The following is a 57671-nucleotide window of genomic DNA, read 5'->3' on the forward strand; positions in this document are numbered from 1 at the left end:
GATCTTCGGTTCGACGATGAGCGCCCGGGCGATGCCGATGCGCTGCCGCTGGCCGCCGGAGAACTCGTGCGGGTACCGGTCGATGTAGCTGGGCTCGAGCCCGACGAGCTCGAGGACCTCGCGGACCCGGCGGCGGATCTCGTCCTTCGCGACCCCGTGCACCGTGAGCGGTTCACCGATCACCGAACCGATGTCGAGCCGGGGGTCGATCGACGCCATCGGGTCCTGGAACACGACCTGGATGTCGCGGCGGATCGCCAGGCGGTCCTTCTTCGACAGCGACGCGGTGTCGACGCCGTTCACCCGGATGGTGCCCTGCTGCGCGCCGGCGAGCTCGAGGATCTCCATGATCGTGGTGGTCTTGCCGCAGCCGGACTCACCGACCAACCCGAGCACCTGGCCGCGCTTCAGCGTCAGGGAGATGCCGTCGACCGCGTGCACCTCGCCGATCTGCCGCCGGAAGAGCGCGCCCTTGGTGAGCGGGAACGTCTTGACGACGTCGGTGAGCTCGAGCACGACGTCGTCGCCGTGGTCGACCGCCGCCTCGGGGATGTCCTCGGGGCGGGGGAAGATCTCCGACCGCTCGAGGGTGCCCGCCGCGATCTCGTCGCGACGGATGCACGCGGCGGTGTGGTCGTCGAGCAGCGTGCCGTTGCCGATCGTCGGGACTGTCCCGGTCAGGACCGGGTTGTCGCCGCTCTGCGGGACGGTCGGCTCGACCAGCGCGGGCTCGCCGTCGCGGCAGGCGTCGATGACCGCCGGGCAGCGGTCGGCGAACGGGCAGCCGGTCGGCTTCTGCGTGAGCAGGGGCGGGCGGCCCTCGAGCGGGACGAGTCGTTCGGTGCGGGCCGCGGTCATGTTCGGCATCGAGCGGAGGAGCCCGATCGTGTACGGCATGACGGGCTCGCGGAAGAGCGGCTCGACCGGAGCCGTCTCGACGATGCGGCCCGCGTACATCACGGCGACGCGGTCCGCGTTGCCGGCGACGACACCGAGGTCGTGCGTGATCAGGACCACGGCGGCGCCGGTCATGTCCTTCGCCGTCTGCAGCACGTCGAGGATCTGCGCCTGGATCGTGACGTCGAGCGCGGTGGTCGGCTCGTCGGCGATGATCAGCTTCGGGTCGTTCGCGATGGCGATGGCGATCATCGCGCGCTGCCGCATGCCGCCGGAGAACTCGTGCGGGAACGCGTCGAGCCGCCGAGCGGGGTTCGGGATGCCGACGACGCGCAGGAGCTCCTCGGCGCGGGTGCGGGCGGCGTGCTGGGTGAGGGAGCGGTCGTGCAGTCGCAGCCCCTCGATGATCTGCTGGCCGATCGTGTACACGGGCGTCAGGGCGGACAGCGGGTCCTGGAACACCATCGCGATGTCGCCGCCGCGCAGGCGGGACATCTCGCGGTCGTTCTTGCCCAAGAGCTCTTGGCCGTCGAAGCGGATGCTGCCCTCGACGTGGGCGGACGACGGGAGCAGACCCATCACGGCCATCGAGGACACCGACTTGCCGGAGCCGGACTCGCCGACGATCCCGAGGAACTCGCCGGGGGCCACCGTGTAGTCGACCCCGCGGACGGCGTAGACGGGCTTGGTCTTCGGGTTGAACGTGACCGACAGGTCGGACACGGTCAGCAGCGGCTCAGTCACGGTTGGCTCCGGAGGTGGGGTCGATGGCGTCGCGCAGGGCGTCGCCGAGCAGGCTGGTCGAGAGCACGGTCGCGACGAGGGTCGCGGCGGGCAGGACGAACAGCCACGGGCGGGTGACGGCGGACTGGCTGCCGGCGGCGAGCAGGGTGCCGAGCGAGACGTCGGGGATCTGGATGCCGAAGCCGAAGAAGCTCAGCGAGCTCTCCGCCAGGATCGCGGCCCCGACGCCGAGCGTCGCGTCGATGATGAGCAGGGACGCCACGTTCGGCAGGATGTGCCGTCGGATGATCGTGAACGCCGGCACCCCCATGAAGCGAGCGGCCTTGACGTAGTCGCGCTCGCGCAGGGACATCGTCTGGCCGCGGATGACGCGGGCCATCACCATCCAGCTGAACACCGCGAGGCCGACGATGAGCGCCACCCACGTCAGGTTCTTGAACACCGGGCTGAGGAGCACGAGCGCGTAGAACGACGGGATCACGAGCAGCAGGTCGATGACCCACACGAGCACGCGGTCCACGGTGCCGCCGAAGTAGCCGGCGATCGCACCGACGATGCCGGCGATCAGCGTGGCGGCCGGACCGGCGATGAGGCCGATGAGCAGCGACTTCTGCAGGCCGACGAGCGTCTGCGCGTAGATGTCCTGGCCGATGTCGTTCGTGCCGAACCAGTGCGCGGCGCTCGGCGGCATGCCGAACGCCAGACCGTCGGAGTCGACGGCGTTCCAGTGGTACAGGTGCGGGCCGACGAAGGCCCACAGCAGGATGAGCAGCAGGGCGCCGCCACCGATGCGGGCACGCCAGGTGCCGAACACCTTGCGCCAGAGCGGCGTGCGGCCGCCCTTGACCTCGATGACGTGCGCCGGGGTGCCGGCGTTGCCGTCACCGGGGTCACCGGCAGTGGTCGTGGTCGTGGGGTCGAGAACAGACACGGGTCACACCCTCACTCGCGGGTCGAGCGCGGCGTAGAGCAGGTCCGCGAGGGTTCCTGCGATGAGCACGAGGATCGCCGTGAAGAGGATCGTGCCCGAGGCCGCGTTGATGTCGTTGTTGGTGATGCCCTGGACGAAGTACTCGCCCATGCCGTGCCAGCTGAAGACCAGCTCGGTGATGCTCGCGCCGGTCAGGATCAGCCCGAACGAGTACGCGAAGAACGTCGACATCGGGATGAGGGCGACGCGGACGCCGTGGCGCATGATGGCCGATCCACGCGTCCGGCCCTTCGACCGCGCGGTGCGGATGAAGTCGTTCGACAGCACGTCGAGCATCGCGGAGCGCTGGTACCGCGAGTACGTGGCGACGGCGCCGACGGTCAGCGAGATCGTGGGTAACAGCAGGTGTATCAGCCGGTCGCCGAGCACCGGGAAGAACCCGTTCACCCCCGGCGTGTACTCACCCGTGAACCGGATCACCTGGGTGCCGAGCCCCTGGTTCATCGCGGTCGCGAGGATCATCAGGACGACCGCGATGACGAAGGTCGGGGTGGCGAGCACGGCGAACGACAGGTACGTCGAGACCTGGTCCGACGTGCGGTACTGGCGGACGGCGTTCCACACGCCGAGCAGCACCCCGAGGATCGCGCCGAGCAGGGTGCCGATGACCAGCAAGCGCAGGCTCGTACCGGAGCGGGCGACGATGTCGGCCGTGACCTCGGTGCCGCGGGTGCTCATGCCGAGCGAACCGTGCGTCACGAGGTTCGACCACCAGGTCCACGTCCGGACGATGAGCGGGGTGTCCGGATCGGCACCGAGCTTCCGCAGGGACGCGTCGATCGTGCCCTGCGGCACGGCCGGGTTGCGGCCCAGGAACCGGGCAGCCGGGTTGAGCGTGCTGCTGGCGAGGATGTAACCGAGGGTCGTCGCGACGATCGTCAGGACGATGTAGTTGACGATCCGCTTTGCGATGAAGGCAAGCATGTACTGGGACCTCGTGGGGTGCGGCCGTCCGTCCGGACGGCGTTGTCGGTGGCGACAGGTTAGCCGCTCGCGACGGAGGGGTGGGACTTCCGTTGTGACGCTATGCAACATTCGTTACGAGCATGTTTCGATTCCCCACATCAACCCTTGTGGAGCCTTCGGATGTGACTAGGGTTCTCAACCAACAGGCGTGGCGGCGGGGGTCGCCGCGTTCCAGCGCGAACTGCGCGAACCACAACGAAAGGGAATCCTCGCCATGCGAAAGAGGATCAAGGGCATCGCCGTGCTGGCCACCGCTGCGGCTGCGGCCGTCGTGCTGGCCGGCTGCTCCGGCGGTGGACAGGCGGGCAACAGCAGCTCCGCGGTCGCCGAGTCGTCGCTGAAGTCGACCGGCTGGACCGTCGCGGACCGCGCGGACGTCAAGGACGGCGGGTCGATCACCCTGCCGATCGACACCGCGCCGGCGAACTTCCAGATCAACAACCTCGACTCCGGGACCGTCGACGACCAGACGATCGCCGGGACCTACCTGCCGAGCTTCATCCAGTTCAAGGAGAACGGCGAGTGGGAGGCGAACAAGGACTTCGCGACCTCGGTCGAGCTGACCAAGGACTCGCCCCAGACCGTCGAGATCAAGATCAACCCGAAGGCCGTGTGGTCCGACGGCACCCCGATCAGCGCGAAGGACGTCATCGCCAACTGGAAGGCGCTGAACGGCACGAACAAGGCCTTCGCACCCCTCGCCACCAACGTGTGGGAGGACGTCGACTCCGTCAAGCAGGGCTCCGACGAGCGCGACGTCATCATGACGTTCTCGAAGACGAACGCCGACTGGGCGAGTGTCCTCGGCACCATCTACCCGTACTGGGCGGTCGACACCCCCGAGCACTTCAACACGGCCTGGGCCAAGGGTCCGTACGCCGCTGACGGCAAGACCTACGTCTCCGGTGGCCCGTACATCGTGAAGTCCTTCGACGCCAACGGCGGCGTGCTCACCTTCGAGAAGAACCCGAAGTGGTGGGGCGACGAGGGCAAGCTCGACACCATCGTCTTCAAGACGGTCTCGCGTGACGGCGTCGCGCAGGCGTACGGCAACAAGGAACTCGACGCGTTCAACCTGAACGGCAGCGCCGACAACCTCAAGACGGCGAACTCGCGCTCCGACTCGAAGATCGAGCGCTCGCTCGGCACCACGCAGCGGCAGATCACGCTGAACGGCACCTCGGACGTCTTCAAGGACCAGGACGTGCGCCAGGCGTTCGCCCAGGCCATCAACCGCAAGGTCCTCGCCCAGGCGATCCTGTCGCCGGTGAAGAGCCCGGGTGACGTGCTCAACAACCTGACGTACCTGCCCGGTCAGGAGGGCTACCAGGACGACGTCTCGTCGGTCTACGGCTACAGCACCGACAAGGCGAAGTCGAAGCTCGAGGACGCCGGCTGGAAGGTCGGTTCGGACGGCTACGCGACCAAGGGCGGCAAGGAACTCGACGTCCGCTTCGTGATCCCGTCGGACAACCCGAACTCGGCGAACGTCGCGCAGCTCGTGCAGCAGCAGACGAAGCTCGCCGGCTTCAAGGTCACGATCGACACCGTGCCCTCGGACGACTTCTTCACGAAGTACATCACCACCGACGGCCGTGACTTCGACGCCACGTACTTCGCGTGGCAGGGCACGCCGTTCCCGATCTCGTCGCTCAAGTCGATCTACTACCCCGCCGACGCCGGCCAGAACTACACCGGCGTGACGGACGACTCGCTCGGCGCGGCATGGGACAAGGCGAACGCCGAGCTCGACGCCGACGCCCGCATCAAGGACGCGCAGGCGATCGACAAGAAGATCGTCGCCGTCGCCGGCACCATCCCGCTGTTCGCCGAGCCGTACGCCTGGGGTGTCCGCAAGGACCTCGTGAACTACGGCCCCGCGCAGTTCCAGCAGTACTCGGTCAAGTGGCAGGACGTGGGCTACACCAAGTAGTCCTGCGGTCGCACGACCCGCAACGACACCCTCGACGTCGCACGACGTCGGGGGTGTCGTTCTGCGTCGGCGGGGGAGTGGACGCCGGGACGCTACAGCCGGGCCGCCGCGAGCGACGCCGCGATCCCGAGCACGACGAACGCCAGGACCGTCCACCCGTGCACCCGGTGGGTTATTGGCGCCGCCGTCACGGTCGCGGGCGGCGGGCCGTCCTGCGGAGCCGTGGCGGGCACGAGGGCCAGCATCTGCGCGGCCGCAGCGTCGACGTCGAGGTGATCCGGGCCTCCCGGTCGGCCCTGGACCTGCGCGGTGAGCCGCGCGGTCGGGCGCGTCGCGATCCAGACGCGGCGGACGCCCTCGCTCGTGACGACCTCGATGCCGTACTTCGTGCGCACCTCGGTGACGCGCGACCACGTGTAGGTGCTGGTGCGGCGGACGTCCACGATCCGCAGGTGCTCGGGGGTCAGCTCGATGCGCGGCCGCCAGAGCGCGGCCCACGCCACGAACGCGATGCAGATGCTCGGGACCGGGACGAGCCACGGGTTGCTGCCACCGAGCAGTGCCAGGGGGACGAGCGCCACCGCGACGACCCAGAGGGCGATGGCGAGACGGCGGAGGCCCGGGGCGACGATGGTGGTGTGCACCGGACGAGGTTACGAGATGCCTCCCCGGAGACGCCCGGGGAGCGGGTGTGACACACCAGCGCGTATCTCCGGACGACCCGATTCCCCGGGGAGGCAGATCCTGCGTGGACCTCTCGTGCCGACAATGGTCGTCGCCCCCAGTTCGGGTGTCAATACCCCATGGCGACGGATTCCGGGATTCCCCACGCCGGGAACGGCGGAAGCCGCGTGATCCGCGGGAGTCGCGGGGTCAGCGGGTTCCGCGGGTTCCGCGGGTTCCGCAGGATCCGGTCACGAGACGAGCAGTTCGATCTGTTCTCGGATGGTCTCGGCCGTCGGGAACCGCAGACCGACCAGGCCGACGTGCCGCCACCGCACGACCCCGTCGGGACCGATCACGAACACCGACCGACGGAGTCCGATCCCCGGCGCGCGCACACCGTAGTCGCGGATCACCGAGCCGGCCGTGTCGCTCAGCAGGGGGAACGTGAGCGAGGAGCCGCGCGCGAACGTCTCGTGCGAGTCGAGGGCCTGCGGGCTGATGCCCCACACCACGGCGCCGAGGTCGTCGAACTCGTCGAGCTCCGCCTGGTAGCTGCAGAGCTGCGCGGTACAGACGGCCGTCGCGTCGCCGGGGTAGAAGGCGAGCACCACGGTCCGGCCGATCTCCGACGACAGGTCGTACTCGTCGTCGGTGCGGACCCCGTCGCGGACGATCATGCCCGGCAGGGTGAACGTCGGCGCGGACTCGCCGACCTCGGGGATGCTCATGTGCTCACGCTACGAGAACAACCGGGGGAACGCGCTCGCGACCCAGGGGTACCCGACGAACACCGCGGCGTCGAGCAGGCAGTGCGTGATGATCAGGGGCATCAGGCGGCCCCACTTCGTGTAGATCCAGCCGAACACGATGCCCATCACGGCGTTGCCGACGAACGCGCCGAAGCCCTGGTACAGGTGGTAGCTCCCGCGCAGCAGTGCCGTCGACAGGATCACCTGCCACCGCCCCCAGCCCAGGTCGCCGAGCCGGGCGTAGAGGTACCCGATCACGATGACCTCTTCCTGCAGGCCGGAGCGGATCGCGGACAGCAGCAGGACCGGCACCGTCCACCAGTACGAGTTCAGGGCAGCGGGGTCCACGTTCACCGTGATGCCGAGCGCACGCCCGGCGAAGTACAGGGCGAGCCCCGGGATCCCGATGCACAGCGCGATGAGCGCCGGACCGCCCAGGTCGGGCTTCACCCGGAACCGGTCGATGCCGAGCCGGGACAGGTGCGGGCGGGACGTGCTCCACAGCAGGAAACAGACGAGCGCGACCGGTGCCAGGTCCACTGCGATCCCGAGCAGCTGCCGGGCCAGGTCGACGTACTGCACCGTCGTCGACGACGTGTTGAGTGCCGTGGACTGCTCGCCGAGCGGGGTCGTCTGCGACAGGTCGTCGATGATCTGGAGGATCGAGTACAGCGCGCTGGCACCCAGTGAGAGCAGCAGCACGATGGTGATCTCGACCCACGTTCGCCGTCGGCTCATCTGCTGTACTCCTGACGGTTGCGAACTACCGGTAGACTGGCGTGTCGGGCGTTCTGCCCGCGGGTGCGGTGCCGACAAATCACTGGCCCGACACTCTCCCAGAAATTGAAGGATGTCCTGTATGGCGCTCGCCACCCGGTCCGACCTGCGCAACGTCGCCATCGTGGCACACGTCGACCACGGCAAGACCACCCTCGTCGACGCGATGCTCACGCAGACCAACTCGTTCGACGCCCACTTCGAGGGCGAAGACCGCATGATGGACTCGAACGACCTCGAGCGCGAGAAGGGCATCACGATCCTCGCGAAGAACACGTCGGTGCTCTACAACGGCAAGCACGCGACCGAGTTCGGCGCGGACGGCCCCATCACCATCAACGTGATCGACACCCCGGGTCACGCCGACTTCGGTGGTGAGGTCGAGCGAGGCCTCTCCATGGTCGACGGTGTCGTCCTGCTCGTCGACGCGTCCGAGGGCCCGCTGCCCCAGACCCGCTTCGTGCTCCGCAAGGCGCTCGCCGCCAAGCTCCCGGTGATCCTGCTCGTCAACAAGACGGACCGCCCCGACTCCCGCATCGACGAGGTCGTCTCCGAGTCGCAGGACCTGCTCCTCGGCCTGGCGTCCGACCTGTCGGACGAGGTCGACGACCTCGACCTCGACGCGATCCTCGACGTCCCCGTGGTCTACGCCTCGGGTCGTGCCGGTGCCGCGTCGCGCAACAAGCCGGCCGACGGCTCGCTGCCCGACAACGACGACCTCGAGCCGCTGTTCGAAGCGATCCTGCAGCACGTCCCCGCCCCGAAGTACGACGACCAGCACCCGCTGCAGGCCCACGTCACCAACCTCGACGCGTCGCCGTTCCTCGGTCGTCTCGCGCTGCTGCGCATCTTCCACGGCACGATGAAGAAGGGCCAGACGGTCGCGTGGGTCAAGCACGACGGCACCGTCGTGAACGCCCGCATCACCGAGCTCCTCATCACCAAGGCCCTCGAGCGCTACCCGGCCGAGTCGGCTGGCCCCGGTGACATCGTCGCCGTCGCCGGCTTCGACACGATCACCATCGGTGAGACGCTGACCGACCCCGAGGACGTCCGCCCGCTGCCGACCATCACGGTCGACGACCCGGCGATCTCGATGACGATCGGCACGAACACCAGCCCGCTCGTCGGCAAGGTCAAGGGGCACAAGCTGACCGCCCGCATGGTCAAGGAGCGCCTCGACCGCGAGCTCATCGGCAACGTCTCGCTCAAGGTCCTCGACATCGGTCGCCCCGATGCGTGGGAGGTCCAGGGCCGTGGTGAGCTCGCGCTCGCCATCCTGGTCGAGCAGATGCGTCGCGAGGGCTTCGAGCTCACCGTCGGCAAGCCGCAGGTCGTCACGAAGCGTGACGAGAACGGCAAGCTGCAGGAGCCGTACGAGCACATGACGATCGACACGCCGGAGGAGTACCTCGGCGCGATCACGCAGCTCATGGCCGCTCGCAAGGGCCGCATGGAGAACATGACGAACCACGGCACCGGCTGGGTGCGCATGGAGTTCATCGTCCCGTCGCGCGGCCTGATCGGCTTCCGCACGTCGTTCCTGACCGAGACCCGCGGCACCGGCATCGCCAACGCGATCTCGCACGGCTACGACGAGTGGGCCGGCCCGATCCAGACCCGCATCAACGGCTCGATCGTGTCCGACCGCTCGGGTGTCGTCACGCCGTTCGCCATCACGAACCTGCAGGAGCGGATGACGTTCTTCGTCAACCCCACCGAAGAGGTCTACGAGGGCATGGTCATCGGCGAGAACTCGCGCGCCGACGACATGGACGTCAACATCACGAAGGAGAAGAAGCTCACGAACATGCGTTCGGCGAACGCCGACTCCTTCGAGTCGATGACGCCGTCGCGCCAGCTCTCCCTCGAGGAGTGCCTGGAGTTCGCGCGCGAGGACGAGTGCGTCGAGGTCACCCCGGCCGTCGTCCGCATCCGCAAGGTCGAGCTCGACGCGCAGGCCCGCCAGCGCTCGTACGCCCGCCTGAAGCGTCAGGACGCGTAAGCACCAAGCGACGCGTCGCGTCAGCAAGAGCACGACCTGAGGAGGTCGGGGGTTACGGTGGATGCCGTGACCCTCGACCTCCTCTCGCTGTACCAGGACCTGCACGCCCACCCCGAGCTCGGTTTCCAGGAGCACCGCACTGCGGGCATCGTGGCTGACCGGCTCGCCGAACTCGGTGGCATCGAGGTGACCACCGGCGTCGGCGGCACCGGTGTCGTCGGTGTCCTGTCGAACGGCGAGGGCCCGGTCGTGTGGCTCCGCGCCGACATGGACGGCCTGCCGGTCCAGGAGCGCACGGGGCTGTCCTACGCCAGCCAGCACCGCGGCACCGACGAGGACGGCAACGACGTCCCGACGATGCACGCGTGCGGCCACGACATCCACGTCACCTGGCTGCTCGGCACGCTCGAGCGCCTCGTCGCCACCCGGGACCAGTGGAGCGGCACGGTCGTCGGCGTCTTCCAGCCGGCGGAGGAGGTCATCTCCGGCGCCCGCGCCATGGTCGAGGACGGCCTGGTCGACCGGTTCCCGAAGCCCGACGTCGTGCTCGGCCAGCACTCGGCTCCGGCCCCGGTCGGCATCGTCGCGATCGGCTCCGGCCCGGTGATGGCGTCGAGCGACCGGCTCACGGTGACCTTCAACGGTCGCGGGGCGCACGGGTCCGCGCCGCAGGCATCCCTCGACCCGGTCGTCACCGCCGCGTCCGCCGTCGTGCGGCTGCAGACCGTCGTCTCGCGCGAGGTCTCGCCGAGCGACGCCGGCGTCGTCACCGTCGGCAGCTTCCACGCCGGCACCCGCGCGAACATCATCCCCGACCAGGCCGTCATCGAGATCTCGACGCGTGCCCGCAACGAGGAGACCCGTGCGCGCATCATCGCGTCGATCGAGCGGATCGTCCGTGCCGAGAGCGACGCCGGCGGGCTGCCGGAGCCGACGATCGTGCGGTCGCCCGGTGCCGAGGTGACCGTGAACGACGCGGCGTCCGCTGCCCGGGTGCTCGCGGCCGTCAGCGCCGCCGTGCCGGGTGCGCGCGAGCTGGAGATCGGGCTGGCGATGGCGTCGGAGGACGTCGGGCAGCTCGCGACGGCAGCGGGCGTCCCGCTCGTGTACTGGTTCACGGGGATCACCGACCCGGAGCTGTTCCGCCGCGGCGAGGACATCCCGAGCAACCACTCGCCGTTCTACGCGCCGCAGGCCGAGACCGCGATCCCGGTCGGCGTCGACGCCTTGGTCGCCGCGACGCGCGCCTACGTCGCCTGACGGGCGGACGGGAGGCGCGGGGCGGCCCCGCCGCGCGGGTGACCGTCCCGGGGACAGGACGTTCACAGCCAACTCGCGCCGTGCCTCCCGGCTCACCCGTTACCGTCGGCGCATGCGTTCCCTCCGTACCCCGCTGATCGCCGCCGTCGCCGCCGGCATCGCCCTGGCCGGACTCACCGGCTGCTCGTCCGACTCCGTGAAGCAGGCGACGGACCTCGGGTCCTCGGTGGCCTCGACGGTCGCGGACGGCGTCGCGGGCATCGACGGCAAGGCGATCCAGGACGGCATGTCCTCGGTCGCGGGCGGCATCGACGGGGCGCTCGACACGGCGCTCAAGGGTGCGAACGTCACCTCTGACGGCAAGGTGCCCGACGGGTTCCCGTCGTCCGACGTGCCGCTCGTCGACGGCACGGTGCTCGGCGGGGGAGCGGGACCGAACGGCTCCGGGTGGGTCGTGCAGGTGCGCGCCGGGTCGGTCGACGACTTCGCCTCCGCCGCGCAGCAGCTCGCCGACGCGGGCTACACCGAGTCGGCGAAGCGCGCCGACTCGTCGAGTGCGTTCGGGATGTTCCGCAGCGACGGGTACCGCGTCGTGCTCACGTTCTCGGACGGCGACGACGGCGTCACCGCGACCTACATCGTCACGGCCCGCTAGTCCCGTACCCTTGGGGGCGATGTCGAAGGCCTCCGTCACGCGCCCCGAGCGCGTCCTGTTCGTGCACGCCCACCCCGACGACGAGACCCTGTCGTCCGGTGGGACGGTCGCGACCCTGCTCGAGCTCGGCGCCGAGGTCACCGTGTTGACGGCGACCCGCGGTGAGCGCGGCGAGATGCTCACCGAGCGGCTCGCACCCCTGGCCGGCGACGCACAACGCGTCGCCGCGCACCGCGAGACCGAGATCGACGCGGCACTCGCAGCCCTCGGCGGCCCGGCGCACCTGTGGCTCGGCGGGCGCGGTGCCCGGCCCACCGACCTGCCGGAACGCCGGTACGTCGACTCCGGCATGCAGTGGGGGCCGGACGGGCGGGCGACCGCCGCCGACGACGCCCCCGCCGACTCGCTGACCGCCGCCGACCTGGGCGAGGTCGTCGACGACGTCCGTGCCGCGATCCGCTCCACCGGGGCGGACGCGGTCGTGAGCTACGCCGACGACGGCGGGTACGGCCACCCCGACCACGTGCGTGTGCACCACGCTGCTCGGTACGCGGCCCGGGCAGAGGAAGTGGCGTTCTCGATGATCGTCGCCCCGGAGACCGGGGACGCCGACGTCACCGTCGACGTCCTGCCGGTGCGGGCGAAGGTGCGTGCCGCCGTCGAGCAGTACCGCTCGCAGGTCACCGTCGACCCGGTCGACACCGCCGACCCGACCGCGCTGTCGTGGGTGATGCCGCACGGCGTCCGCGAGCACGCCCCCGCCGTCGAGGCCTTCCGGCACGACGCCGACCCGCAGCCCCCGGCACCGCAGACCTACGCCGAGATGTCCGGCCAGGGCAAGGTCGCCGCGGTCGCCGTCGCGCTCGTGCTCGGGCTCGTCACCGGCGGCCTCGGCACCGTGACGCACCAGCAGACCGTCGGCGCCGCCGCGTTCCCGATCGGCATGGTGATCACCACGCTGCTCGTGATCGGGCTGACCGTGGGCATCCGGCTGCTGTACCGGTCGCGGGCGATGGTCGCCGCGATCGGCATCGGCATCCTCGTCGCCACCCAGGTGCTCGTCTCCGTCGGCGGCCAGGGCTCGCCGCTCGTGCTGGCGAACGCGGCCGGGTACGTGTGGACGTTCGCCCCCGCCGTCATCGCCGCCCTGGTGCTCGCGTGGCCGGACCTGTCGGGGCTCCGGTCCCGGACGGCCCCGGGCCGCGAGTAGACTCGAACCCGCTCGTCGAAGGGAGCACCCGAACCGTGACCTACGTGATCGCCCAGCCCTGTGTCGACGTCAAGGACCGTGCCTGCATCGACGAATGCCCCGTCGACTGCATCTACGAGGGCGACCGCTCGCTGTACATCCACCCCGACGAGTGCGTCGACTGCGGTGCGTGCGAGCCGGTGTGCCCGGTCGAGGCCATCTACTACGAGGACGACCTGCCCGACGAGTGGGCCGACTACTACAAGGCCAACGTCGAGTTCTTCCAGGAAGTCGGCTCGCCCGGTGGCGCCGCGAAGGTCGGTGTGATCCACAAGGACCACCCCGTCGTCATGGCCGAACCGCCCCGCGGCTGAGCCGGACACGCACGTGGCGCTCGACCTGCCCGACTTCCCCTGGGACCAGCTCGTCCCGTTCAAGCAGCGCGCGGCCGGGTACGAGGGCGGCATCGTCGACCTGAGCGTCGGTTCGCCCGTCGACCCGACCCCCGAGGTCGTCCGACGCGCCCTCGCCGACGCCACCGACGCGCACGCCTACCCGCAGGTCGCCGGCACCCCGGCGCTGCGGCAGGCCATCGCCGACTGGTACGGCCGCCGGCACGGGGTGCAGCTGACCGAGGCGCACACGCTGCCGACGATCGGGTCGAAGGAGTTCATCGCCGGCCTGGCGCTCTGGCTCGGCATCGGCGCCGGCGACACCGTGGTGTTCCCCGCCGCTGCGTACCCCACCTACGAGCTCGGCGCGGCCCTGGTCGGTGCGGACGCCCTCGCATCGGACGACCCGGCGGCGTGGCCGGCGACGACGAAGCTGGTGTGGCTGAACTCGCCCGGCAACCCCGACGGCCGCGTGCTCTCGATCGACGACCTGCGCGCAGCGGTCGACCGCGCCCGCGAACTCGGTGCCGTCATCGTCGGCGACGAGTGCTACGCCGAGCTCGGCTGGGACCCGCAGTACGCGACCACCCCGACCCCCACGGTCCTCGACCCCCGCGTCGTCGGCGACTCGGTCGACGGCGTGCTCAGCGTGTACTCGCTGTCGAAGCAGTCGAACCTCGCTGGGTACCGTGCGGCGTTCGTCGCCGGTGACGCCCGGATCCTCGCCGACGTGCTCGCGGTCCGGAAGCACGCGGGGCTCATGCCGCCACTGCCGGTGCAGGAAGCGATGATCGTCGCACTCGCGGACCAGACCCACGTGCAGCAGCAGAAGGCCCGCTACCGGGCGCGCCGGAACATGCTCCGACGGGCACTCGAGGACGCCGGCTTCCGCATCGACCACAGCGAGGCCGGCCTGTACCTCTGGGCGACCCGCGGTGAGCCCGCGCTCGACACGGTGTCGTGGTTGGCCGACCACGGGATCCTCGTCGCACCGGGCACGTTCTACGGCACGGCGGGCGGGGAGCACGTCCGGGTGGCCCTCACCGCGACCGACGAGCGCATCGCCGCGGCGGCCCAGCGGCTGGCCAGCAGCCGTCGGCTCGGCACCGCGTAGCGCGGGGACGGACCCTGCGACCGGGCGGATCGTGCATTCCGCCCGGAGCGCAACCGGGGGTTCCCACCAAGTCGTGACCATCGATGTGTGCACGAGCGACAGACGCCGCGATTAGGCTGTCAACGTGACTGACACTGCCAACGACGCTCAGAAGACGGCCACACCGCCCACGACGCCCGTGCCCGTGAGTCCCGCCGCCGAACAGACGGGCGAGACCGCGACGCTGACGTACCCGGGCGGCAGCGCGGAGTTCCCGATCCTGCCGAGCGTCGACGGCGCGTCCACGATGGACATCTCGACGTTCAAGAAGCAGACCGGGATGAACACGCTCGACTACGGGTTCGTGAACACCGGGTCGACCAAGAGCGCGATCACCTACATCGACGGCGACGAGGGCATCCTGCGGTACCGCGGGTACCCGATCGACCAGGTCGCGTCGAACTGCACCTTCCTCGAGGTCGCGTGGCTCCTGATCTACGGCGAGCTGCCCGACGAGTCCGAACTCGCCGACTTCGACGCCCGCATCCGTCGGCACACCCTGCTGCACGAGGACCTCCGGCGCCTGTTCGACGCGCTCCCGCACTCCGCGCACCCGATGTCCGTGCTGTCCAGCGCCGTCAGCGCCCTGTCGACGTACTACGAGGACGACATGGACGTCGACGACCCGGAGAAGGTCGAGCTGCAGACCGTGCGGCTGCTCGCCAAGCTGCCGGTGATCGCCGCCTACGCGCACAAGAAGTCCATCGGGCAGGCGTTCCTGTACCCGGACAACGGGCTGTCGTTCGTCGACAACTTCCTGCGCCTGAACTTCGGCACCATGGCCGAGTCCTACCAGCCGAACCCGGTGCTGTCGAAGGCCCTCGACCGGCTCCTCATCCTGCACGAGGACCACGAGCAGAACGCCTCCACCGCGACGGTCCGCCTGGTCGGCTCGACGAAGGCGAACATGTTCGCCTCGATCTCGGCCGGCATCAACGCCCTGTACGGGCCGCTGCACGGCGGCGCGAACGAGGCCGTGCTCGAGATGCTGCAGCAGATCAAGGACTCCGGCGAGCCCGTGCAGCGCTTCGTCGAGCGGGTGAAGAACAAGGAGCGCGGCGTGAAGCTCATGGGCTTCGGACACCGCGTCTACAAGAACTACGACCCCCGCGCGAAGCTCGTCAAGGAGTCGGCGGACGAGGTGCTCGAGTCCCTCGGCGTGCAGGACGACCTGCTCGACATCGCGAAGGAGCTCGAGCAGATCGCGCTGAGCGACCAGTACTTCATCGACCGCAAGCTGTACCCGAACGTCGACTTCTACACCGGCATCATCTACAAGGCGATGGGGTTCCCGCCGCGCATGTTCACGGTGCTGTTCGCGATCGGCCGCCTGCCCGGCTGGATCGCGCAGTGGCGCGAGCTGAACAACGACCCGCTCAACAAGATCGGTCGCCCGCAGCAGCTCTACGTGGGTGCGCCGAAGCGGGACCTCCCCGCGCGCTGACGCGCGTTCTCACCCGCGAAAGCGACAGAGTCCCGCGAACAGTTCGCAGGACTCTGTCGCTTGCGCGGCGCCAGGCCTACGCGTGGAGCGCGGTGTTGAGCTGGATGCCCTCGCCCTTGCGCTGCAGCGCCTCGACGGCGCCGGACAGGCTGTTGCGGCGGAACAGGACGTTCGGGGTGCCGGACAGCTCGGCGGCCTTGACGGTCTTCGGCGTGCCGTCCGGGTTCGGTGCGGCGCCGACCAGGACGACCTTCGTGCCGGCCGTGACGTACAGGCCGGCCTCGATGACGGAGTCGTCGCCGAGGGAGATGCCGAGACCCGCGTTCGCACCGAGCAACGCGCGCTCGCCCAGGGAGACCCGGTGCGTGCCGCCGCCGGAGAGCGTGCCCATGATGGACGCCCCGCCGCCGATGTCGGTGCCGTTGCCGACGACGACGCCCTGCGAGACGCGGCCCTCGATCATGGCGTCGCCGAGGGTGCCGGCGTTGAAGTTCACGAAGCCCTCGTGCATGACGGTCGTGCCCGGCGCCAGGTGCGCCCCGAGACGGACGCGGTTGGCGTCACCGATGCGGACGCGGTCCGGCACGACGTAGTCGACCAGACGGGGGAACTTGTCGATGGCGTGCACGGCGATGCCCGCGCGCTGCAGCGACGGGCGCAGGCGGGTCAGGGACTCCGGGTGGACCGGCCCCGCGTTCGTCCACGCGACGATCGGGAGGTACCCGAAGACACCGTCGAGGTTGATGGTGTTCGGACGCACGTGCAGGTGGCTCAGCAGGTGCAGGCGCAGGTACGCGTCCTCGGTGCTGGTCGGGGCGGCGTCGATGGTGACCTCGGTGGTGACGGCCACGATCCGGACCTCGCGGCGGGGGTCGTCGCCGACGTGCGCCTGCAGTGCTGCCGGGAACACCGCGGCAGCGGGCAGCGGGCCGAGGTGGGTCTCCGGGTACCAGGTGTCGAGCGTCGTGCCGTCGGCGGCGATCGTCGCGAGGCCGTGGCCCCAGGCGTGCGTCGGGCGGTCGGCGGTGGCGGTCGGGTCGGTGGCAGCGGTCGTGTCGGTCACCGCACCAGGGTACCGACGCACTGGACGGGAGCACCGGACCGACCGGACGGACGCTGCGGAACCGCACCGTGCCTCCCGGCCGCCGTGCCGTGGGCCAGCGCGACGGGAGCGACGGCAGATAAGGTGACCGCATGCCGGAGCAGCTCGACCTCACCGCCTCGTCCATCGACATCACCCGTGCCATCTGCGACATCGAATCGGTGTCGGGGAACGAGCAGGCCCTCGCTGACGCGATCGAGGCGGTGCTCGCACCGCTGCCGCACCTCGAGGTGATCCGGGACGGCGACGCGATCGTCGCCCGCACGAACCTCGGCCGCGACCGCCGCGTCGTGATCGCCGGGCACATCGACACCGTGCCGCTCAACGACAACCTGCCGACCGAGTTCCGCACCGCCGAGGACGGCACCGAGATCCTGTGGGGTCGCGGCACCGTCGACATGAAGGCCGGCTGTGCAGTGCAGCTCAAGCTCGCGTACGACCTGGTCGAGCCCTCGGTCGACGTCACGTGGGTCTGGTACGACCACGAAGAGGTCAGCGACCTGCTGAACGGCCTCGGTCGTCTCGCCCGGACCCGTCCGGAACTGCTGGCCGCCGACTTCGCCATCCTGGGGGAGCCGTCCGGCGCGCAGATCGAGGGTGGCTGCAACGGCAACCTCCGCGCCGAGATCCGCACGTTCGGCAAGCGCTCGCACAGCGCCCGCAGCTGGATCGGCGACAACGCGATCCACAAGACGGCACCGATCCTCGCCACGCTGGCCGCCTACGAGCCCCGGACCGTCACGGTAGACGGGCTCGAGTACCGCGAGGGCCTCAACGCCGTCGGGATCAGCGGCGGCATCGCGGGCAACATCATCCCGGACGAGGCGATGGTGCACGTGAACTACCGCTTCGCGCCGTCGCGTTCGGCCGACGAGGCCGTGGCGCACATCCGCGAGCTCTTCGACGGCTACGACGTGACCATCGTCGACCTCGCCGCCGGTGCCCGCCCCGGCCTCGACGCCCCGCTCGCGCAGGACTTCGTGTCGGCGGTCGGTGGCCCGGAGCCCCGCCCGAAGTACGGCTGGACCGACGTCGCCCGCTTCTCGGCGCTCGGGGTGCCCGCGGTCAACTACGGACCCGGTGAACCGGTCTTCGCCCACCACGACGACGAGCAGGTCCCGGTCGCGCAGATCACCGCGGTCGAGGCCGGCCTCCGTCGGTGGCTGACGGCCTGACGACGGCCGGGGCCACCCGGCCGACCTCTGCACGCACCCGTTGGCGCGCCCGCTACCGGGTGGTGCCGTGGTGGGTCCGCATCACGGTCGTCTACGTGCTCGCCCGGTTCGTCACCGGACTGATGATGCAGGCCTTCGCGAGCGTGCAGGCGGCGAACTCGTTCACCGTCCAGCACCCGGCGTACCTGTCGTTCGCGTCCATCTGGGACGGCGCCTGGTACCGCGTGATCGCGACCGGCGGCTACCCGTCGACCCTGCCCGTGGACGCGGCAGGGCACGTGACCGAGAACGCGTGGGCGTTCATGCCCGCGTACCCGTTCCTGGTGCGGGGCCTGATGCTGCTCACCGGAGCGTCGTTCGAGTTCGTCGCGGTGGCGGTCTCGCTGCTCGCCGGCCTCGGCGCTGCGCTCGTGTTCCGTCGCCTGATGGGGCGCTTCCTCGACCCGGCGCGGGCGACCTTCGCCACGGTGCTGTTCTGCGTCGCGCCCGTGTCGGCGATGTTCCAGGTGGCGTACGCCGAGTCGATGGGGCTGTTCCTGCTGCTCGTCGCGCTGCTGCTCATGGTCGACCGACGGTGGTGGACGATGCTGCCCGTCGTGCTCCTGCTCGGGATGACCCGGCCGACCGGGCTCGCCTTCGCCTTGCTCGTCGTGCTGTTCGTCGGCGCGTGGGCGATCCGGCCCGCGTGGGTGCGGTCGTCGGAGCCGCTCACCCTGCGCCGCCTCGTGCCGCCCGCCGTGGTCGCGGTCGTGTCCGGACTGGTCGGCCTGGCGTGGCCGGCGATCGCCTGGGCCGTCACCGGGGTGCCCAAGGCGTACACCGACACCGAGCTCGCCTGGCGGTCGTCCTACGTCGGGTGGCAGGAGCTCGTGCCGTTCGCGCCGTGGATCCAGGGCTTCGGGTGGTGGTTCCACCAGCCGGCCGGCGGGGTCCTGCTGGCCGTCGTGGTCGTCGGATTCGTGGCGTTCGTCTGCATGCCCGCAGCCCGGGTGATCGGGATCGAGCTGCGCCTCTGGGGCATCGCCTACGTCGTGTACCTGCTCGCCGTGTTCTTCCCGCAGTCGAGCACCTGGCGGATCCTGGTGCCGATCGCGCCGCTGCTCGGCATCGTGGCGCTGCCGCGGTCCCGCGTGTACCGGGTGGCCGTCGTGGTGGCGTTCGTCGGGCTGCAGTGGGTCTGGCTGTACTACTGCTGGTGGATCGACGGCTACGACTGGACCCCGCCGTGATCGGCACGGCGCTCACGGGCCTGGGCGCGGGCCAGGAGCCGTGCGGCGGGGCCGCTCCGCTCGCGCTTCGGCACCGTCGCTGACATCGGCTCCGGGTCACCCGGCCGCCAGTTCGCCGCCGCCACGACCATCGCGTTGACGGTGGCGATGAACGGCACTGCGAAGAACGCGCCGACGACACCCGCGATCGTCGTGCCCGCGGTCACCCCGAGGACGACTCCGAGCGGGTGGACCTTGACGGCCGTGCCGGTCAGGAACGGGTGCAGGACGTGGCTCTCGAGCTGCTGCACGACCACCACGATGCCGAGCATCACGAGCGCCGGCACCCAGCCGTTGAAGACCAGGGCGATGAGCACCGCGACCGCACCGGCGACGATCGCCCCGACGACGGGGACGAACGCGCCGAAGAAGACGATGACGCCGATCGGGATCGCCAGCGGGATCTGCAGGGCGAGCGCTCCGATGGTCACGCCGAGGGCATCGGTGACGGCGACGACCAGCTGGACGCGGATGAAGCTCGTCAGGGTCTTCCAGCCGGCGTGCCCGGCGACGTCGATGCGAGCACGTGCCCGGCGCGGGAAGAGCCGGACGACCCACCCCCAGATGCGCGGGCCGTCGATGAGCACGAACAGCGTCGTGAACACGATGATGAACAGCCCCTCGAGCACGTGCACGGCGCCGGTGCCGGCGGCCTGGAACCCGGACAGGATCGTCGAGGCGTGCGCCTGCAGGTAGTCGAAGCCGTTCGACACCCACGAGTCGACGTCCTTCGCCGTGATCCCGAACGGCTCGCTGTCGAGCAGGGTCCGCAGGGACTGCACGCTGTGGTGGAGCCGGCGTTCGAGCGACGGCAGGTCGGACCGCACCTGCTCGGTGACGAGCAGCGCCAGCCCGCCGAGGGCCAGCACCAGCGCGACGAGGCTCGACAGCACCGCCGTCCACTTCGGCCACCGGTGCCGTTGCAGGAACGACGACATCGGCATGAGCAGTGCGCACACGAGCAGCGCGATGAGGAACGGCACCACGATGTCCTGCAGCAGCACGACGAGCGCGACCAACACGGCGAGCCCGGCACCCACGACGAGGATGCGCCACGTGAACGCCGCACCGATCCGCAGACCGGCCGGCACCGCGTCGTCGGACCGTGCGGTCTGTCCGGCCGGACCGGAGCCCTCGGGACGCCCAGACCGGTCGGGATGCCCGCTGGAGGACTGACGGCGCATGGAGCGGATGTTCGGCATCCGCCAAGGTTACGAACGCAAACCGCGAAGATCCGGCGATCCGACACCCCCAACCTGGGCAGTTTCGCAGTTGCCCCATCAATACGAGATAATGAGCGGGCATGTACTGCACGAAAGGGGACATCTGATGGCAGCCATGAAGCCGAGGACCGGTGACGGGCCGATGGAGGCTGTTAAGGAGGGTCGACTCATCATCGTGCGGGTTCCGCTCGAAGGAGGAGGCCGCCTGGTCGTCTCGGTCAACGATGCCGAGGCCAAGGAACTCCATGACGCACTCGCTGAGGTCGTCTCGGCCTAGTAGTCGAAAGCACCAGAACGACGGGTCCGGAGCGTGTACGCGCCGGGCCCGTCGTCTGCGTCCGGGGCGTCGCGCCGTCGGCGTGCGCGCCCGTCGCGCTGTCGGTCGCGTCCGGCAGGATGGCCTCGTGCCGAGGACCCACATGCCGATCCGCCGCGTCGAGGAGTACCGCGACCCCGACCCGATGCCGCGAGACGTCTGGCCGGCGACGCTGCCCCCGGTGCGGCAGCTGCTCGACGAGGGACTCGACCTCGACCCGGTGACGGTGTTCGTCGGCGACAACGGTGTCGGCAAGTCCACCCTGATCGAGGCGATTGCGCTCCGGTTCGGCATGTCACCCGAGGGCGGCTCCACCCTGGCGAACCACTCGACGCGTCCGTCCGAGTCGTCGCTGTGGCAGCACATCGTCCTCCGCCGTGACTTCGGTGCGCCCCGCGGCGGGTTCTTCCTGCGCGCAGAGACCATGCACGGCTTCTTCACCTACCTCGAGGACCACCCCAACCACTCCCGCCCCGAGCCGGTGTTCCACGAGCGCAGCCACGGTGAGTCGTTCCTCGACTTCGTCATCGACCGCGCGCAGTGGCCGGGGCTCTGGATCCTCGACGAACCGGAGTCGGCGCTGTCCTTCTCCGGCTGTCTGACGCTCATCGCGCTGCTGCGGTCGATCGTCGACAGCGGGGTCGGGCAGGTCGTGCTCTCGACGCACTCACCGGTCCTGGCGGCGTTCCCCGGCGCGACGATCCACGAGGTCGGCGAGTGGGGGTTCCGGCGCACCGAGTGGGAGGACCTCGACCTGGTGCGCAACCAGCGGTCGTTCCTCGAGTCACCGGAGCGGTACCTGCGGCACCTCGAGTGACCGGTGGGGACGGCTGCTACGCGGTGACCTTCGTCAACTGCAGCAGCCCGTCACCGGCCGGCGAGAGCGCACTGCGCACCGCCCCCGACGTCGACACCTCGGTGAGCAGCAGCCGGAAGTCGGTCGTCGCCCGGTCGCGCTTGACCGGGTCGGCGACGCGTCCGCGCCACAGCGCGTGCGGCACCAGGACGGTCCCGCCGAGGCGCGCGAGCCGCAGCCCGTGCTCGACGTACTCGATGACGTGCTCGGGGTCGGCGTCGACAAGGACAACGTCGTACGACGCCTCGTTCATCCGGGGGAGCACCTGGTTCGCGCGGCCCGGGATGAGCCGGATCCGAGCGGGGGCGGTGCCGGCGCTGATGTAGGCGTCGCGGGCGAACTGCTGGTGGTCGACCTCGACGTCGATCGTGGTCAGGGTCGCGTCCGGCGCGCCGCCGAGCAGGTACAGCCCGGAGACTCCCAGGCCCGTCCCGATCTCGATGATGCTCGTGGCTCGGGAGGCTGCGGCGATGACGCCGATCTGCGCGCCGATCGCGGGCGAGATCGCCTCGACACCGAGCTCCAGAGAGTGCTCACGAGCGCGGGCGATCGCCTCGGACTCCGAGACGATGTCCTCGGCGAACTTCCAGTTCGACTCTTTCTCTGACACGCACACTCCGTTCGGTTGACAACTCTAGGGGTGCATCGGAGCCGTACGGGTTAGGCTCGCTCACGTGAACATCCCGCTCGACAAGATCCTGATCATCGGGATCATTGCCGTGCTCTTGCTCGGGCCGCAGCGCCTGCCGATGTACGCCCAGAAGTTGGCCGAGTTCGTGAAGGCCGTCCGCCGGTTCGCCGACACCGCGAAGGAGCGGATGCGCGACGAGATGGGCCCCGAGTTCGACGACATCGAGTGGCAGAAGCTCGACCCGCGACAGTACGACCCCCGACGGATCATCCGCGATGCGCTCCTCGACTCCGGCGGCGCCAGCAGCGCCGCCGCGGTCCAGACCGCGCAGGTGACCGCCTCCAAGGTGCGCGCGACGGCTCCCGTCGTGCCGTTGGCCGCGGGAGAAGCGCCACCGTTCGACGCGGAAGCGACCTGACGCCCGTCACGTGACCACCTGACGGACGGGAGGCCCGGTGCCAGCTGGCACCGGGCCTCCCGTGTTCGGTGTGGTGACGACTACTTCAGGTCGGCGAGGAAGCGATCCGTCCAGGCGAGTGCCGGTGCGCTCGGGACGGAGCTGCAGGTGGACGACGCCGTCGTCGAGGCGCAGGGCGTGTCGCGGTCGAGCGACCAGTAGTGGATCCCGGCGAGGCCGTTCGCCTTCGCGTAGGCGGACAGGGTGTCGACGTCGGCGAGGGTGAAGACCTCGTCGGTGGTGTCGTTGACGCCGATCATCGGGGTGACCTCGATCTTCGACGACGCGATGCCGTACGTGTGCTGCAGGTTCGTGACGGCCTGGATCGACGACTTGCCCATCTGGCAGGTGGAGCCGGAGAGCACGCAGTTCGCGGCGGTCGCGCGGCCGAAGTCCATCGTCATGAGGTTGATCGTGTAGTTCGTCAGGGTCGACGCCTTGATCGCCTTCACGGTGGCGTCGCCGGTGCTGTTCAGCCCGCCGTACGAGCCGTCGCTGGCGGCCAGGGTCGCGAGCGTGAACGAGAAGCGCATGCCCGGGTACTTCGCCTGGGCGAGGGCTGCAGCGCTCACCAGGTTCTGCACGTCGGCGGCCGACTGACCGCTCTCGATGTCGAAGTCGACGCCGATCATGTGCGGGGTCGCGTACCGGGCGATGAACGACTGCAGTGCGGCGCCCGAGCACTTGAACGAACCGGCGGCTCCGCCGGTGCTGACGATGTAGTCCACCCCGGCGGCGTCGAGCTTCGGGATGTTGGCGTTCGCGAAGGCATCCGCCGCGACGCCGCCCCAGTTCTCGCTGCCGCACGTGCCGGTCGCGAAGGCGAGGGTGATCGCCTTGAGGCCGGGCTCCCGGGTCGACACCAGGCTGTTGCTCGAGCCGACCACCGGGATCCGCGTCCCGGTGACCGCGGTGTTCATGACGTTCGTGTTCCAGTCGAGGTTCACGGTGATGTCCTTGTACGGGCTGAACACCAGTCCGCTGGCCGTGCCGCCGCTCCCGCCCGTGCCGGGGGTCGTCGTCCCCCCACCGGGAGGAGTGGTGCCGCCGCCCGTGCCGGAGCAGGCGCCGGTCGACGTCCACGGCTGGCCGCTGCCCGTTGCCCCGGCGTGCGTCGCGGGGTCATCGCCCTGCGTCCACCAGTTCGCGGTGTAGTTCGATCCGTTCTCGCTGACGGTGGCACCGCCGGAGTACGCGGTGCCGGCGGTCCACGCGGTCGCGCACGACGGTGTCGCGGCGATGGCCGGTGCTGCGGCGAGGGATCCGCCGGCGATCACTGCGGCGACGGTGGCCACGAGGCCGATCCGTACTCGGGTGTTCTGGTTCACACGGTTCTCCTGTCCTCGGCCGGACGTCGTCGTCCGGCGGGTGGAGCCCAGGCGGTCACATTCCGCAAGGGCATTGTGCAATGCCCTTGCATAATGCTCCGGGGTGGAACGACCTGTCCATGAACGAACGTACAGGCGCGCGCCGAGCGGATGGCAGGCGCCCGTCGTCAGTCGCGGGTGGCGACGATCGTGTACGTCAGGGGAACACGGTCGCGGTCAGCGTCGGGCCACGCCCACGAGCCGTCGCCGGTGTCCTCCATGCGGGGACTGAAGCGCCAGGGCAGGGTGCGCCCCTCGTCCAGGCGGCGGAGTCGGAGTTCGGCGCCGAGCAGCGCGTTCACGATCTCGGACAGCGGGTGCGGCCATTCGAACGTGCGGGTGTTCGCCACGGTGCCGTCGCCGGCGTAGGTGCCGGCGTCGTCCCACTGCTGCGCGGTGCCGTCCGGGAAGTACCGGTACCGGGTGACGAGCTCGTCGGCGGTCTCGTCGAGGCCGTAGAGCGCGGGGTGGCCGTCGCGGATGAAGAACACCCCGCCCGGGCGCAGCAAGCCGGCGACCTGTGCGGCCCAGCGGTCGAGGTCGGGGAGCCAGCAGATCGTGCCGATGCTCGTGTAGACGACGTCGAAGTCGCCGGAGACGGCAGCGCGGGCGTCGAGCACGTCGGTCTCCACCCAGGTGACGTCGATGCCGAGCCGCGTCGCGAGGCCGGCGGCGGAGGCGAGCGCCGCGGGGGAGAAGTCGACGCCGGTGAGCCGGGCTCCCTCGCGGGCGAGCGACACGGTGTCGGTGCCGATGTGGCACTGCAGGTGGCAGACGTCGAGGCCGGCGAGCGAGCCGTTCGGCAGCCACGGCGTCAGGGCCGGCAGGTCGTCGCGCACGACGTCCGAGCGGTGCGCCGGGTCGGACAGCTCGTCGACGGCGTAGGCGCCCTCGTGGATCGGCACCCGGTCGTCCCAGTTCGCCCGGTTCGTGTCGCGGGCGCGGTCCCAGTCGACTCTGACGTGATCCATGCTCATGCTGACGAGCCTAGGACAGCGACAGACCCAGCTTCCGTCCGGCCAGTCCGCGCCCCATCGTCGTGATGCCGTCGGCGATCGCGGCGAGGGCGACGGCTGCGGGGTCCTCCGGCGCGCCGAGGACCACCGGCAGGCCGGTGTCCCCGCCCTCGCGGAGCGGCACGGACAGCGGCACGCTGCCGAGCACCGGTACGGGGGCGTCCTGCCCGCGGGACAGCCGTGCGGCGGTCTCGGCGCCACCGCCCTTGCCGAACAGGTGCAGGACCGAGCCGTCGGGCTGCACGAGCCCGGCCATGTTCTCGATGACCCCGATCACCCGCTGGCCCGTCTGCCGTGCGACGATCCCGCTGCGCTCGGCGACGTCGGCCGCGGCCGCCTGGGGTGTGGTGACGACGAGGACCTCGGCGTGGGGGAGGAGCTGGCCGACCGAGATCGCGACGTCGCCGGTGCCGGGCGGCAGGTCGAGCAGGAGCACGTCCAGGTCGCCGAAGAACACGTCGGTCAGGAACTGGTTCACGGTGCGGTGCAGCATCGGGCCACGCCAGGACACGGCGGTGGAGGCGTCGTCGACGAACATCCCGATCGACACGACCTTCACGTCGTGGGCGACGGGCGGCAGGATCATGCTGTCCACCCGGGTCGGACGCGGCGCGATGCCGTGCTCGTCGGTCAGTCCCATCAGCCCGGGGATGCTGAAGCCGTGCACGTCGACGTCGACGATCCCGACCCGCAGGCCCCGGCGGGCGAGGGCGATGGCGAGGTTGGCGGTGACCGTCGACTTGCCGACACCGCCCTTGCCGCTCGTGACGGCGATCACCCGGGTGAGCGAGTCCGCGGTGAACTGGATGCCGTTCGGCCGGCCGGCCCGCAGGCGTTCGGTCAGCGCGGCACGCGTCGCGGGGGCCATCACCGACACGTCGACGTCGACCGACGACACCCCGTCCACCGAACCGGCGGCGACGCGCACGTCGCGCTCGATGGTGTCGGCGGCGGGGCACCCCACGATCGTGAGCTGCAGGTCGACGCGCACCGCGCCTCCTGGCTGCACGTCGACACCACGGATCATGTCGAGCTCCGTGACGGGCCGACGGATCTCGGGGTCGATCACGCGGCCGAGCGCAGCGAGGACCGCCGTGCCCAGCTGCTCGTCGGCGGGAGCCGCGTCAGCCACGGGTGGAGCTGCCGGGCTCGTTCGCGTAGCCGGCGTCGTCGGCGTCGCGCCGGTCGAGTTCCTCGAGCAGGGAGCGGAGCTCGGCGCGGATGAAGTCCTTCGACGCCATGTCGCGCATCGCCAGCCGGAGCGCGACGACCTCGCGCGCCAGGTACTCGGTGTCCGCCAGGTTGCGCTCCGCACGCTGCCGGTCCTGCTCGAACTGCACGCGGTCGCGGTCGTCCTGCCGGTTCTGCGCGAGCAGGATGAGCGGGGCGGCGTACGAGGCCTGCAGCGACAGCACCAGGGTCAGTGCGGTGAAGCCGATCGCGGCGGAGTCGAACTGCCACGGCTTCGGCGCGAGGGTGTTGTAACCCATCCAGACCACACAGAACAGGGTGAGGCCGATGAGGAACCACGGCGTGCCCATGCCCCGTGCGATGCCCTCGGTCGCGCGACCGAACGTGTCACCGCGTCCGCCACGACGGCGGGTCGGGAGCACGCGCGTGCGCATGCCCTTGGGGGAGTCGAGGCGGACGTCGGAGCGCTCGCGATCACGACGGTTCTCATCCGTTCGGGCCACGGGTGGTCCTCCTTCCCGTCGTCACGGGTGTCTTGCGCGGGCGTTGGCGTGGAAGCGGTGAGGGTTCCCCCTCGCCCTGACTTCGCCAGTCGTCCGGCAGGACGTGGTCGAGGACATCGTCGATCGTCACCACCCCGACGAGGCGGTGGGCGTCGTCGACCACGGGGACGGACAGCAGGTTGTAGGTCGCCATCACGCGGGTGACCTCGGCAGCGCTCGCGTCGACCCGGACCGGCTCGGTCTGCTGGTCGATGAGCGTGCCGAGCCGTTCGTTCGGCGGGTAGCGGAGCATGCGCTGGAAGTGCACCAGCCCGAGGAACCGACCGGTCGGCGGCTCGTACGGCGGTAGCGTGACACACACCGCGGCACCGAGCACCGGCGCGAGGTCGTGTCGGCGGACGAGCGCGAGCCCCTCGGCGACGGTCGCGTCGGCGGAGACGATGACGGGCTCGGTGGTCATCAGACCACCGGCGGTGTCCGGCTCGTACTCCAGGAGCATGCGGACGTCCTGCGCCTCCTCCGGCTCCATGAGCTGCAGGAGCGCCTCGCTCCGTTCGTCGGAGAACTGCGCGAGCACGTCGGCGGCGTCGTCCGGCTGCATCTGGTCGAGGACGTCGGCCGCACGGGAGTCCTCGAGCCGCGACAGGATCTCGACGCGCTCCTGGTCGGGCATCTCCTCGAGCACGTCGGCCAGCCGGTCGTCGGGGAGCTCCTCGGCGACCTCGAACCGGCGTTCCTCCGGCAGGTCGAGCAGCGTGCTCGCCAGGTCGGCGGGCACCAGGTCGGAGTACGCGGCGATGACGTGCTCGGCGGACTGGGCCTCGCCGGGGAGCTCGTCCTCGGTGACCTCGTTCCACGTCGCGAACGTCGTCGGGCCCTTGCCGAACGGCGACGGGGTGGTCTTCGGCTTGCGGAGGAAGAGCTGCGCGACCTCCCAGTCGCCCTGCCCGCGGTCCTCGATCGCGACGTCCTCGATGGTGGCGCGGATGCGCTGGTTCTTGATGAGCACCTTGCGACCGAGCATCTCGGCGATCACCCGGACCTCGCCGCCGCGCTGCTCGAAGCGGCGCATGTTGACGAGCCCGGTGGTGATGACCTGGCCGGCGCCGATCGAGGTGATGCGGCCGACGCTGACGAAGATGCGGCGCTTGCCCGGCACCTCGACGATCAACCCCACGACGTGCGGGGGATCGGCCCGGCGGTAGACCACCAGGACGTCCCGGACCTTGCCCACGCGGTCGCCCGCGGGGTCGAAGACGGAGCACCCGGCGAGGCGGGCGACGAAGACCTTCGTGGCGCTCACCCGCCCCAGCGTAGTCGGTTGCGTGCTGGCGCTTCCCCGGCGGTGCACGTGCGATTGCAAGGTGCGCGGTGAATGATGGCTGTGTGAGCAATCAGAGTCCCTTCGCCGGCAGGACCGCCCAGGCCTTCCCGACGCTGCCCAAGGGCGACGTCCTCGGCACGTACGACAGCTACCCCGATGCGCAGCGCGTCGTGGCAAAGCTCGCCGACGCCGACTTCCCGGTCAACCAGCTCTCGATCGTGGGCAACGACCTGAAGACCGTCGAGCGCGTCACCGGCAAGATGACCTACGGCCGTGCGGCGATCGCCGGCGCCCTGTCCGGTCTCTGGCTCGGCATCTTCTTCGGCATCGTGCTCACCCTGTTCTCGCCGAGCTCCGGTGGCCTGATCCTCGCCGCCGCGATCATCGGCGCCGCGTTCGGCATGCTCTACGGCATCGTCTCGTTCGCGATCACCAAGCGACAGCGCGACTTCACGAGCGTCCACCAGGTGCTCGCCACGAACTACCAGATCGTCGTCAACCCGCAGCTGACCGGTCAGGCGCAGCGCATCCTCGGTGAGCACGGCGCGACGCCGTCCACGCACTGGAACGAGCAGCCCCAGCAGGGCGCTCCCGGCGCTCCCGGCGCGCCGGTGCAGGGACAGCAGCCGTGGCGTCCCGCCCCGCCGCAGCAGCAGTCGCCGTACGGCGGACACGCCACACCCCACCAGCAGCCAGGAGGCCCGCAGCAGCCCGGCACGTCGGCCCCCGGCGCGCAGACGGATGCGCCCACGGCGCCGGGTGCGTCGAGCGCGCCGCGGTACGGCACGAACGACGGGCCCCGGTACGGCGAGAACGCCGACCCGTCCGCTGCCGCCCCCGCCGACCGACCCACCTCGGGTGGGCCGGCGATCCCCGAGCGTCGTCCGCAGGACCCGCCGCAGTACGGCGAGCGGGTGCCCGGTGCGACGCCGCCGGCACCGTCGTCTTCATCGACCCCGTCGTCGCCGTCGTCCCCGAAGGGCGACGAGCGCCCCTGACGCCTGCGTGCTCGGGGCCGGTGTGTTCGGGTTACAGCACCTTCGAGTAGCAGATCGACAGCGGGGCGCCGATGTAGGGGCCGAAGTTGGCGATGCGCGTGAAGCCCTCGCGCTCGTAGAACCCGACGGCGCGCTTCTGCTCGTTCCCCGTCTCGAGCACGAGCGCCGGTGACCCGAGGTCGAGCGCGGCCTCTTCGAGCCGACGCAGCAGCGCGGCTGCCACACCCGAGCCGCGGGACTCCGGCCGGACGTACATGCGCTTGATCTCGGTGATGCCGTCGTCGACGACCCGCAGTCCGCCGCACGCCAGCGGAGTGCCGGCCTCGTCGCGCGCCAGGAAGAACACCGCGATGGAGTCTGCCGTCGGCTTCTCGCCGGGTTCGGTGTCGCCGCCGTAGGCACGGTCGATCTCCAGGCGCTGCGCGGCTCGGAGTCGCTGCGCGTCGGGGGAGTCGAAGTGCTCGACCTCGATCGAGAACTGCGGCGTGCGGGAGTCGGTGGAGGCGTCGGGCGTCGTCACCCGCTCAGGCTAGCGGCCGGAGCGGGCGATCCACCCCTCCACTTCCGAGGGGGTCCGGGGGATGCCGATCGACAGGTTCTCGGCCCCGTCCTCGGTGACCAGGATGTCGTCCTCGATCCGGACGCCGATGCCGCGGAACTCCTCGGGCACGGTCAGGTCGTCCTGCTGGAAGTACAGACCGGGCTCGATCGTGAACACCATGCCGGGCTGCACGACGCCGTCGATGTACATCTCGCGACGGGCCTTCGCGCAGTCGTGCACGTCGAGGCCGAGGTGGTGGCTCGTGCCGTGCACCATGTAGCGGCGGTGGAACTGGTTGTCCGGCTCGAGCGACTCTTCCGCCGAGACGGGCAGGAAGCCCCACTCGGCGGTCTTGCGGGCGATGACCTCCATCGCCGTGGCGTGCACCTGGCGGAACGTGATGCCCGGCTTGACGATGGCGAACGCGGCGTCTGCTGCCTCGAGCACGGCGTCGTAGACCATGCGCTGCACGGGGGAGAACGTGCCGCTGACCGGCAGCGTGCGGGTGATGTCGGCCGTGTAGAACGAGTCGACCTCGACCCCGGCGTCGATGAGGATCAGGTCACCCGGCTGCACGGCGCCGTCGTTCCGGGTCCAGTGCAGGATGCAGGCGTGGTGGCCCGAGGCGGCGATCGTGTCGTAGCCGACCGTGTTGCCGTCGGCACGAGCCCGGCGGTTGAAGGTGCCCTCGACGATGCGCTCGCCCCGCTGGTGTGCCAGGACGGCGTCGAAGTCGGCGATCACGTCGTCGAAACCGTGCTTCGTCGCGTCGACGGCCTTGCGGAGCTCGCCCACCTCGTACGCGTCCTTCACCAGGCGCTGCTCGGACAGGTCGCGGGCGAGGACGTCGTCGGTCGCCGGTGCGTCGTCGGTCTCCGGCGCGCCGCCGACGGGGCTGCCGAGTCGTGCGTCGAGGGTGCGGGTCAGGTCGTCGTCGGCCTCGCGCACGAGCAGCGCCGAGGCGTCGAGTCCGTCGGCGACGTCCGAGAAGGCACCGAGGTCGGCCGTGGCCAGCCCGAGGTCGGCGGCGACGGCGTCGAGCGAGGGACGCGGGCCGACCCAGAACTCGCCGATCTCGGGGTTCGCGTAGAACTCTTCCGACTCACGACCGGCCGTGGCACGGAAGTAGAGCGTGGCGTCGTGCCCGGAGCCGTTCGGCGTCATCACGAGGACGGAGCCGACGACGGTGTCGGTGCCCCACCCGGTCAGGTGCGCGAACGTGGAGTGCGGGCGGAAGGGGTAGTCGCAGTCGTTCGAGCGGACCTTGGCCTGTCCGGCGGGGACGACGATCGTGCGGCCCGGGTGCAGCTCGGAGATGCGGGCCCGACGCTCGGCAGCGAAGGCGGCCTGCTCGCGGGGCTCGGGGATCGTCTGCTCGCGGTCGGCCCACTGCGACCCGATGAAGTCCTTGAAGGTCGAGGACCCGGGGGTCGTGGATCGGTTGCTCGTCGCGCGGGGAGTCGTGTCGGCCATGCCCCCATCATCGCACCGCGCTGCACCGGCGTCCTGTGCGGCCCCTCACCTGTGGATAGCATTGTCGACGTGCCCGACCCGTTCATCGACCTGCACGCGCACTCGAGTGTCTCCGACGGCACCGAGCGACCCGCGGAGCTCGTCCGAGCGGCCGCGGCCGCCGGCCTGGACGCCGTCGCGCTGACCGACCACGACACGACCGCCGGCTGGGCCGACGCGTCCGGGTCCGCACGCGAGCTGCCGTTGACGCTCCTGCCGGGTCTCGAGCTCAGCACGCGCATCGGCTTCCGCAGCGTGCACGTCCTCGGCTACCTGGTCGATCCACACGACCCGGGCCTGGTCGAGGAGACGGACCGCATCCGCTCCGGCCGCCTCTCCCGCGCGCACCGCATGGTCGACCGCATCGGCGAAGACCACCCGATCACCTGGGCCGACGTCCTGGCGCAGGCGAGCCCCGGGGCCACCATCGGCCGCCCGCACATCGCCGACGCGCTCGTCGCGCGGGGCCTCGAGTCCGACCGGAGCGCGGCGTTCCGCGGCATCCTGCACCCGGCGTCCGGCTACTACGAACCGCACGAGGCGCCGTCGCCCCTGCGCGGCGTCGAACTCATCCGACAGGCGGGTGGTGTGCCGGTCATCGCGCACCCGGCAGCCTCGTCGCGGGGGATCGTCATCGACGAGCCGATGCTCCGCGACCTCGTCGACGCCGGGCTCGGCGGGCTCGAGGTCGACCACCGCGAGAACCTGGCGCACGGCAAGCGCACCCTGCTCGACTGGGCGTCGCGCTACGGCCTGTTCGTCACCGGTTCGAGCGACTACCACGGCACGGGCAAGCCGAACCGGCTCGGCGAGCACCGGACGGCGCGGGTCGCGTTCGACGCCATCCTGTCCGAGGCCACCGGCAGCGCCCCCGTGGTCGGCCCCGGTTCGCGGCTGTCCTGACCCGAGGCTCGTCCCCACCGAAGCGACAGATCTCGCTCGGCGCGGCCTGACCCCTCCGCGAAAGCGACAGATTCCCGCCGACGGTTCGCGGCAATCTGTCGCTTTCGCGGGGGCAGTCGGCAGGTGAGGACGACGAAGGGCCCGTCGCGTCAGCGACGGACCCTTCGGTCTGGAGGCGCTACTCGCCGTCCGACGAACCCTGCGGTGCCGAGGCGGTCGCCGAGGCATCGCCGGTGCCGGCTCCGCGACGGCGGCGACGGCGGCGACGCTTCGCGGCGCCGTCGGTGGTCCCGCCCTCGGTGGCCGACGAGTCGTCGGTGGGCGCGGAGGTCGGAGCCGCGGACTCGGTGGCGGGAGCCTGCGAGGCGGGCTGCTCCGAGCCTCCTGACCGGGTGCGGCTGCGCGACCGCGAACGCGACGCGTCACGCGGACCGGAGGCCGGACGGTCGCTGCTGCGCTTCTCGGCGGGGGCACCGGCCGACGCGGCGTGCGACGAGGCACCGGGCAGACGGCCCTTGGTGCCCTTCGGGATGTCGAGTTCCTCGAACAGGTGCGGCGACGACGAGTAGGTCTCGACGGGCTCGGGGATGCCGAACTCGAGGGCCTTGTCGATCAGCGTCCACTTGTGCAGGTCGTCCCAGTCGACGAACGTGACCGCGATGCCGGTCTTGCCGGCACGGCCGGTACGACCGGCGCGGTGCAGGTAGGTGTCCGGGTCGTCCGGGATCGTGTGGTTGATGACGTGCGTGACGTCGTCCACGTCGATGCCGCGGGCGGCGACGTCGGTGGCGATGAGCACATCACGCTTGCCGGCCTTGAAGGCGGCCATCGCGCGCTCGCGCTGCTCCTGGTTGAGGTCACCGTGCACCGCTGCGGCGTTGAACCCGCGGTCCTTGAGCTCCTCGACCAGCTTCGCCGCCGCACGCTTGGTGCGGGTGAAGATCACGGTCTTGCCGCGGCCCTCGGCCTGGAGGATGCGGGCGATGACCTCGTCCTTGTCCAGGGAGTGCGCGCGGTAGATGAGGTGCTTGATGTTGGCCTGCATGAGGCCCTCGTCCGGGTCGGTCGCCCGGATGTGCACCGGACGGCTCATGAACCGGCGGGCGAGGGCGACGATCGGCGCGGGCATCGTGGCCGAGAACAGCATCGTGTGCCGCACCTCGGGGATGGCCTGGAAGATGCGCTCGATGTCCGACAGGAAGCCCAGGTCGAGCATGCGGTCGGCCTCGTCGAGGACGACTTCCTGCACGTGGGACAGGTCGAGGAGTCGCTGGCGCTGCAGGTCGATGAGTCGCCCGGGCGTGCCGACGACGATCTGGGCGCCGGCCTTGAGCTGCTCGATCTGGCCCTCGTACGCCTTGCCGCCGTAGATCGCCGCGACGGTGGTCGGGCGGTTCGAGGTGGCGACCTCGAGGTCCTCGGTCACCTGGACCGCGAGTTCTCGGGTCGGGACGACGACGAGGGCCTTGACGCCGGGCGCCGGGTCGGCGCCGAGGCGCTGGATGAGGGGGAGGCCGAACCCGAAGGTCTTGCCGGTACCGGTCTTGGCCTGGCCGATGATGTCCTGGCCGGTGAGGGCGAGCGGGATCGTCTGCTGCTGGATCGGGAAGGGCTCGAGGATGCCCTTGCCCGCGAGCGCGTCGACGATGTCCTGCTCGATGGAGAGGTCTGCGAAAGTCAAAGAATCACCTTAGTTCTGGTGGAAGTCCGGGCCAGTCTACCGATGGGCGGGTGGAGCGGGGCGCGAGGCGGTTCCCGCTATGCTCTCCGGGTGGTGTCGTGGTGGAACCGGAAGCGCGCGGCGCAGCTCGCAGCAGCGTGGCTCGCGTCGCGGAACCCGCGCAACGCAAGCCAGGTCAAGCGTCTGGCGCTCGACGACGTCACCCCCGAGCTCGACGTCTACCTGGGCCAGGCCGCGTACCTGCAGCTCTCCGTCTACGAGACGATGGGTCGTGCCGGTGCCTCGGCGCCGACGCTGTCCGGTCGCCTGGTGACCGGTGTGCTCGCGACGACGGCGCTCGACCGGCACCGCACGATCGTCGCCGAGATCGAACGCAACGGGTCGGACCCGGCGGAACTGATGGCGCCGCACCGCGAGGCGATCGACCGGTTCCTCGAGCGCACGAGCGGCGCCGACTGGTACGAGTCGATGCTGACCGGCTACGTCACGGCCGGCATCCTGAACGACCTGTTCGGCAACCTGCTGCGGTCGCTGCCGAACGACGTGCGGCAGCGGCTGCGCTCCGTGTTCGACGCGCGTGAGGAACCCGCGGTCGTCGAGGAACTGACCGCCCGGATCGAGGACGACCCCGAGGTCGGCTCGCGCCTGGCGATGTGGGGTCGGCGTCTGGTCGGCGACACCCTGCTCGTGGCGCGGTCGGCGCTGGCGTCGCACGCGCGCGAGGACCAGGAGCGGCTCGAGCCGGTCTGGACCGAACTGATCGCGGCGCACACCCGTCGGATGGACGCACTCGGCCTGACGGCCTAGGCTCCGCGGGCCTTGAGTCGTTCGTAGTACTCGACGTCGCTCTTGTCGCGGCGCGTCCCGAGCAGCCACTCGACGACGAGGGCGACGACGCCCGCACCGACCAGGGCCACGACCCAGATCCAGGTGGCGTCGTACCGCCACCCAGCCCAGGTCAGCGCCTCCCACAGCACGGCAGCGGCGATGCCGCCCACGGCGGGCCCGATCAGGACGCCACGACTGGCGCGCCACGGCAGGACCACGTGCGCGATCCCGCCGATGATCAGGCCGCCGAGGACGGCGAAGAGCAGTTCCACGTCGTCAGGCGACGAAGCCGATGCGGCGTGCCTCTTCCGCGCCGACCTCGACGTACGCCACGGCGGCGACCGGAACGATGAAGCGACGGCCCTTCTCGTCCTGGAGCGACAGGTGCGTCGCCTTCGACGCGAGGGCCTCAGACACGGCCTTCTCGATCTCGTCGGCGGTCTGGGCGGTCTCGAACGCGATCTCGCGCGGGCTGTTGATGATGCCGATCTTGATGTCCACGAGCACAGCGTATCCGAGCGGTCCCGGAGGACATCGGACGTTCGCCGCGGGCGCACTCTGCGGCCCCGGGTGCGCGCCGCGCCCGCGTGGGGCCGGGTGGTGTCGGCGGTCGTGGGTACCGTACGAGCGTGCCGCAGACCACGCTGACGCCAGCCCCCGCAGACGTCGGCGTCGCACGCGCCCTGGTCGACGACCCGTCCCAGACCGCCGTGCTCGCGCTGCCCGACGGCCGGCACGCAGCGGTCATCGGCGCTCCCGGCACGGGCAAGACGACCACGCTCGCCCGGCTCGTCGCCGACCGGTTGCGCCGACCGGACGCGATCAGCCCCGACGGGCACGCCACCGTGCTCGCGCTGACCTCGTCGCGGACCGCTGCCACGGCCCTCCGTGACCGCCTCGCCGCCGCCGTCGACCGCGTGGTGCCCGGAGCGCTCGCCCGGACCGTGAACTCGTTGGCTTTCCAGATCGTCGCGCACGCCGCCGCGGTCCAGGGGCAGGAAGCGCCCACGCTGCTGACCGGTGGCGAGCAGGACCGAATCATCGCCGACCTGCTCGCCGGTCACGAGCTCGACGGCACCGGTCCGGACTGGCCCGAACCCATCACCGCGGTGGTGCGGGAGCGCGCCGGGTTCCGGACCGCGCTGCGCGACGTCATGATGCGTGCGGTCGCGGCGGGCGTCGAGCCCGAGGACATGCGCGAGCTCGGCGACGAGGGCGGTCGACCCGAGTGGCGGGCCGTCGGTGACTTCGTCGACGAGTACCGGGCCTCGGTCACCGCGTTCCGCGCGACCAGCCTCGACTCCGGCGAGCTCGTCGCGTTCGCCACCGCCGCCGTGCTGCGCGGGGAACTCCCGGCGAGCATCGCCGCCCTCGGACTCATCGTGGTCGACGACACCCAGGAACTCGTCGAGGGCGAGGTGGCACTGCTCGGTGCGCTCGCCCGGTCCGGCGTGCAGGTCGTCGCGTTCGGCGACCCGGACATCGCCGCCTCGGCGTTCCGCGGGGCCGAACCGGACGTGCTCGGGCGCCTGGCCGTGCGGCTCGGCGTGGACCGCGTCGACGAACTCTTCCTCGGCACCGTGCACCGGTACCCCGCGCCGGTCCGGTCGTTGGTCTCCGGGATCACGGGGCGCATCGGAACGGCAGCGGCCGGTCGGCAACGCGCGGCGACGGCGAGTGACGAGGACGCCCGAGCCGACGCCGTCGTGCACCTCGAGGCGGCGAGCCGGTCGGCGCTGCTCGTCGCCGTCGCCCGACGGCTCCGGGAGCACCGTCTGCTCGACGGTGTGCCGTGGCACCGGATGGCCGTCGTCACCCGCAGCGGCGCCGCGATCCCCGAGCTCGTGCGTGCGCTCTCGGTGGCCGAGGTCCCCGCGACCGCCGGTGCCGCGCCCGTCCGCCCCCGTGACGACTCGGCGGCGCGGGCACTGCTCGACGCCGCGGCGGTCGCCCTCGGGGTCCTGCCCCTCGACGCCGCCCTGGCCACCGCGTTCGCCACCGGGCCGCTCGGCGGACTCGACACCCTGGCGATGCGACGGCTGCGGCTCGCCCTGCGGCGCGAAGAGCTCGCCGGCGACGGCACCCGCACGGCCGACGAACTCCTGATCGACGCGCTCGGTGCCCCGGAGCGTCTGGCCACGGTCGACGCGGGCTTCGCCAGACGGGCGACACGACTCGCGCGCAGTCTGGTGCAGGCACACGCCGACGCCGAGGCCGGATCGAGCATCGAGGAGATCCTCTGGGGCCTGTGGGAGCGCAGCGGCCTCGCGAAGTCGTGGGGCGGGCAGTCCGCAGCCGGCGGGGTCGGAGCCGGCGAAGCGGACCGGCACCTCGACGCCGTCGTCGGCCTGTTCACCGCCGCCAAGCGGTTCGTCGAACGCACCCCGGACGCCCCGGCCCGGGTGTTCGTCGACGACCTGCTCGGCGCCGACCTGCCCGAGGACTCCATCGGCCCCGACCGCACCGCCGGCCGGGTCCGGGTGCTCACCCCCTCGGCGACGATCGGACTCGAGTGCGACGTCGTCGTGGTGCTCGGACTGCAGGACGGCGTGTGGCCCAACACCCGGGTGCGCGGCAGTCTGCTCGACCCGGACGGCCTGGTCGGTGCGGCGTCGGGGGCCGAGCGTTCGCCGATCGACGACCGCGCCGCGGTGGTCGCCGACGAACTCCGCTTGTTCGCCCGCGCCGTCTCCCGCGCGACCACACAGGTCGTGATCGGCACCGTCGCCAACGACGACGAGTCCCCGTCGCCGTTCGTCCGCCTGGTGCCGGTGCCGCCGGACCGGCAGCCGACCGTGCACCCGCTGTCCCTGCGCGGACTGGCTGGGTCCCTGCGACGTCGGGTCGTCCTGTCCGGCGACCACGAGGCCGCCTCGGCGTTGGCCCGGTTGGCCGAGGCCGAGGTCCCCGGGGCCGCACCGGACGACTGGTACGGCCTCGCCGAGCCCACCACCGACGAGCCGCTGGTCGACCTCGACGCCGAGCCGGTGCCCGAGGTCGAGGGCGGCGAACCCGTCGCCCCGACCGTGTCCGTCTCGCCGTCGCGCATCGGCACGTTCGAGGAGTGCCCGGTGCACTGGTTCGTGCAGACCTTCGGCGGCGGTGCGCCGAGTCCGGCGATGGGGATCGGCACGATCGTGCACGAGGCGATGGAGCACGCGACCGAGATCGACGTCGAGTCGCTGTGGGAGCGGGTCGAGGCCCGGTGGGACGAACTGACCTTCGAGTCGCCGTGGGTGGCCGATCGGGAACGCGCGCGCACCCGCCGCATGATCGAGGGGCTCAGCGACTACCTGCGGACCTTCGCGGGCGCCGGCCGCCGGTTGCTCGGCGCCGAGACCTCGTTCGCCCTGGTCACCGGCCCCGCCCGGATGCGCGGCAGCATCGACCGCATCGAGGTCGACCCCGAGGGCCGTGTCAGCGTCGTGGACCTCAAGACCGGACGCTCGATGCCGAGCGAGAAGAACGACATGCCGGAGCACCCGCAGCTCGGCGCGTACCAGCTGGCGATCGAGGACGGCGCGGTCGAGGGCGTTCCGGCCGGCTCGGCCATGACGGACGCCCGACTCGTGTTCGTGCAGAACCCCCGCGGCGGGCAGGCCTACTCGGAGCGCACCCAGCACGCGTTCGACGCCGAGGCGCGCGACGCCTACCGGGAGCGCCTGCACGGGGTCGCGCGCGGCATGGCCGGACGGACCTTCCTGGCGAACGTGGACGACCACTGCGAGAAGGCCCGGACCGGCGTCGAGTGCCGCATCCACGTGGTCTCGGAGGTGACCTGGTGACCGACGCGACCGACACGACCGACGCGACGGGCTCGACGGGCACGACGGACGTCCTCGTTGCGCCTGTGGTCCAGCACGACGCCGACGCCATCGCCGACGCCCTCGGCCGCCCGCGCCCGACCGCACAGCAGCGCGCCGTCATCGAGTCCCCGCTCACCCCCGCCCTGGTCGTCGCCGGAGCCGGCAGCGGCAAGACCGAGACGATGGCGTCGCGGGTGGTCTGGCTGCTCGCGAACGGCATGGTCCGCCCCGACGAGGTCCTCGGCCTGACCTTCACCCGCAAGGCCGCCGGCGAGCTCTCGGTGCGCATCAACGACCGCATCCGTGCACTCGAGGACGTCGGTCTGATCACCCCGGGCGACGCCTTCGAAGCGCCCACCGTGTCGACCTACAACGCGTTCGCGAACGCCGTCTTCCGCGAGAACGCCCTGCTCGTCGGCCGCGACGGCGAGTCCCAGGTCCTGACCGAACCGTCCGCCTGGCAGCTGGCCCGCCGGGTCGTGGTGGCCGCGCGTGACGACCGACTGGCCGGACTCGACCGCGACGTCGACACCCTCACCGCGGCCGTCGTCGCGCTCGCCGGGGCCACGTCCGAGCACCTCGTCGAACCCGAGGACCTCCGCCGGTTCGCCGTCGAGTTCTCCGACCTGCTCGAACTGCCCGGCAACCGTGGCAAGCCGTACAAGGCGATCACCGACGCCGTCGCCGCGATCGGTGCGCTGGAGCCCCTGGCCGACCTGGTCGCGGAGTTCCGGCGGCAGAAGGTCGACCGCGGCTTCGTCGAGTTCTCCGACCAGATCGCCCTGGCGCTCGCCGCGGCCGAGTCCGCGCCGCGGGTGGTCACGGACCTGCGGCAGCGGTTCGGCGTCGTGCTGCTCGACGAGTACCAGGACACCTCGGTGGTGCAGACCCGGTTCCTCGCCCGACTGTTCCGCGGGCACTCGGTGATGGCCGTGGGTGACCCGCACCAGTCGATCTACGGGTTCCGCGGTGCGAGTGCCGCGAACCTCGCACGCTTCCCGCACGACTTCGGCGGCACCGAGCCGGATGCGGTCCGGCCCGTGACGTTCGCGCTGTCGACGAGCTGGCGGAACCCGGTCGACGTCCTCGCGGGGGCGAACGCGATCGTGGCGCCGCTGTCCGAGGCGTCCGAGGTCGACGTCGAGCGCCTGTCACCGCGACCCGGTGCGGACGCCGGGGCGGTCCGGGCGGTGTTCCCGGAGACCCTGCCGGAAGAGGCCGACGAGGTCGCCGCGTGGTTCCAGGGCCACCGGAAGCGGAACCCGACCGGGTCGATGGCCCTGCTGCTCCGTGCCCGCAAGGACCTGGCGTCGTTCACCGCGGCGCTCGGAGCGCGTGCTGTGCCCTTCCACGTGCTCGGCACCGGCGGCCTGCTGCAGCGCCCCGAGATCGTGGACCTGGTCGCGTGCCTGCGGGTGCTGCACGACCCGGCTGCCGGCAACGACCTCATCCGGTTGCTCGCGGGTGCCCGGTGGCGGGTGGGCGCCGCGGACGTCGTCGCCCTCCACCACCTCGCGCGGTGGCTGTTCCAGCGCGACCACACCCAGCAACGGCTCGACGACGAGCTGACGGCGGCGTTCCGCGCCTCGGTGGCCGCGGGGGAGCACGGTTCGATCGTCGACGCCCTGGACTTCGTGGCGACCGCACCGGACGAGCACGGCGCGCTCGAGGGCATCACGCCCGCCGGCCGCAGCCGGATGCGGGCGCTGGGCACGCAGCTCGCGATGCTGCGGTCGCGGGCCGGCAGCGACCTGGTCGACTTCGTGACGCTCGTGGTGCAGGAGATGCGGCTCGACATCGAGGTCTCGGCGCACGAGCAGGGCAGCGGGGCGTACCTCGACGCCTTCATCGACGAGCTCGCCGGGTTCGTGTCCACCGACGACCGTGCCGACCTCGGCTCCTTCCTGGGGTGGATCGACGCCGCCGCCCGCCGTGACGACATGGGCCCGCGCTCCGAGGAACCCGAAGCCGGCACGGTCCAGATCCTGACGATCCACGGGTCGAAGGGCCTCGAGTGGGACGCCGTCGCGGTGCCGCGCATGGTCGAGGGCGGCCTGCCCGCGCGGCCGCAGGAGGGCTCGTCCGGGTGGCTCGGCTTCGGCCGTCTGCCGTACGAGTTCCGGGGGGACGGCGCCGAGCTGCCGAGCCTGGCGTGGCGCGGGCAGGAGACCCAGAAGGACGTCACGACCGCGATCGACGCCTTCAAGGAGCAGGTGAAGGCCCGCAACGAGGACGAGGAACGCCGACTCACGTACGTCGCGCTGACCCGTGCCCGCCACGACCTGCTCGTGTCCGGTTCGTTCTGGGCCGGCGGCGTGCGCCCCACCGAGCCGAGCCGGTACCTGCACGACCTGGTCGATGCCGGGGTCGTCGACGGCACCGCGATCCCGGAGACCACCGTGCACGACGAGAACCCCCTCGGCGAGGACGGCGCCCAGCAGCTCTGGCCGCACGTGCCGTTCGGGCAGCGGGCGCCCCGGGTGCTGGCGGCGGCCGAGCGGGTCCGGAACGCCAACCCCGGTGCCTCCGGCCGGTACGCGGCCGACATCGACCTGCTGCTCGCCGAACGACGCGCGACCCGGAACGCGAAGCACGCGGTCGTGGTCCCGCACCGCGTGCCGGCCTCGGGCTTCAAGGACTACCTCACCGAGCCGGACAAGGTGGTCGAACGCCTGCGGCGGCCGATGCCGGAGCGTCCGTACCGAGCGACCCGGCTCGGCACGCTCTTCCACCAGTGGGTGGAGCAGCGTGCCCGGACGGGCGGGTCGCTCGAGACGCTCGACGTGTGGGGCGACGAGCTCGACCTCGACGCCGACGACCTGGTCGACGCCTCGCCGGACGCTGTGGTCACGGACGACGACGCCCGACGGCTGGCGGACTTCCAGGCCACCTTCGCCCGCTCACGGTGGGCCGGCCGCACGCCGGTCGAGGTCGAGCGGGAGATCCACATCCCGTTCCTCGGACACAGCGTCGTCTGCAAGCTCGACGCCGTTTACGAGATCGACGGGCGTGCCGAGGTCGTCGACTGGAAGACGGGCAAGGCGCCGTCCGGTGCCGACGACCTGGCCCGACGGACGCTGCAGCTCGCCCTGTACCGCGTTGCCTACGCCGAGTTCACCGGTCGACCGCTCGACCAGGTCGACGCCGTGTTCTACTTCGTCGCGGACGACCTCGAGGTGCGTCCGACCGAGATGCTCGACCGTGCTGGACTCGAGCGCGCCTGGACGGCCGCGATCGGCTGACCGACGAGCGCGGCGTGCACGGCGACCGGTCACAGGCCGTCAGTGCGAGGCTCGACGGCCGACGGCTCGTGGCCGGTCGGTGCTCGGATGGCAGGGAGTCGTGACCGCTCGGTGCCGGACGCCGGCGGGGAGCGCGCCGCGCCCAGCCAGCCACCCTGGAGGCCCGGTGCCGGTCTCGCGGACCGGCACCGGGCCTCCAGGCAGTCGCGCCCACCGCCCAGCGCGACCACCGCTGGTCACGACAGCCCGTCGGCGGCTGCCGACTGGTCGTGGACGGTCGCTCGAACGCGGGGCGGACGACGTTGCGTGACCGCTCGGCAGAAGTGAGCGCGGCGCAGAAGCCGGAACGTCGGAGCGGAGGTCAGCCGTGTCGGCGTTCGGTCGACGACAGCAACTGCTCGACCTCGCCGATCTCCATCGTCTCGGGGGACACCGACTGCAGCGGCTCCGCGCTCGGCGCGTGCACCGCGTCGACCAGCCGGTGCATCATCGCGACCGCGTCGTCGACGACCTCGGTGCTCTTCGCCTGGACGCCGTGCAGCAGCCAGTGCGCCGTCTCGAGTTCGTGGTGCACCCGGGCGCGCTGTGCGAGCTGACGGTCGCGTCCGCCGCCGTTCGCCTCGTAGGCGCTCAGGACGGTGTCGAAGGCGTCGCGTCGGCCGGCGAGCACCCAGGCGAGGTCCTTCGCCGGGTCGCCGAGTCGGAGCTCGCCCCAGTCGAGGATCCCGCTGACGGCATCGCCGTCGACGAGCAGCACGCCGGTGCCGATCGATCCGTGCACGACGGTGGGGGTGAACTGCCACAGCTGCTGGTCGCGCGCGGCGCCCTCCCACCGTTCGACCAGGGCGGCGGGCACGAGCTTGGTGGCGACGGCGCGGTCCATCACGGACACGGCGGAGCGCAGCACCTCGAACGGGGTGAGCGACGGCAGGCCGGCGTCCGAGACGAAGCTCGTCGGCAGCTGGTGGATCGCGGCGAGGGCGCGGCCGACGCTCGTGGCGAGCTCGGGGCGCTCGGCGAACGACGCGAGCGTCGGGTGCGCGCCCGGCAGCCGGGTGGTGACGATGGCGCGGGTCGATCCGATCGGCGCCTGGCCGCGGTACTCGGCCACACCGAACGGGAGGCGCGTGCGGATCCCGGCGCTCAGCGCACGGATCGCGACGAGGTCGGCCGACTGCCGGGCTTCCGCCCGCTGGTTCCGGGGTCGTCGGATGACCGTCAGGGCGCCGTCGGCGTCGCGGAGGAGAGCCGACTCGTAGTCGCCGGCCGCGGCCGAGCCGAGCGTGCGCGTGCCCGTGACGACGAGACCGGGCACGGCCGTCGTCGCCAACGCGGCTAGAGTGAACTGGGATCCCGCCATGCCCCTCAGGGTAGGTGCGTGACGCCTGCACCGGTGCACGCCACGCTGTTCCCGAAGCCTTCCCAGTACGCCTTGCCGCACGCCCCGCCCGCAGGCCTCGCCTGCACCCGAACCGAGGAGCCCTCTGCCGTGACCGTCGAGTTCGCCTCCCGGCTCCCGCTGTCCCGCAACGAACTCGACCGCGACGCCGAGTTCCGCACGACGCCGGACCTCGACCGGGTCCTGCGCGAGGACTCCGCGACCCGGTACCTGCCGGTGCACGGCTCGGAGATGCTCCGGAACGCCGACGGAACCCTGCGGTTCGTGACCGCGGCCGACCTGCCGGACGGCACCGTGACGCTGTACCTCGGCCGCGCCGTGTCCGACGCTGCCGACGCCCCCGCCGGCACCCGCTTCGTCGCGGCCCTCGTCGACGACGCCACCGCGTCGGCCATCGAACCGTCCGACGACGCGTGGGAGAGCCTGCGCATGTTCGGCACCGAGCTGTCCCCGCGCGACCAGGGCCTGGCGGTCGAGGCCGTGGCGATGGCGAACTGGCACGCCGTCCACGGCTTCTCGCCCCGCACCGGGTCCGCGACCGACGTCGTCACCGGCGGGTGGGTGCGCCGCGACCCTGAAGGACACGAGCACTTCCCGCGTACCGACGCCGCGATCATCGTCGGTGTCGTCGACGCCGACGACCGCATCCTGCTCGGCTCGAACGCCGCGTGGGACGCCGACCGCTACTCGCTGCTCGCCGGGTTCGTCGAACCGGGGGAGTCGCTCGAGGACGCCGTCCGTCGCGAGGTCTTCGAGGAGTCCGGCGTGCACGTCGAGGAGCCCGAGTACCTCGGCTCGCAGCCGTGGCCGTTCCCCGCGTCGCTGATGGTCGGCTTCCGTGCCCGCGCAGTGGACGGCGACCCGTCCACTGCCCGGCCAGACGGCGTCGAGATCCTCGACGTGCGCTGGTTCTCGCGCGAGGACATCCGGGAGCGCGCGGGGGACACCCTGCTGCTGCCCGGTCGGACCTCGATCGCCCGCGCCATCATCGAGGAGTGGTACGGCGGGCCGCTGGACCTGCCGTGAGCAGTGCTGGTGGTGGGCCGGTGCCGGCTGGCGCTGGTCCGGGCGGTGCAGGCGGTTCGGCCGGTTCGGCCGGTTCGGCCGAGGTCCGTCCGCCGTCGCCCGATGAACTCCTCGCCGCTCTCGACACCGAGCAGCGCACCGTCGCCCGGACCCTGCTCGGCCCCGTCGCGGTCCTGGCGGGCGCCGGCACCGGCAAGACCCGCGCGATCACCCACCGCATCGCCTACGGCGTCGCGACCGGCACCTACGCACCGAACCACGTCCTCGCGCTGACGTTCACCACCCGCGCCGCCGGGGAACTGCGGTCGCGGCTCCGCTCGCTCGGCGCCGGCACGGTGCAGGCGCGGACCTTCCACGCCGCGGCGATGGCGCAGCTCAGCTACTTCTGGCCGGACACCGTCGGCGGGCACGCGCCGAAGATCGTCGAGTCCAAGGGCCGGATGATCGCGCACGCCGCGGACACCGTCGGGATGTCGGTCGACACCCCGGTGCTGCGCGACCTGGCCGCCGAGGTCGAGTGGCGCAAGGTGCAGATGCTCTCGCTCGAGGAGTACGAGGCCGCCGCCGCCGAACGGGTGATGCCGCGCGACACCTCGCCACGCCGGGTGATCGACCTGATGAAGGCCTACGAGCGCCTGAAGGACGACCGCCGACAGCTCGACTTCGAGGACGTCCTGCTCGCCACGCTCGGCATGGTCGAGTCGGAGCCGCGGGTGGCGTCCTACGTGCGGCAGCAGTACCGGTTCTTCGTCGTCGACGAGTACCAGGACGTCTCGCCCGTGCAGCACGACCTGCTGCGGGCCTGGCTCGGCGGCCGCGACGACCTGTGCGTCGTCGGCGACGCCAGCCAGACGATCTACTCGTTCGCCGGTGCGTCGAGCGACTACCTGCTCGGCTTCGGCTCGGAGTTCCCCCGCGGCTCGGTCGTGCGACTCGAGCGGAACTACCGCTCCACCCGCGAAGTCGTGCACGCCGCCAACGCCCTGATGCGCGGGCAACCGGGTGCGCTCGACCTGGTCGCGCAGACGCAGGAGCCCGGTCCGGACCCGGTCGTCGTGCCGTGCGTGCACGACGGCGACGAGGCCCAGACCATCGCCCGGCGCATCGCGGAACTCGTCGCCGGAGGAGCGTCGTACGGCGACTGCGCGGTGCTGTTCCGCGTCGGCGCCCAGTCCGCGGCCCTCGAGTCCGCACTCGGCCGCAACGGCATCCCCTATCGGGTGCAGGGCGGCACGCGCTTCTTCAACCGGCCCGAGGTCAAGCTCGCAGTGCACCACATGCGCGGCGAGGCGATCCGGCAGACCGACGACGAACTGACCCGCCGTGTCCGCCTCGTGCTGCAGGTCAGCGGGTGGACGTCGACCGCCCCCGAGGGCACCGGCGCCGTCCGCGAGCAGTGGGAAGCCCTGCAGGCGATCATGGGCCTGGCCGAGGACGCCCCCGCCGGCACGACCATGCAGCAGTTCACCCAGGACCTGGTGGACCGTGCCGCGACGCACCACGAGCCCGAGGTCGACGCCGTGACCCTGGCGACCCTGCACTCGTCGAAGGGACTCGAGTGGCCGAACGTGGTCATCGCCGGTGCCGCCGAGGGACTCCTGCCGATCTCGCACGCCACCACCGACACCGAGGTGGACGAGGAACGTCGCCTGTTCTACGTCGGCCTGACCCGCGCCCGGCGGACCGTGACGATCACGTGGTCGAGACAGGGTTCCACGCGTGGGGGAGCCCGCGCTCCGAGTCGGTTCCTGGCAGTGCTCGGCACGCGCACCGCGGATGGGGCGGCACCGACCACCGGCTGACGGCCAGGTCGTCGCGGTCGAACACCACCTGTTCCGGGTCCGCACGTTGCGACCGGAGCGGCAGGCGCTGCACGAGCAGCCGGGTGGTGGCCGCGGCCACCGCGGCGGACCGCCACGGTGACAGCGGCGCCGGTGGTCGTCCCCACAGCTGCGACGCGATCGCGGGCCACGCCGGGTCGTCGTCCACGCGTGCGAACTCCGCGCACTGGAGGCACGGGCCGGCCCCCGGGACCACGAACGGCCCGAGGCGGATGCGGCCGTCGCCCACCACGACTGCCAGGTGCGGCACGCCCCTGCGGGCCCAGGCGGCGCGGAGCGCGGGGTCGACGACGTGGTCGGCGACCACCACGGCGAGCCGGGGTTCGTGCTCCGGCAGCTCGACCGGGCCGCCCCGCGGGGACGATGTCCGCGCGACGGTCACGCCCTCACCGGACAGGTGGGCCGCGATCGTGTCCGCCAACCCGCCGGCCCCGTGCACCTCGACCCGTTCGAGCGGTTCGGGCAGGACGTCGATCACCGCGGGGGACGCCGCACCGAGCACGCGCGCGGCGACGTCCGGTGGGCAGCCCGAGGTGACGGCGAGGCCACTCAGCGCTTCGCGCCCCGTCTCACGCCGCAGGGCACTGAGAAACCGTTCCTCGCCCGTGGTCGGGACGTCGACAACGGCACGAGGCGGATCGACCCCGAGCTGCACCGTCGTCGGGTCGCGCCAGACGAACTCGAGTGTCGGATCGATGCGGATGCCCATGACCCCACGGTGCCCGAGTCGGGGGCACGCGTGGGGCCGGGTGGTGGATCTGTGGAGAACTCGACGGTGCCGGACTCAGCGGGGCTGGTCGCCGGGGCGGTCCTCGTCGGTGCCTGTCTCGTCGGTGCCCGTGCCGTCGGTGCCCGGGGCGCCGTCGTCGATCCGGCCGGACTCGTCCTCGTGCGGACGGGCGCCGGTGGCGTCGTTGAGCAGGTCCTCGAGCGCCTTGTCGAACGCGTCGTCCTCCTCGGTCTGCGCGGGGTTCCGCAGACGGGCGACCAGGGCGTCGGGTGCGTCGACGTCGTCGGACGTGGGGACGAGGTCGAAGTGCGACCAGAGTGCGTCACGCTGCTCGGCACCGAGCTCGTCCGTCACCCGCTGCCACATCGCGGCGGCCTCGCGCAGACGGCGGGGTCGCAGTTCGAGGCCGACGAGCGTCGCGAACGCGGACTCGGCGGGTCCTCCGGCTGCACGGCGACGACGGACCATCTCGGCGATGGCACCGCTCTTCGGCAGCCGGACGGTGGCGGCGGCGGTCACCGTGTCGACCCAGCCCTCGACGAGCGCGAGCATGGTCTCGAGTCGTGCCAGCGCAGCATCCTGCTCGGGCGTGCGCGGCGGGATGAGCGCACCGGAGGCGAGCGCGTCCCGCAGCTGCTCCTGGTTGGTCGGGTCGATGTCCGCGGCGAGCTCCTCGACGCGGTCGAAGGGGATGTGGATGCCCCGTGCGTAGTCCGTGATCGACGAGATGATGTGCAGTCGCAGCCACCGCGCCGAGCGGAAGAGCCGTGCGTGGGCGAGTTCGCGGACCGCCAGGTAGATGCGGACCTCGTCCTCGGAGACGTCGAGTCCCTCGGCGAACTCGGCCACGTTCTGCGGCAGGAGTGCGGCGACCTGCTCGTCCAGCAGCGGGACCCCGACGTCGCCGCCGGACACGACCTCCTTCGACAGCTGGCCGACGACCTGGCCGAGCTGGATGGCGAAGAGGGCACCGCCGACGCCGCGCATCGCCTTCGAGACGTCGCCGAGCATCGCCTTGAGTTCTTCGGGAGCACGCTGGTCGATGGCCTCGGTGAGCGCATCGGCGATGCTGAACGCGACGGGCTCGGCGATCTGGGTCCACACCGGAACCGTCGCCTTCGCCCACTGCTCCCGCGTGTACAGGCTCGGGGTGGCGGTGAGCTCGGCCACGGTCGTGACCTCGTCCAACCAGAGGGCGGCGACCTGGAACGCCTGGTCGGCCGCCTGCGAGGCCACCGGGTCGACGGCGTGGCCGCCTTCACGGGCGATCGCGGTGGCGCGCTCGGCGGTCGCGGAGAAGTCGATGCCGTCGCCGCCGGACTGCGCGGCACGCTGCAGCTGGCTCATCAGGTTCGCGACGAAGGCCGGGTCGTTCGGCAGGCCGGCTGCACCGGCGAGCTGCGACGGGTCGATCTGGCCCTCGCCCGAGAGCAGCTTGCGCAGCATCTCCTGGAAGTCGTCGTCCGGCCCCGGCTGTGGTTCATCAGGCATGCCGACTACGCTAATCGCTGCTCACGGGGCCGCACCTGGGATGCCCCCGTGGGAACGCCCGAACCGCTGCGCCGAGGGCGAACAGTCCCGCCGCACGGCGCGGACGACCGCCCCGCCGTCAGGCCCGGCGACCGCCCCTGGAAGGACCCCGCGTGACCCTCTTCACCCCCGCGCCCCGTCGTCGTTCGCGTGCCAGGACCGTCGGGTGGGCGTTCGTGATCGGTGCCGTCGTGCTGGGGATCCTGGCGAGCGTGCTGCCGAGCCCGTACCTGATCGAGGTCCCCGGACCGGTCTACAACACCATCGGGACCCAGAAGCAGGGGACGGGCAAGGACGCGAAGGACGTCAAGCTGATCCAGGTCTCCGGGCACGAGACCTACCCCACCGCCGGGGCGCTCGACATGCTGACGGTCGGCATCCAGGGCGACGCGACGAACCGCCCGTCGTGGACCAGCGTCGTCCGGGCGATCTTCACGAAGTCCGAGGCCGTGATCCCGGTCGAGGCGATCTACCCGACCGGCACCACGACCGAGCAGGTGAACCAGCAGGACTCCGCCGACATGCAGGCGTCGCAGCAGTCCGCAGTGGCCGCAGCACTGATCCAGCAGGGGAACGACCTGCCGACCGAACTCGAGGTCGGTACCGTGCAGCCCGGCTCGGCTGCCGACGGTCCGATCGAGAAGGGCGACGTCATCACGGCCTTCGACGGCACCTCGCTCACGACGAACGCCGACGCCACCTCGCTGCGCGAGCTCGTCGCGAAGCACGGCACGTCGACCCCGGCCACCGTCACCATCGAGCGCGACGGTGCGACGAAGGACGTCCGGGTGACCCCACGCGACGAGCAGGGCACCGCGCTCCTGGGCGTCGGCGTCACGGAGAAGTACGACTTCCCGTTCGACGTCTCGATCAAGCTGCAGGACGTCGGTGGCCCCTCGGCCGGCATGATGTTCGCGCTCGGGATCATCGACGAGATCACGCCCGGCAAGCTCAACGGCGGCAAGCACGTCGCGGGGACGGGCACGATCACCGCCGACGGCGAGGTCGGAGCCATCGGCGGCATCCGGCAGAAGCTCTACGGAGCGCGGGAAGCGGGGGCGACGGTGTTCCTCGCCCCGGCTGACAACTGCGGCGAGGTCGTCGGGCACGTGCCGGACGGGCTCGACGTCTACAAGGTGTCGACGCTCGACCAGGCCGTCACCGACCTGCAGACGATCGCCGCCGGGAAGAGCACTGCGAAGCTCGCCCGCTGCGGTTCCTGACCGGGTTCCTGAGTCCTCGCACAGTTTCACAGTCCGCCCGGTCCAATAGGATCAGTGCACTGACGGCCCGCCGCGAGCCGGGCCCGCCGGTCCGACACGTCTGGAGCACATCAAGTGACGACAACCTCGTCCACCTCGGGGCGGCGTTCGCCGCGGGTCCCGATCGTGGTCACGATCATCGTGCTGGCCGCACTGGTGATCGGCTTCTTCATCTTCGCCAGCCTGTACACCGACTACGCGTGGTTCGCGCAGCTCGGGTTCCAGCAGGTCCTCACGACGCGGTGGATCGCAGGGACCCTGATGTTCCTCGCGGGCTTCCTGGGCATGGCGATCCCGGTCTTCCTGAGCATCGGACTGGCCTTCCGGTACCGCCCGGTCTACGCGAAGCTCAACTCGCAGCTGGACCGGTACCAGCAGGTCATCGAACCGCTGCGCCGCGCCGTCATGATCGGCATCCCGGTGGTGCTCGGCATCTTCGCCGGGCTGTCGACCTCGGGGCGCTGGAGCATGGTGCTCGAGTACTTCAACCGGACCCCGTTCGGCAAGACGGACCCGCAGTTCGGCCTGGACATCGGCTTCTACGTCTTCGAGCTGCCGTTCTGGCGCTCGATCGTGGCGTACTCGTCGGCCGTGGTGCTGATCGCGGGGCTCGCCGCCCTCGCCGCCTGCTACCTGTACGGCGCGCTGCGCTTCGGGGGACGTGAAGTCCGGATCTCCCGTGCCGCGCGCATCCAGCTCGCCGTCACCGCTGCGCTCTACATCGCGCTGCAGGCCGTCAGTCTGTGGCTCGACCAGTACGCGGCGCTCACCAAGTCGAACTCGCTCATCACCGGTGCCCAGTACACCGAGGTCAACGCGGTCATCCCGGGTCGCGAGATCATGGCGGGCATCGCGGCGATCGTCGCGATCCTGTTCATCGTCACCGCGGTGATCGGCCGCTGGCGCATCTCGATCGTCGGCACCGGCCTGCTGCTCGTCGCCGCGATCGTCATCGGGGGCATCTACCCCTGGATCGTCCAGCGCCTGCAGGTCAAGCCCTCGGAGCGTACGTACGAGTCCGCGTACATCGAGCGGAACATCAAGGCCACACGTGACGCCTACGGTGTCTCCGACGTCAAGGAACAGAACTACGACGCCACGACCGAGGCCAGCTCCGGCGCCCTCGCGCAGGACGCCCAGACGACGGCGAACATCCGCCTCATCGACCCGAAGATCGTCTCCGACACCTTCAGCCAGCTGCAGCAGTACCGGCAGTACTACCAGTTCCCGGACGAGCTCGACGTCGACCGGTACGACGTCAAGGGCGAGACCGAGGACACCGTCATCGCGGTGCGCGACATCGACGTCGACGGTCTGAGCTCGGCCGCGAACACCCAGTACAACCGGGCGTTCGTGTACACCCACGGCTACGGCGTCACCGCGGCCTTCGGCAACCAGCGCGCGAGCGACGGCAAGCCGGTGTTCCTCGAGTCGGGCATCCCCTCGAACGGTGCGCTGGGTGACTTCCAGCAGCGCGTGTACTTCGGCGAGACCTCGCCGGCGTACTCGATCGTCGGGGCGCCGAAGGGCTCGAAGGACGTCGAGCTCGACTACCCGTCCGGATCCGACGACGACAACGGCGGCAACGCCACCACGACGTACTCCGGCGACGGCGGACCGAGTGTGGGCAACTTCTTCAACCGACTCGTCTACGCGGCGAAGTTCCAGTCGGAGCAGGTCCTGCTGTCGGACGCGGTCAACAAGGACTCGCAGATCCTCTACGACCGCGACCCGATCACGCGTGTCCAGAAGGTCGCGCCGTACCTGACGGTCGACAGCGACGCCTACCCGGCGATCGTCGACCACCGCATCCAGTGGGTCGTCGACGGCTACACGACGAGCGACGCCTACCCGTACTCGCAGAGCCAGAGCCTGTCGGACAGCATCGCCGGTTCGGAGTCCTCGGCGTACCGCACCGACCAGGTCAACTACATCCGCAACTCGGTGAAGGCCACGGTCGACGCCTACACGGGCAAGGTGACCCTCTACGCGTGGGACACCAAGGACCCGGTGCTGAAGACGTGGGAGAAGATCTTCCCGACGTCGGTCAAGTCGGTGTCGAGCATGAGCGCCGAGCTGCTGGACCACGTCCGCTACCCGACGGACCTGTTCAAGGTGCAGCGGTCGATCCTCGGCACCTACCACGTGACGAACGCGAACTCGTTCTACTCGGGTGACGACGCGTGGAACACACCACAGGAGCCCACGACCACGGGGTCGACCGACACGGATGCGAGCGCCGCCGACACGTCGACGACCACCAACGCCCTGGGCGCGCAGACGACGACGACCGCGAGCAAGGCGAACCTGCAGGATCCGTACTACCTGACGATGAAGGTGCCGGGGCAGGAGACCGCGTACAACCTGTACACGACCTACATCCCCCAGCAGTCCGCCGGCGCGAACAACCGCAACGTGCTGACCGGCTACCTGGCCGCCGACTCCGACGCGGGAGGTGCAGGCAAGGGCAAGAAGGCGTCGGGCTACGGCAAGCTCACGTTGTTGACGATGCCGAAGACCGACAACATCCCGGGCCCGGCGCAGGTGCAGAACCTGTTCAACTCGGACACCACGGTGTCGCAGGAGCTGAACATCCTGAAGCGCGGCAACTCGACGGTGAAGCAGGGCAACCTGCTCACCCTTCCGGTCGGCGGCGGCTTCCTGTACGTGCAGCCCGTGTACGTGCAGTCGACGTCGAGCGGTTCGTACCCGCTGCTGCAGAAGGTGCTCGTCGCGTTCGGCGACAAGATCGCGTTCGAGGACACCCTCGACGAGGCGCTCAACTCGCTGTTCGGCGGTGACTCGGGTGCTGCTGCCGGAGACTCCGATGCCAGTGGTTCGGGGAGCGACTCCGGTTCGTCCGGGTCGGGCTCGTCCGACTCCGGTTCCGACTCGGGCTCCGGGTCGACCGGTGGCTCGACCGGCTCGGGCACCACGGACAACGACGCACTGCAGCAGGCGCTGTCCGACGCGAACGACGCCCTGCAGGACCGTCAGCAGGCCTACGCCGACAACGACCTGGTCGCTGCAGCCGAGGCCGACAAGCGCCTGCAAGAGGCGATCGAGGCCGCGACCGCAGCCGAAGACGGCAGCTGACACGCCGTGGCGGGGCACACGATTTGTGCCCCGCCACGACCGTGTGTAGGCTATTCAATGTGCCGCGGGGTGGAGCAGTTCGGTAGCTCGCTGGGCTCATAACCCAGAGGTCGTAGGTTCAAATCCTGCCCCCGCAACCAAGCGTCACACGAAAGCCCCGGTCCGAAAGGACCGGGGCTTTCCTCGTTCCCGGGCTCCTCCACGCCGGAACGCTCCGCAGTGCGCCGGTACGCTCGGCGGATGGGCACCCTCACGATCGCCGCCGCGCAGTTCGCTCCCGTGGACGACCCGGTGGCCAACCTCGAGACCGTCCGGACCGCGGCAGCCGACGCAGCGGCGCGGGGAGCGGCCCTGCTCGTCACGCCGGAGTACTCGTCGTACTTCACCGCCGACATCGACGACCGGTTCGTCGCCGCAGCGCAGCCGCTCGACGGCCCCTTCGTGTCAGGGCTGCAGGACATCGCCCGCGACACCGGTGTCGCACTGATCGTCGGGATCGCCGAGACGACCGACGCCGAGACGACGGAAGCAGCGACGGCCGACGCAGCGACGTCCGACGTATCAACGTCCGACGCAGCGACCCCGGCAGGCCCCACGCGCTTCCGCAACACCCTGGTGGCAGTGCTCCCCACCGGCGAGCTCGCGGCGACCTACCGGAAGGTGCACCTCTACGACGCCTTCGGGTCGCGGGAGTCCGACCGCATCGAGTCCGGAGACCCGGAGCAGCTGCCGGTCTTCGAGTTCGAAGGCCTCCGGATCGGGCTCGAGACCTGTTACGACCTGCGCTTCCCCGAGGTCACCCGGCGGCTGGCAGCGCCCGAGCACGGTGCGGCCGACGTCGTCGTGCTGCCGGCCGAGTGGGTGCGCGGCCCCGGCAAGGAGCACCACTGGCGGACCCTGCTCACCGCGCGGGCGATCGAGAACACCGTCTGGGTCGTCGGTGTCGGCCAGACGCCCCCGATCGGCATCGGCGCCTCGGTGGTGCTCGACCCCTCCGGTGTCGCCGTGGCGTCGGCCGGCTCCACGCCCGGCACGCTCGTCGCGACCGTCGACACCGCTGTGACCGAGGCGGTCCGGCAGGTCAACCCGTCGCTGGCACTCCGCCGGTACGACGTCGCGCTGCGCGCCCAGCCAGGAGGCGCGGCTCGCCCCTGACCTGCGCGTTCCGTCCCATCGCGGTCGCCCTGCAGTGCCAGAACGGGCGTGGGGAGCAGGAACGTCCGGCCTCTCACGCGCGGAATGTCCTCGCACGCGCGGAACGTCCTCCCACGCGCGGAACGTCTCGCTACGCGCCAGAGGCCAACTGTGCCAGGCGGCCGGCGGCGTCCTCGAGAACGGAACGCCGTTTGCAGAACGCGAAGCGCACGAGGGACCGGTAGCCCGCGGCGTGCTCCGGCCGGACGAAGGCCGACACCGGCACGCCGACGACCCCGGCCAGGGCGGGCAGTTCGAGGCAGAAGGCCCGCGCATCGTCGTACCCGAGCGGCGCGGTGTCGGCGATCACGAAGTACCCGCCGTCCGGCCGCATGACGTCGAAGTCCGCTGACCGGAGCCCCGAGGCGAGCAGTTCGTGCTTGGCGGCGAGTTCGGCGGCGATCCCGGCGAAGACGGCGTCGGGCAACCGCAGTCCGACGGCGACGGCCGGCTGGAACGGTGCGCCGTTGACGAAGGTCAGGTACTGCTTCACCGTCGTGATCGCGTCGACGAGCGTCGGGGGAGCGGTGAGCCAACCGATCTTCCAACCGGTGGTGCTGAAGGTCTTGCCGGCGCTCGAGATCGAGACCGTCCGCTCGGCGGCTCCGGGCAGTGTCGCGATCGGCGTGTGCGGGACGGTGAACGTCAGGTGCTCGTAGACCTCGTCGGTGACGATGAGGGCGTCGTACTGCGTCGCGAGTTCCACGATCGTGCGCAGGACCTCGTCGGGCAGGACCCGGCCGGTCGGATTGTGCGGCGTGTTGACGAGCACGACGCGGGTGCGGTCGGTGAACGCGGCGCGCAGCGTGTCCTCGTCCGGCAGGAAGTCGGGAGCGGTGAGGGGCACGGTGACGTGGGTGCCGCCCGCGAGCCGGACGAGCGCACCGTAGGCGTCGTAGAACGGTTCGAACGTGATGACCTCGTCGCCCGGTTCGACCAGGGCGAGGAGCGTCGCGGCGAGGGCTTCGGTGGCGCCGGCGGTGACCAGGACCTGCCGGTCAGGATCGACCTCGAGGCCGTACCACCGCTGCTGGTGTTCGGCCACGGCGGTGCGGAGGTCGACCGTCCCGCGTCCGGGCGGGTACTGGTTGACGCCGTCCCGGATGGCGCGGACCGCGGCTTCGAGCACCTCGGCGGGGCCGTCCTGGTCGGGGAAGCCCTGCCCGAGGTTGATCGCGCCGGTGCTCGCGGCGAGGGCGCTCATCTCGGCGAAGACGGTGGGCGCGGGGACGCCGTCGGGTCCCAGGAGCATCGCTCCCTCGGCTGCTCGCAACCAGGGTCCTGCCTGCCGCATGTGGTTCCCTCCGGTGACGGCGACGACGTGTCGCGCTGAACGGACCCCAACCTAGCTGGCCGTCCGACGGCGATCCGGGGACGGACCCACAGCCCACGCATAAGATCGGCAGAGGATGCTTCCAGCGTCGCCAGAAGCACCGCTCAGGTGGTTGCGACAGACTGCACGAGCTTGAAAGGAGCACGTCCAGCATGACCGACACCACGCCCAACGGGCAGGGCGACGACCGCCGTCCGGACGATGCGGCATCGCCTGCCGCCAGTGAGGACGCCGCCGCAGCGGCCACGAAGGGGAACACGTCGATGCCGAACGACTCCGAGCAGTTCAACGACGCCGAGCAGCCCGAGAACGCCGAGCGGGCCGACGACGCCGCGCAGCACGCGGCTCCGTCCGACGACGCCACGAGCGCCGACCACACCGACGTGATCCCGTCGGCGACCGACCACCCCACGGACCGCTACACGGCCCCGTACCCGACGCTCTCGGGCGACCAGCAGCGCGATGCCGGCCAGCAGCCGGCCGGGTACGGCCAGCAGACCTCCCCGTACGGGCAGGCGTCCCAGTACGGCCAGCAGCCCGGCGCAGACCAGACGAGCCAGTACGGGCAGGCCCAGCAGAGCCAGTACGGGCAGAACCAGCAGCCGCAGTACGGGCAGGCCCAGCAGAGCCCGTACGGCCAGCAGTCGCAGTACGGCCAGGGCCAGCAGGGCCAGTACGGCCAGAGCCAGCAGTCCCAGTACGGCCAGAGCCAGCCGAACCAGCAGTCCCAGTACGGTCAGCAGTCGCAGTACGGCCAGCAGGGCCAGTACGGCCAGGCCCAGCAACCGCCGTACGGCCAGCAGCCGACCGCGGGCCAGCCGCGGTACGGCGAGTACGCCCAGCCGGCCTCCGCCGCTGCCCCCGCGTCCTCGTCGGAGTACGCGACAGCGTCGGCGCAGGCACCGCAGTCCGCCACGAGCGCCTTCGGCGACGTGGACGGCGCGAACCAGCGCAACGGCCACTACTTCGCTGACGGAACCGCGGGTGCAGCGGCCACCACGACCACCACCCGCTCCGGGCGCAGCAAGCTCGTCCTGCCGATCATCGCCGGACTGGTCGTCGCGGGTCTGGTCGGCGGCGGCGCCGGGTGGCTCGCCGGGTCGTCGCAGGGCGGCACCGTCACGTCGTCGTCCGGTTCGTCGCAGGGCGGCAACCTCACGGTCAACGACTACGACTCCGCGACCGTCGTCACCGCGGTCGCTGCGCAGGCGACGCCGTCGGTCGTGACGATCAACGTGTCGTCCAGCAACGAGGCCGGCACCGGTTCGGGCGTCGTGATGAGCAAGGACGGCTACATCGTCACGAACACTCACGTGGTGACGCTCGACGGCGACAGCTCGAACGGTTCGATCACCGTGACGACCTCGGACGGCAAGATCTACGAGGGCAAGCTCATCGGCACCGACCCGACGGTCGACCTCGCGGTCATCAAGATCGACGCGACCGACCTCAAGCCGATGGAGTTCGCCGACTCCACGAAGCTCAACGTCGGTGACACCGCGGTCGCGATCGGTGCGCCCCTGGGCCTGTCGAACACGGTCACGGACGGCATCGTCTCGACCCTGAACCGCAGCATCCAGGTCACGTCGAGCGCTCCCAGCGAGGGCGGCGACTCGAACGAGGGCGGCAACGGCGGCAGCGGCCCGTTCGACTTCTGGGGCAACGGCGACAACGGCAGCAGCTCGTCCGCGAACACCACGGTCTCGTTGCCCGTCATCCAGACCGACGCGTCGATCAACCCGGGCAACTCCGGTGGTGCCCTGCTCGACGCGAAGGGCAAGCTGATCGGCATCAACGTGGCCATCGCCTCGGCCGGCAGCTCGTCGTCGTCGGACTCGGCGGCCGGCAGCATCGGCGTGGGCTTCTCGATCCCGTCGAACCTGGTGAAGCGCGTCGCGAACGAGATCAAGGACAAGGGCTCGGCCACGCACGGCCTGCTCGGTGCCACGGTCGGCGACGCCTCGGAGAACGCGAGCGCGACCCAGATGGGTGCGCTCATCAAGTCGGTCTCGTCCGGCGGTGCGGCGGCGAAGGCCGGTCTGCAGAAGGGTGACGTCGTCACGAAGATCGGTTCGGCGACCGTCTCGGACGCCACCGACCTGACGGCACAGGTCCGGTACTTCGCGGGCGGTGCGTCGACGACGATCAGCTACCTCCGGAACGGGCAGTCCCGCCAGGCGGACGTGACCCTGGGCACGTACGACAGCAAGGGCTGACGCCACCACGGACAGGACGGGAGGCCCGGTGCACGACGTGCGCCGGGCCTCCCGTCCGTCTGCGGGTCGCGTCGCGGGCACCCCGCAGGTTCCGGGTTCGGGTCTTGATAGGCTCATGGTCGCTCTGCGGGGCGGCACCGCCCCGGTGCGTCCCGTGCACCCAGCCAGCACCCCGAGGTACGCATGCAGACAGACGGACAGCCCCTGCCGGGCGTCTCGTACGTGATGCCCGTGCTCAACGAGGTCACCGAGGTCCGCGCTGCGGTCGCCAGCCTGCTCGACC

At 71.0% G+C, this 57671-nt stretch carries 48 protein-coding genes and 1 tRNA gene (2 of these 49 cut by a window edge); 26 read left to right on the forward strand and 23 right to left on the reverse strand.

From position 1 onward, the window contains the following. The 3 genes in view from ITJ69_RS03860 to ITJ69_RS03870 are tightly spaced (at most 3 nt apart) and all read right to left on the reverse strand, a layout consistent with a single transcriptional unit that may run on beyond the window. On the reverse strand, positions 1–1641 hold the 5' portion of the coding sequence (locus ITJ69_RS03860) for a dipeptide ABC transporter ATP-binding protein (protein WP_123294114.1). 504 nt of this gene lie to the left of the window's left edge; 1641 of the gene's 2145 nt are visible here — the first part of the coding sequence; it begins with the start codon at positions 1639–1641; its stop codon lies off the left edge, out of view. Next, entirely contained in the window at positions 1634–2572 is a 939-nt protein-coding gene (locus ITJ69_RS03865; protein ID WP_123340697.1) for an ABC transporter permease, read from the reverse strand. Before ITJ69_RS03865 ends, ITJ69_RS03860 begins: the two co-directional genes overlap by 8 nt. A 3-nt stretch (positions 2573–2575) precedes the next feature. Further along, a complete protein-coding gene (locus tag ITJ69_RS03870; protein WP_123938965.1) occupies positions 2576–3556 on the reverse strand; it encodes an ABC transporter permease in 981 nt (326 codons plus the stop codon). Positions 3557–3812: 256 nt separating this feature from the next. On the opposite strand from ITJ69_RS03870, the gene ITJ69_RS03875 reads away from it, so the two are divergent. Beyond that, entirely contained in the window at positions 3813–5531 is a 1719-nt protein-coding gene (locus ITJ69_RS03875; protein WP_194672048.1) for an ABC transporter family substrate-binding protein, read from the forward strand. Positions 5532–5623: 92 nt separating this feature from the next. Here the strand turns inward: ITJ69_RS03875 and ITJ69_RS03880 are convergent, their stop codons facing one another. From ITJ69_RS03880 to ITJ69_RS03890, 3 genes are all read right to left on the reverse strand, one after another. Beyond that, positions 5624–6175, reverse strand: a complete 552-nt coding sequence (locus tag ITJ69_RS03880; protein WP_194672049.1) for a PH domain-containing protein — start codon at positions 6173–6175, stop codon at positions 5624–5626. A gap of 270 nt (positions 6176–6445) precedes the next feature. Next, positions 6446–6925, reverse strand: a complete 480-nt coding sequence (locus ITJ69_RS03885; RefSeq protein WP_131878336.1) for a peroxiredoxin — start codon at positions 6923–6925, stop codon at positions 6446–6448. Between the two features lie 9 nt (positions 6926–6934). Further along, positions 6935–7684 (reverse strand): CPBP family intramembrane glutamic endopeptidase, encoded by a 750-nt coding sequence (locus ITJ69_RS03890; protein WP_123294108.1) that lies wholly within the window; start codon positions 7682–7684, stop codon positions 6935–6937. 121 nt (positions 7685–7805) lie between these two features. Here ITJ69_RS03890 and typA point away from each other — a divergent pair, with 121 nt between their 5' ends. The 7 genes from typA (at position 7806) to ITJ69_RS03925 (ending at position 15821) form a co-directional block, all read left to right on the forward strand. After that, entirely contained in the window at positions 7806–9728 is a 1923-nt protein-coding gene (typA, locus tag ITJ69_RS03895; protein WP_111084979.1) for a translational GTPase TypA, read from the forward strand. Positions 9729–9794: 66 nt separating this feature from the next. Then, positions 9795–10988: an amidohydrolase gene (locus ITJ69_RS03900; RefSeq protein ID WP_194672050.1), complete on the forward strand. Its 1194-nt coding sequence runs from the start codon at positions 9795–9797 to the stop codon at positions 10986–10988. Between the two features lie 112 nt (positions 10989–11100). After that, on the forward strand, positions 11101–11643 hold the full coding sequence (locus ITJ69_RS03905; protein WP_123673112.1) for a hypothetical protein: 543 nt from the start codon (positions 11101–11103) through the stop codon (positions 11641–11643). Positions 11644–11662: 19 nt separating this feature from the next. Then, positions 11663–12853: a PIG-L family deacetylase gene (locus ITJ69_RS03910; protein ID WP_194672051.1), complete on the forward strand. Its 1191-nt coding sequence runs from the start codon at positions 11663–11665 to the stop codon at positions 12851–12853. Positions 12854–12888: 35 nt separating this feature from the next. Further along, on the forward strand, positions 12889–13206 hold the full coding sequence (gene fdxA / locus ITJ69_RS03915) for a ferredoxin (protein WP_069711637.1): 318 nt from the start codon (positions 12889–12891) through the stop codon (positions 13204–13206). Positions 13207–13219: 13 nt separating this feature from the next. Then, complete coding sequence (gene dapC / locus ITJ69_RS03920) at positions 13220–14338, forward strand: succinyldiaminopimelate transaminase (protein WP_194672052.1); 1119 nt, start codon at positions 13220–13222, stop codon at positions 14336–14338. 184 nt (positions 14339–14522) lie between these two features. Then, positions 14523–15821 carry a citrate synthase gene (locus tag ITJ69_RS03925; RefSeq protein WP_194672092.1) on the forward strand — a complete coding sequence of 433 codons (1299 nt, stop codon included), beginning with the start codon at positions 14523–14525 and terminating at the stop codon, positions 15819–15821. Positions 15822–15897: 76 nt separating this feature from the next. On the opposite strand, the gene dapD is transcribed toward ITJ69_RS03925, so the two are convergent. Next, positions 15898–16884: a 2,3,4,5-tetrahydropyridine-2,6-dicarboxylate N-succinyltransferase gene (dapD, locus tag ITJ69_RS03930; RefSeq protein ID WP_194672053.1), complete on the reverse strand. Its 987-nt coding sequence runs from the start codon at positions 16882–16884 to the stop codon at positions 15898–15900. 131 nt (positions 16885–17015) lie between these two features. Between dapD and dapE the strand changes: the two genes are divergently transcribed. Both dapE and ITJ69_RS03940 read left to right on the forward strand, forming a co-directional pair. Then, on the forward strand, positions 17016–18098 hold the full coding sequence (dapE, locus tag ITJ69_RS03935; RefSeq protein WP_123294103.1) for a succinyl-diaminopimelate desuccinylase: 1083 nt from the start codon (positions 17016–17018) through the stop codon (positions 18096–18098). After that, positions 18083–19327, forward strand: coding sequence for a hypothetical protein (locus tag ITJ69_RS03940; protein WP_194672054.1), 1245 nt, complete (start codon positions 18083–18085; stop codon positions 19325–19327). The genes dapE and ITJ69_RS03940 overlap by 16 nt, the downstream gene beginning before the upstream one ends. Here the strand turns inward: ITJ69_RS03940 and ITJ69_RS03945 are convergent. Continuing rightward, positions 19306–20568 carry an AI-2E family transporter gene (locus tag ITJ69_RS03945; RefSeq protein ID WP_228504727.1) on the reverse strand — a complete coding sequence of 421 codons (1263 nt, stop codon included), beginning with the start codon at positions 20566–20568 and terminating at the stop codon, positions 19306–19308. The genes ITJ69_RS03940 and ITJ69_RS03945 overlap by 22 nt on opposite strands. A gap of 127 nt (positions 20569–20695) precedes the next feature. On the opposite strand from ITJ69_RS03945, the gene ITJ69_RS03950 reads away from it, so the two are divergent. Continuing rightward, positions 20696–20866 carry a DUF3117 domain-containing protein gene (locus tag ITJ69_RS03950; protein ID WP_017887054.1) on the forward strand — a complete coding sequence of 57 codons (171 nt, stop codon included), beginning with the start codon at positions 20696–20698 and terminating at the stop codon, positions 20864–20866. Between the two features lie 127 nt (positions 20867–20993). After that, positions 20994–21722 (forward strand): AAA family ATPase, encoded by a 729-nt coding sequence (locus ITJ69_RS03955; protein WP_123294101.1) that lies wholly within the window; start codon positions 20994–20996, stop codon positions 21720–21722. Between the two features lie 16 nt (positions 21723–21738). On the opposite strand, the gene ITJ69_RS03960 is transcribed toward ITJ69_RS03955, so the two are convergent. Then, complete coding sequence (locus ITJ69_RS03960) at positions 21739–22371, reverse strand: O-methyltransferase (protein WP_123294100.1); 633 nt, start codon at positions 22369–22371, stop codon at positions 21739–21741. 64 nt (positions 22372–22435) lie between these two features. Between ITJ69_RS03960 and ITJ69_RS03965 the strand changes: the two genes are divergently transcribed. Then, the gene (locus tag ITJ69_RS03965) at positions 22436–22810 is read left to right on the forward strand and encodes a twin-arginine translocase TatA/TatE family subunit (protein ID WP_123340711.1); all 375 of its coding nucleotides are present in this window, start codon (positions 22436–22438) and stop codon (positions 22808–22810) included. A gap of 80 nt (positions 22811–22890) precedes the next feature. Here ITJ69_RS03965 and ITJ69_RS03970 read toward each other — a convergent pair whose 3' ends face one another. The 5 genes from ITJ69_RS03970 to ITJ69_RS03990 all read right to left on the reverse strand — a co-directional run bounded on the left by ITJ69_RS03970 (position 22891) and on the right by ITJ69_RS03990 (position 28229). Further along, positions 22891–24177: a carbohydrate-binding protein gene (locus ITJ69_RS03970; protein WP_228504729.1), complete on the reverse strand. Its 1287-nt coding sequence runs from the start codon at positions 24175–24177 to the stop codon at positions 22891–22893. A 167-nt stretch (positions 24178–24344) separates the two neighbouring features. Continuing rightward, positions 24345–25193, reverse strand: coding sequence for a class I SAM-dependent methyltransferase (locus ITJ69_RS03975; protein WP_194672055.1), 849 nt, complete (start codon positions 25191–25193; stop codon positions 24345–24347). A 10-nt stretch (positions 25194–25203) separates the two neighbouring features. Continuing rightward, a complete protein-coding gene (locus ITJ69_RS03980) occupies positions 25204–26364 on the reverse strand; it encodes an Mrp/NBP35 family ATP-binding protein (protein WP_194672056.1) in 1161 nt (386 codons plus the stop codon). Continuing rightward, the gene (locus tag ITJ69_RS03985) at positions 26357–26857 is read right to left on the reverse strand and encodes a DUF1003 domain-containing protein (RefSeq protein ID WP_111085044.1); all 501 of its coding nucleotides are present in this window, start codon (positions 26855–26857) and stop codon (positions 26357–26359) included. Before ITJ69_RS03985 ends, ITJ69_RS03980 begins: the two co-directional genes overlap by 8 nt. A gap of 52 nt (positions 26858–26909) precedes the next feature. Then, positions 26910–28229 (reverse strand): magnesium transporter MgtE N-terminal domain-containing protein, encoded by a 1320-nt coding sequence (locus ITJ69_RS03990; protein ID WP_111084991.1) that lies wholly within the window; start codon positions 28227–28229, stop codon positions 26910–26912. Positions 28230–28312: 83 nt separating this feature from the next. Between ITJ69_RS03990 and ITJ69_RS03995 the strand changes: the two genes are divergently transcribed. Continuing rightward, a complete protein-coding gene (locus tag ITJ69_RS03995; RefSeq protein ID WP_194672057.1) occupies positions 28313–29248 on the forward strand; it encodes a general stress protein in 936 nt (311 codons plus the stop codon). A gap of 31 nt (positions 29249–29279) precedes the next feature. Here ITJ69_RS03995 and ITJ69_RS04000 read toward each other — a convergent pair whose 3' ends face one another. Next, positions 29280–29768 carry a GNAT family N-acetyltransferase gene (locus ITJ69_RS04000; RefSeq protein WP_159571561.1) on the reverse strand — a complete coding sequence of 163 codons (489 nt, stop codon included), beginning with the start codon at positions 29766–29768 and terminating at the stop codon, positions 29280–29282. A gap of 9 nt (positions 29769–29777) precedes the next feature. Continuing rightward, complete coding sequence (locus ITJ69_RS04005; protein ID WP_194672058.1) at positions 29778–31262, reverse strand: aminopeptidase P family protein; 1485 nt, start codon at positions 31260–31262, stop codon at positions 29778–29780. 69 nt (positions 31263–31331) lie between these two features. Between ITJ69_RS04005 and ITJ69_RS04010 the strand changes: the two genes are divergently transcribed. Beyond that, on the forward strand, positions 31332–32204 hold the full coding sequence (locus ITJ69_RS04010) for a PHP domain-containing protein (RefSeq protein WP_123938949.1): 873 nt from the start codon (positions 31332–31334) through the stop codon (positions 32202–32204). Positions 32205–32382: 178 nt separating this feature from the next. Here ITJ69_RS04010 and ITJ69_RS04015 read toward each other — a convergent pair whose 3' ends face one another. Beyond that, the gene (locus ITJ69_RS04015) at positions 32383–33885 is read right to left on the reverse strand and encodes a DEAD/DEAH box helicase (protein WP_131878363.1); all 1503 of its coding nucleotides are present in this window, start codon (positions 33883–33885) and stop codon (positions 32383–32385) included. A gap of 90 nt (positions 33886–33975) precedes the next feature. Between ITJ69_RS04015 and ITJ69_RS04020 the strand changes: the two genes are divergently transcribed. After that, positions 33976–34692, forward strand: coding sequence for a ferritin-like fold-containing protein (locus tag ITJ69_RS04020; protein WP_235035842.1), 717 nt, complete (start codon positions 33976–33978; stop codon positions 34690–34692). On the opposite strand, the gene ITJ69_RS04025 is transcribed toward ITJ69_RS04020, so the two are convergent. Beyond that, complete coding sequence (locus ITJ69_RS04025; RefSeq protein ID WP_123294090.1) at positions 34689–34985, reverse strand: hypothetical protein; 297 nt, start codon at positions 34983–34985, stop codon at positions 34689–34691. The two genes, ITJ69_RS04020 and ITJ69_RS04025, sit on opposite strands and share 4 nt — an antisense overlap. Before the next feature lie 4 nt (positions 34986–34989). Further along, on the reverse strand, positions 34990–35214 hold the full coding sequence (locus ITJ69_RS04030; RefSeq protein WP_194672059.1) for a DUF3107 domain-containing protein: 225 nt from the start codon (positions 35212–35214) through the stop codon (positions 34990–34992). 128 nt (positions 35215–35342) lie between these two features. On the opposite strand from ITJ69_RS04030, the gene ITJ69_RS04035 reads away from it, so the two are divergent. Next, a complete protein-coding gene (locus ITJ69_RS04035; protein WP_194672060.1) occupies positions 35343–38498 on the forward strand; it encodes a PD-(D/E)XK nuclease family protein in 3156 nt (1051 codons plus the stop codon). Then, complete coding sequence (locus ITJ69_RS04040; protein ID WP_323742959.1) at positions 38495–41761, forward strand: ATP-dependent DNA helicase; 3267 nt, start codon at positions 38495–38497, stop codon at positions 41759–41761. Before ITJ69_RS04035 ends, ITJ69_RS04040 begins: the two co-directional genes overlap by 4 nt. A gap of 361 nt (positions 41762–42122) precedes the next feature. Here ITJ69_RS04040 and ITJ69_RS04045 read toward each other — a convergent pair whose 3' ends face one another. Further along, a complete protein-coding gene (locus ITJ69_RS04045; RefSeq protein ID WP_123294087.1) occupies positions 42123–43121 on the reverse strand; it encodes a phosphotransferase in 999 nt (332 codons plus the stop codon). Positions 43122–43250: 129 nt separating this feature from the next. Here ITJ69_RS04045 and nudC point away from each other — a divergent pair, with 129 nt between their 5' ends. Together nudC and ITJ69_RS20875 are read left to right on the forward strand one after the other, a co-directional pair. After that, positions 43251–44186, forward strand: a complete 936-nt coding sequence (gene nudC, locus ITJ69_RS04050) for an NAD(+) diphosphatase (RefSeq protein WP_194672095.1) — start codon at positions 43251–43253, stop codon at positions 44184–44186. Further along, on the forward strand, positions 44183–45988 hold the full coding sequence (locus tag ITJ69_RS20875) for an ATP-dependent helicase (RefSeq protein WP_323742961.1): 1806 nt from the start codon (positions 44183–44185) through the stop codon (positions 45986–45988). The genes nudC and ITJ69_RS20875 overlap by 4 nt, the downstream gene beginning before the upstream one ends. Here ITJ69_RS20875 and ITJ69_RS04060 read toward each other — a convergent pair. Continuing rightward, the gene (locus ITJ69_RS04060; protein WP_194672061.1) at positions 45879–46736 is read right to left on the reverse strand and encodes a TOMM precursor leader peptide-binding protein; all 858 of its coding nucleotides are present in this window, start codon (positions 46734–46736) and stop codon (positions 45879–45881) included. The two genes, ITJ69_RS20875 and ITJ69_RS04060, sit on opposite strands and share 110 nt — an antisense overlap. Before the next feature lie 75 nt (positions 46737–46811). After that, positions 46812–48248 carry a zinc-dependent metalloprotease gene (locus tag ITJ69_RS04065; protein WP_194672062.1) on the reverse strand — a complete coding sequence of 479 codons (1437 nt, stop codon included), beginning with the start codon at positions 48246–48248 and terminating at the stop codon, positions 46812–46814. A gap of 152 nt (positions 48249–48400) precedes the next feature. On the opposite strand from ITJ69_RS04065, the gene ITJ69_RS20880 reads away from it, so the two are divergent. The 4 genes from ITJ69_RS20880 (at position 48401) to ITJ69_RS04085 (ending at position 53800) form a co-directional block, all read left to right on the forward strand. Then, on the forward strand, positions 48401–49510 hold the full coding sequence (locus ITJ69_RS20880) for a PDZ domain-containing protein (RefSeq protein WP_235035838.1): 1110 nt from the start codon (positions 48401–48403) through the stop codon (positions 49508–49510). A gap of 165 nt (positions 49511–49675) precedes the next feature. Further along, on the forward strand, positions 49676–52645 hold the full coding sequence (locus tag ITJ69_RS04075; protein WP_194672063.1) for a UPF0182 family protein: 2970 nt from the start codon (positions 49676–49678) through the stop codon (positions 52643–52645). 63 nt (positions 52646–52708) lie between these two features. Next, positions 52709–52785 (forward strand) — tRNA-Met (locus ITJ69_RS04080). A gap of 100 nt (positions 52786–52885) precedes the next feature. Further along, positions 52886–53800, forward strand: a complete 915-nt coding sequence (locus ITJ69_RS04085) for a carbon-nitrogen hydrolase family protein (protein ID WP_194672064.1) — start codon at positions 52886–52888, stop codon at positions 53798–53800. 130 nt (positions 53801–53930) lie between these two features. Here the strand turns inward: ITJ69_RS04085 and ITJ69_RS04090 are convergent, their stop codons facing one another. Then, on the reverse strand, positions 53931–55133 hold the full coding sequence (locus ITJ69_RS04090; protein ID WP_194672065.1) for an aminotransferase class I/II-fold pyridoxal phosphate-dependent enzyme: 1203 nt from the start codon (positions 55131–55133) through the stop codon (positions 53931–53933). Positions 55134–55324: 191 nt separating this feature from the next. Here ITJ69_RS04090 and ITJ69_RS20690 point away from each other — a divergent pair, with 191 nt between their 5' ends. After that, positions 55325–57388 (forward strand): S1C family serine protease, encoded by a 2064-nt coding sequence (locus ITJ69_RS20690; protein WP_267239435.1) that lies wholly within the window; start codon positions 55325–55327, stop codon positions 57386–57388. A gap of 183 nt (positions 57389–57571) precedes the next feature. After that, positions 57572–57671 carry the 5' end (the start) of a glycosyltransferase gene (locus ITJ69_RS04100; protein WP_111085006.1) on the forward strand. Its footprint extends 944 nt past the window's final position, so the window shows 100 of its 1044 coding nt (coding positions 1–100); its start codon is at positions 57572–57574; its stop codon lies off the right edge, out of view.

Origin of the sequence: Curtobacterium sp. VKM Ac-2887, from assembly GCF_015350935.1 — a bacterium.
Lineage (GTDB): Bacteria > Actinomycetota > Actinomycetes > Actinomycetales > Microbacteriaceae > Curtobacterium.

What these genes read in the sequence shown, in the direction of transcription:
- ITJ69_RS03870 (WP_123938965.1), bottom strand. Translation starts at nt 3,556, where the DNA reads ATGCTTGCCTTCATCGCAAAGCGGATCGTCAACTACATCGTCCTGACG.
- ITJ69_RS03875 (WP_194672048.1), top strand. Translation starts at nt 3,813, where the DNA reads ATGCGAAAGAGGATCAAGGGCATCGCCGTGCTGGCCACCGCTGCGGCT.
- ITJ69_RS03885 (WP_131878336.1), bottom strand. Translation starts at nt 6,925, where the DNA reads ATGAGCATCCCCGAGGTCGGCGAGTCCGCGCCGACGTTCACCCTGCCG.
- ITJ69_RS03890 (WP_123294108.1), bottom strand. Translation starts at nt 7,684, where the DNA reads ATGAGCCGACGGCGAACGTGGGTCGAGATCACCATCGTGCTGCTGCTC.
- typA (WP_111084979.1), top strand. Translation starts at nt 7,806, where the DNA reads ATGGCGCTCGCCACCCGGTCCGACCTGCGCAACGTCGCCATCGTGGCA.
- ITJ69_RS03905 (WP_123673112.1), top strand. Translation starts at nt 11,101, where the DNA reads ATGCGTTCCCTCCGTACCCCGCTGATCGCCGCCGTCGCCGCCGGCATC.
- ITJ69_RS03910 (WP_194672051.1), top strand. Translation starts at nt 11,663, where the DNA reads ATGTCGAAGGCCTCCGTCACGCGCCCCGAGCGCGTCCTGTTCGTGCAC.
- dapE (WP_123294103.1), top strand. Translation starts at nt 17,016, where the DNA reads ATGCCGGAGCAGCTCGACCTCACCGCCTCGTCCATCGACATCACCCGT.
- ITJ69_RS03945 (WP_228504727.1), bottom strand. Translation starts at nt 20,568, where the DNA reads ATGCCGAACATCCGCTCCATGCGCCGTCAGTCCTCCAGCGGGCATCCC.
- ITJ69_RS03950 (WP_017887054.1), top strand. Translation starts at nt 20,696, where the DNA reads ATGGCAGCCATGAAGCCGAGGACCGGTGACGGGCCGATGGAGGCTGTT.
- ITJ69_RS03975 (WP_194672055.1), bottom strand. Translation starts at nt 25,193, where the DNA reads ATGAGCATGGATCACGTCAGAGTCGACTGGGACCGCGCCCGCGACACG.
- ITJ69_RS03985 (WP_111085044.1), bottom strand. Translation starts at nt 26,857, where the DNA reads ATGCGCACGCGCGTGCTCCCGACCCGCCGTCGTGGCGGACGCGGTGAC.
- ITJ69_RS04005 (WP_194672058.1), bottom strand. Translation starts at nt 31,262, where the DNA reads ATGGCCGACACGACTCCCCGCGCGACGAGCAACCGATCCACGACCCCC.
- ITJ69_RS04045 (WP_123294087.1), bottom strand. Translation starts at nt 43,121, where the DNA reads ATGGCGGGATCCCAGTTCACTCTAGCCGCGTTGGCGACGACGGCCGTG.
- ITJ69_RS04060 (WP_194672061.1), bottom strand. Translation starts at nt 46,736, where the DNA reads ATGGGCATCCGCATCGATCCGACACTCGAGTTCGTCTGGCGCGACCCG.
- ITJ69_RS04065 (WP_194672062.1), bottom strand. Translation starts at nt 48,248, where the DNA reads ATGCCTGATGAACCACAGCCGGGGCCGGACGACGACTTCCAGGAGATG.
- ITJ69_RS04085 (WP_194672064.1), top strand. Translation starts at nt 52,886, where the DNA reads ATGGGCACCCTCACGATCGCCGCCGCGCAGTTCGCTCCCGTGGACGAC.
- ITJ69_RS04090 (WP_194672065.1), bottom strand. Translation starts at nt 55,133, where the DNA reads ATGCGGCAGGCAGGACCCTGGTTGCGAGCAGCCGAGGGAGCGATGCTC.
- ITJ69_RS20690 (WP_267239435.1), top strand. Translation starts at nt 55,325, where the DNA reads ATGACCGACACCACGCCCAACGGGCAGGGCGACGACCGCCGTCCGGAC.